This window comes from Salinimicrobium terrae DSM 17865 (assembly GCF_000424665.1).
GTDB classification, from domain to species: Bacteria; Bacteroidota; Bacteroidia; order Flavobacteriales; family Flavobacteriaceae; genus Salinimicrobium; species Salinimicrobium terrae.
Genome location: NZ_AUKI01000024.1, coordinates 57,672 through 115,342 on the forward strand (window position 1 = coordinate 57,672; position 57,671 = coordinate 115,342).

54 protein-coding genes (2 of these 54 cut by a window edge) are annotated in these 57,671 nt (G+C 39.8%); 21 read left to right on the forward strand and 33 right to left on the reverse strand.

What is annotated here, in order from left to right; all coding sequences use genetic code 11:
• The 3 genes in view from H148_RS0111810 to H148_RS0111820 are tightly spaced (at most 18 nt apart) and all read right to left on the reverse strand, a layout consistent with a single transcriptional unit that may run on beyond the window.
• Positions 1 to 1,463, reverse strand: partial view of a M16 family metallopeptidase gene (locus H148_RS0111810; RefSeq protein ID WP_029034987.1) — the 5' portion only. It extends 1,375 nt beyond the left edge of the window; 1,463 of the gene's 2,838 nt are visible here — the first part of the coding sequence; the start codon lies at positions 1,461 to 1,463; its stop codon lies beyond the left edge, outside the window.
• Positions 1,464 to 1,481: 18 nt separating this feature from the next.
• A complete protein-coding gene (locus tag H148_RS0111815) occupies positions 1,482 to 2,435 on the reverse strand; it encodes a calcium/sodium antiporter (protein WP_029034988.1) in 954 nt (317 codons plus the stop codon).
• Positions 2,436 to 2,444: 9 nt separating this feature from the next.
• Positions 2,445 to 4,937 (reverse strand): M14 metallopeptidase family protein, encoded by a 2,493-nt coding sequence (locus H148_RS0111820; protein WP_029034989.1) that lies wholly within the window; start codon positions 4,935 to 4,937, stop codon positions 2,445 to 2,447.
• A gap of 117 nt (positions 4,938 to 5,054) precedes the next feature.
• Here H148_RS0111820 and bshC point away from each other — a divergent pair, with 117 nt between their 5' ends.
• Together bshC and H148_RS0111830 are read left to right on the forward strand one after the other, a co-directional pair.
• The gene (gene bshC, locus H148_RS0111825) at positions 5,055 to 6,674 is read left to right on the forward strand and encodes a bacillithiol biosynthesis cysteine-adding enzyme BshC (protein ID WP_029034990.1); all 1,620 of its coding nucleotides are present in this window, start codon (positions 5,055 to 5,057) and stop codon (positions 6,672 to 6,674) included.
• 5 nt (positions 6,675 to 6,679) lie between these two features.
• Positions 6,680 to 8,056 (forward strand): pyridoxal phosphate-dependent decarboxylase family protein, encoded by a 1,377-nt coding sequence (locus tag H148_RS0111830; RefSeq protein ID WP_029034991.1) that lies wholly within the window; start codon positions 6,680 to 6,682, stop codon positions 8,054 to 8,056.
• 222 nt (positions 8,057 to 8,278) lie between these two features.
• Here the strand turns inward: H148_RS0111830 and H148_RS0111835 are convergent, their stop codons facing one another.
• Positions 8,279 to 8,992, reverse strand: a complete 714-nt coding sequence (locus tag H148_RS0111835) for a DUF2071 domain-containing protein (RefSeq protein ID WP_029034992.1) — start codon at positions 8,990 to 8,992, stop codon at positions 8,279 to 8,281.
• A 301-nt stretch (positions 8,993 to 9,293) separates the two neighbouring features.
• Between H148_RS0111835 and guaA the strand changes: the two genes are divergently transcribed.
• From guaA to H148_RS0111860, 4 genes are read left to right on the forward strand one after another with little or no spacing between them, the layout of a single operon-like run.
• Positions 9,294 to 10,823, forward strand: a complete 1,530-nt coding sequence (gene guaA, locus H148_RS0111845; protein WP_029034993.1) for a glutamine-hydrolyzing GMP synthase — start codon at positions 9,294 to 9,296, stop codon at positions 10,821 to 10,823.
• A 10-nt stretch (positions 10,824 to 10,833) separates the two neighbouring features.
• Entirely contained in the window at positions 10,834 to 12,762 is a 1,929-nt protein-coding gene (locus H148_RS0111850) for a LysM peptidoglycan-binding domain-containing protein (protein WP_029034994.1), read from the forward strand.
• Complete coding sequence (locus H148_RS0111855) at positions 12,762 to 13,160, forward strand: OsmC family protein (protein ID WP_029034995.1); 399 nt, start codon at positions 12,762 to 12,764, stop codon at positions 13,158 to 13,160. The genes H148_RS0111850 and H148_RS0111855 overlap by 1 nt, the downstream gene beginning before the upstream one ends.
• A 1-nt stretch (position 13,161) precedes the next feature.
• Entirely contained in the window at positions 13,162 to 13,707 is a 546-nt protein-coding gene (locus H148_RS0111860) for a DUF922 domain-containing protein (protein ID WP_037325181.1), read from the forward strand.
• Here H148_RS0111860 and H148_RS0111865 read toward each other — a convergent pair.
• The 4 genes from H148_RS0111865 to H148_RS0111885 all read right to left on the reverse strand — a co-directional run bounded on the left by H148_RS0111865 (position 13,704) and on the right by H148_RS0111885 (position 17,192).
• A complete protein-coding gene (locus tag H148_RS0111865) occupies positions 13,704 to 14,645 on the reverse strand; it encodes an NAD(P)H-dependent flavin oxidoreductase (protein WP_029034997.1) in 942 nt (313 codons plus the stop codon). The two genes, H148_RS0111860 and H148_RS0111865, sit on opposite strands and share 4 nt — an antisense overlap.
• A gap of 59 nt (positions 14,646 to 14,704) precedes the next feature.
• Positions 14,705 to 15,892, reverse strand: coding sequence for a tRNA 2-thiouridine(34) synthase MnmA (gene mnmA, locus H148_RS0111870; protein WP_029034998.1), 1,188 nt, complete (start codon positions 15,890 to 15,892; stop codon positions 14,705 to 14,707).
• Between the two features lie 149 nt (positions 15,893 to 16,041).
• Positions 16,042 to 16,458, reverse strand: a complete 417-nt coding sequence (locus H148_RS0111880; protein WP_029034999.1) for a lipocalin family protein — start codon at positions 16,456 to 16,458, stop codon at positions 16,042 to 16,044.
• A gap of 56 nt (positions 16,459 to 16,514) precedes the next feature.
• Positions 16,515 to 17,192 (reverse strand): toxin-antitoxin system YwqK family antitoxin, encoded by a 678-nt coding sequence (locus tag H148_RS0111885; protein WP_037325183.1) that lies wholly within the window; start codon positions 17,190 to 17,192, stop codon positions 16,515 to 16,517.
• Between the two features lie 84 nt (positions 17,193 to 17,276).
• Here H148_RS0111885 and H148_RS0111890 point away from each other — a divergent pair, with 84 nt between their 5' ends.
• Positions 17,277 to 18,248 carry a fasciclin domain-containing protein gene (locus H148_RS0111890; RefSeq protein WP_029035001.1) on the forward strand — a complete coding sequence of 324 codons (972 nt, stop codon included), beginning with the start codon at positions 17,277 to 17,279 and terminating at the stop codon, positions 18,246 to 18,248.
• 79 nt (positions 18,249 to 18,327) lie between these two features.
• Here H148_RS0111890 and yidC read toward each other — a convergent pair whose 3' ends face one another.
• From yidC to H148_RS0111905, 3 genes are all read right to left on the reverse strand, one after another.
• Complete coding sequence (gene yidC / locus H148_RS0111895) at positions 18,328 to 20,169, reverse strand: membrane protein insertase YidC (protein ID WP_029035002.1); 1,842 nt, start codon at positions 20,167 to 20,169, stop codon at positions 18,328 to 18,330.
• Between the two features lie 65 nt (positions 20,170 to 20,234).
• Positions 20,235 to 21,872 carry a CTP synthase gene (locus H148_RS0111900; RefSeq protein WP_029035003.1) on the reverse strand — a complete coding sequence of 546 codons (1,638 nt, stop codon included), beginning with the start codon at positions 21,870 to 21,872 and terminating at the stop codon, positions 20,235 to 20,237.
• A 135-nt stretch (positions 21,873 to 22,007) separates the two neighbouring features.
• Positions 22,008 to 22,241, reverse strand: a complete 234-nt coding sequence (locus H148_RS0111905) for a DUF3820 family protein (RefSeq protein ID WP_029035004.1) — start codon at positions 22,239 to 22,241, stop codon at positions 22,008 to 22,010.
• 158 nt (positions 22,242 to 22,399) lie between these two features.
• Between H148_RS0111905 and H148_RS0111910 the strand changes: the two genes are divergently transcribed.
• The gene (locus H148_RS0111910; RefSeq protein ID WP_029035005.1) at positions 22,400 to 23,929 is read left to right on the forward strand and encodes a GH3 family acyl-acid amido synthetase; all 1,530 of its coding nucleotides are present in this window, start codon (positions 22,400 to 22,402) and stop codon (positions 23,927 to 23,929) included.
• A gap of 101 nt (positions 23,930 to 24,030) precedes the next feature.
• Here the strand turns inward: H148_RS0111910 and H148_RS0111915 are convergent, their stop codons facing one another.
• Positions 24,031 to 24,630, reverse strand: coding sequence for a hypothetical protein (locus H148_RS0111915; RefSeq protein WP_029035006.1), 600 nt, complete (start codon positions 24,628 to 24,630; stop codon positions 24,031 to 24,033).
• A 209-nt stretch (positions 24,631 to 24,839) separates the two neighbouring features.
• On the opposite strand from H148_RS0111915, the gene H148_RS0111920 reads away from it, so the two are divergent.
• Positions 24,840 to 25,625 carry an Fpg/Nei family DNA glycosylase gene (locus tag H148_RS0111920; RefSeq protein ID WP_029035007.1) on the forward strand — a complete coding sequence of 262 codons (786 nt, stop codon included), beginning with the start codon at positions 24,840 to 24,842 and terminating at the stop codon, positions 25,623 to 25,625.
• Positions 25,622 to 26,278 (forward strand): DUF72 domain-containing protein, encoded by a 657-nt coding sequence (locus tag H148_RS0111925; RefSeq protein WP_029035008.1) that lies wholly within the window; start codon positions 25,622 to 25,624, stop codon positions 26,276 to 26,278. Before H148_RS0111920 ends, H148_RS0111925 begins: the two co-directional genes overlap by 4 nt.
• Here the strand turns inward: H148_RS0111925 and H148_RS0111930 are convergent, their stop codons facing one another.
• Positions 26,279 to 26,965, reverse strand: a complete 687-nt coding sequence (locus H148_RS0111930) for an MBL fold metallo-hydrolase (protein ID WP_029035009.1) — start codon at positions 26,963 to 26,965, stop codon at positions 26,279 to 26,281.
• Between the two features lie 8 nt (positions 26,966 to 26,973).
• The gene (locus H148_RS0111935) at positions 26,974 to 28,266 is read right to left on the reverse strand and encodes an erythromycin esterase family protein (RefSeq protein WP_156877250.1); all 1,293 of its coding nucleotides are present in this window, start codon (positions 28,264 to 28,266) and stop codon (positions 26,974 to 26,976) included.
• Positions 28,267 to 28,395: 129 nt separating this feature from the next.
• Between H148_RS0111935 and H148_RS18370 the strand changes: the two genes are divergently transcribed.
• Positions 28,396 to 29,370, forward strand: a complete 975-nt coding sequence (locus H148_RS18370) for a potassium channel family protein (RefSeq protein WP_029035011.1) — start codon at positions 28,396 to 28,398, stop codon at positions 29,368 to 29,370.
• A gap of 130 nt (positions 29,371 to 29,500) precedes the next feature.
• Entirely contained in the window at positions 29,501 to 31,000 is a 1,500-nt protein-coding gene (locus H148_RS0111945; RefSeq protein WP_037325186.1) for a TrkH family potassium uptake protein, read from the forward strand.
• Between the two features lie 279 nt (positions 31,001 to 31,279).
• On the opposite strand, the gene H148_RS0111950 is transcribed toward H148_RS0111945, so the two are convergent.
• Positions 31,280 to 31,774: a DUF4168 domain-containing protein gene (locus H148_RS0111950; RefSeq protein ID WP_029035013.1), complete on the reverse strand. Its 495-nt coding sequence runs from the start codon at positions 31,772 to 31,774 to the stop codon at positions 31,280 to 31,282.
• A 182-nt stretch (positions 31,775 to 31,956) separates the two neighbouring features.
• A complete protein-coding gene (lysA, locus tag H148_RS0111955; RefSeq protein ID WP_029035014.1) occupies positions 31,957 to 33,186 on the reverse strand; it encodes a diaminopimelate decarboxylase in 1,230 nt (409 codons plus the stop codon).
• A gap of 178 nt (positions 33,187 to 33,364) precedes the next feature.
• Here lysA and H148_RS0111960 point away from each other — a divergent pair, with 178 nt between their 5' ends.
• From H148_RS0111960 to H148_RS0111975, 4 genes are all read left to right on the forward strand, one after another.
• Positions 33,365 to 34,021: an LON peptidase substrate-binding domain-containing protein gene (locus H148_RS0111960; RefSeq protein WP_029035015.1), complete on the forward strand. Its 657-nt coding sequence runs from the start codon at positions 33,365 to 33,367 to the stop codon at positions 34,019 to 34,021.
• A 102-nt stretch (positions 34,022 to 34,123) separates the two neighbouring features.
• Positions 34,124 to 35,317, forward strand: coding sequence for an ADP-forming succinate--CoA ligase subunit beta (gene sucC / locus H148_RS0111965; protein WP_029035016.1), 1,194 nt, complete (start codon positions 34,124 to 34,126; stop codon positions 35,315 to 35,317).
• 236 nt (positions 35,318 to 35,553) lie between these two features.
• On the forward strand, positions 35,554 to 35,895 hold the full coding sequence (locus H148_RS0111970; protein ID WP_029035017.1) for a hypothetical protein: 342 nt from the start codon (positions 35,554 to 35,556) through the stop codon (positions 35,893 to 35,895).
• Positions 35,896 to 36,069: 174 nt separating this feature from the next.
• Entirely contained in the window at positions 36,070 to 36,408 is a 339-nt protein-coding gene (locus H148_RS0111975) for a hypothetical protein (protein ID WP_156877251.1), read from the forward strand.
• 56 nt (positions 36,409 to 36,464) lie between these two features.
• Here the strand turns inward: H148_RS0111975 and H148_RS0111980 are convergent, their stop codons facing one another.
• Together H148_RS0111980 and H148_RS0111985 are read right to left on the reverse strand one after the other, a co-directional pair.
• Positions 36,465 to 37,154, reverse strand: a complete 690-nt coding sequence (locus H148_RS0111980; RefSeq protein WP_029035019.1) for a phosphoadenylyl-sulfate reductase — start codon at positions 37,152 to 37,154, stop codon at positions 36,465 to 36,467.
• A gap of 3 nt (positions 37,155 to 37,157) precedes the next feature.
• The gene (locus H148_RS0111985) at positions 37,158 to 37,403 is read right to left on the reverse strand and encodes a DUF1456 family protein (protein ID WP_029035020.1); all 246 of its coding nucleotides are present in this window, start codon (positions 37,401 to 37,403) and stop codon (positions 37,158 to 37,160) included.
• Positions 37,404 to 37,623: 220 nt separating this feature from the next.
• Between H148_RS0111985 and H148_RS0111990 the strand changes: the two genes are divergently transcribed.
• A complete protein-coding gene (locus tag H148_RS0111990; protein ID WP_029035021.1) occupies positions 37,624 to 38,067 on the forward strand; it encodes an Hsp20/alpha crystallin family protein in 444 nt (147 codons plus the stop codon).
• 44 nt (positions 38,068 to 38,111) lie between these two features.
• Here H148_RS0111990 and H148_RS0111995 read toward each other — a convergent pair whose 3' ends face one another.
• From H148_RS0111995 to H148_RS0112010, 4 genes are all read right to left on the reverse strand, one after another.
• Positions 38,112 to 39,323, reverse strand: a complete 1,212-nt coding sequence (locus H148_RS0111995) for a hypothetical protein (RefSeq protein WP_245583425.1) — start codon at positions 39,321 to 39,323, stop codon at positions 38,112 to 38,114.
• Positions 39,324 to 39,414: 91 nt separating this feature from the next.
• Positions 39,415 to 41,418 carry an excinuclease ABC subunit UvrB gene (uvrB, locus tag H148_RS0112000; RefSeq protein WP_029035023.1) on the reverse strand — a complete coding sequence of 668 codons (2,004 nt, stop codon included), beginning with the start codon at positions 41,416 to 41,418 and terminating at the stop codon, positions 39,415 to 39,417.
• An 87-nt stretch (positions 41,419 to 41,505) separates the two neighbouring features.
• Positions 41,506 to 42,342, reverse strand: coding sequence for an ABC transporter permease (locus H148_RS0112005; RefSeq protein ID WP_029035024.1), 837 nt, complete (start codon positions 42,340 to 42,342; stop codon positions 41,506 to 41,508).
• Entirely contained in the window at positions 42,342 to 43,244 is a 903-nt protein-coding gene (locus tag H148_RS0112010; RefSeq protein ID WP_029035025.1) for an ABC transporter ATP-binding protein, read from the reverse strand. Before H148_RS0112010 ends, H148_RS0112005 begins: the two co-directional genes overlap by 1 nt.
• 90 nt (positions 43,245 to 43,334) lie before the next feature.
• Between H148_RS0112010 and H148_RS0112015 the strand changes: the two genes are divergently transcribed.
• Positions 43,335 to 44,396: a hypothetical protein gene (locus H148_RS0112015; protein ID WP_029035026.1), complete on the forward strand. Its 1,062-nt coding sequence runs from the start codon at positions 43,335 to 43,337 to the stop codon at positions 44,394 to 44,396.
• Positions 44,397 to 44,481: 85 nt separating this feature from the next.
• On the opposite strand, the gene H148_RS0112020 is transcribed toward H148_RS0112015, so the two are convergent.
• The 6 genes from H148_RS0112020 to H148_RS0112045 form a co-directional block, all read right to left on the reverse strand.
• Complete coding sequence (locus tag H148_RS0112020) at positions 44,482 to 45,540, reverse strand: nucleoid-associated protein (protein ID WP_029035027.1); 1,059 nt, start codon at positions 45,538 to 45,540, stop codon at positions 44,482 to 44,484.
• Between the two features lie 59 nt (positions 45,541 to 45,599).
• Positions 45,600 to 46,109: an IS1096 element passenger TnpR family protein gene (locus H148_RS0112025; protein WP_029035028.1), complete on the reverse strand. Its 510-nt coding sequence runs from the start codon at positions 46,107 to 46,109 to the stop codon at positions 45,600 to 45,602.
• A gap of 51 nt (positions 46,110 to 46,160) precedes the next feature.
• The gene (locus tag H148_RS0112030; RefSeq protein ID WP_029035029.1) at positions 46,161 to 47,174 is read right to left on the reverse strand and encodes a COX15/CtaA family protein; all 1,014 of its coding nucleotides are present in this window, start codon (positions 47,172 to 47,174) and stop codon (positions 46,161 to 46,163) included.
• A gap of 28 nt (positions 47,175 to 47,202) precedes the next feature.
• Positions 47,203 to 48,618, reverse strand: coding sequence for a CCA tRNA nucleotidyltransferase (locus tag H148_RS0112035; protein ID WP_029035030.1), 1,416 nt, complete (start codon positions 48,616 to 48,618; stop codon positions 47,203 to 47,205).
• An 88-nt stretch (positions 48,619 to 48,706) separates the two neighbouring features.
• A complete protein-coding gene (locus tag H148_RS0112040) occupies positions 48,707 to 49,276 on the reverse strand; it encodes an L-threonylcarbamoyladenylate synthase (RefSeq protein WP_029035031.1) in 570 nt (189 codons plus the stop codon).
• Positions 49,260 to 50,372 (reverse strand): glycosyltransferase family 4 protein, encoded by a 1,113-nt coding sequence (locus tag H148_RS0112045; RefSeq protein WP_029035032.1) that lies wholly within the window; start codon positions 50,370 to 50,372, stop codon positions 49,260 to 49,262. Before H148_RS0112045 ends, H148_RS0112040 begins: the two co-directional genes overlap by 17 nt.
• Before the next feature lie 169 nt (positions 50,373 to 50,541).
• Here H148_RS0112045 and H148_RS17810 point away from each other — a divergent pair, with 169 nt between their 5' ends.
• The gene (locus H148_RS17810) at positions 50,542 to 51,291 is read left to right on the forward strand and encodes a glycosyltransferase domain-containing protein (protein ID WP_051286420.1); all 750 of its coding nucleotides are present in this window, start codon (positions 50,542 to 50,544) and stop codon (positions 51,289 to 51,291) included.
• A 34-nt stretch (positions 51,292 to 51,325) separates the two neighbouring features.
• Here H148_RS17810 and H148_RS0112055 read toward each other — a convergent pair whose 3' ends face one another.
• The 4 genes from H148_RS0112055 to H148_RS0112075 form a co-directional block, all read right to left on the reverse strand.
• Positions 51,326 to 52,015 carry a class I SAM-dependent methyltransferase gene (locus H148_RS0112055; protein WP_029035033.1) on the reverse strand — a complete coding sequence of 230 codons (690 nt, stop codon included), beginning with the start codon at positions 52,013 to 52,015 and terminating at the stop codon, positions 51,326 to 51,328.
• 153 nt (positions 52,016 to 52,168) lie between these two features.
• Positions 52,169 to 53,245, reverse strand: a complete 1,077-nt coding sequence (locus tag H148_RS0112060; RefSeq protein WP_029035034.1) for a glycosyltransferase — start codon at positions 53,243 to 53,245, stop codon at positions 52,169 to 52,171.
• A 436-nt stretch (positions 53,246 to 53,681) separates the two neighbouring features.
• Entirely contained in the window at positions 53,682 to 53,954 is a 273-nt protein-coding gene (locus tag H148_RS0112070; RefSeq protein ID WP_029035035.1) for a glycosyltransferase family 2 protein, read from the reverse strand.
• 99 nt (positions 53,955 to 54,053) lie between these two features.
• Positions 54,054 to 55,145, reverse strand: a complete 1,092-nt coding sequence (locus H148_RS0112075; RefSeq protein WP_029035036.1) for a glycosyltransferase family 4 protein — start codon at positions 55,143 to 55,145, stop codon at positions 54,054 to 54,056.
• A 510-nt stretch (positions 55,146 to 55,655) separates the two neighbouring features.
• Here H148_RS0112075 and H148_RS0112080 point away from each other — a divergent pair.
• Together H148_RS0112080 and H148_RS0112085 are read left to right on the forward strand one after the other, a co-directional pair.
• Entirely contained in the window at positions 55,656 to 56,414 is a 759-nt protein-coding gene (locus H148_RS0112080) for a lipopolysaccharide kinase InaA family protein (RefSeq protein ID WP_029035037.1), read from the forward strand.
• A gap of 33 nt (positions 56,415 to 56,447) precedes the next feature.
• Complete coding sequence (locus tag H148_RS0112085; protein WP_029035038.1) at positions 56,448 to 57,419, forward strand: glycosyl transferase family 90; 972 nt, start codon at positions 56,448 to 56,450, stop codon at positions 57,417 to 57,419.
• Positions 57,420 to 57,454: 35 nt separating this feature from the next.
• On the opposite strand, the gene H148_RS0112090 is transcribed toward H148_RS0112085, so the two are convergent.
• Positions 57,455 to 57,671, reverse strand: the final stretch of a protein-coding gene (locus H148_RS0112090) for a glycosyltransferase family 4 protein (RefSeq protein ID WP_029035039.1). Its footprint extends 899 nt past the window's final position; only the last 217 of its 1,116 coding nucleotides appear in the window; its start codon lies off the right edge, out of view; it ends in the stop codon at positions 57,455 to 57,457.

Sequence of the window (57,671 nt, forward strand, 5' to 3'; positions counted from 1 at the left end):
GTTCTCTGGTAGGTCACCTCATCCTCAAGATCAAAGTTCTGTTCGGCACCCATCACGATCTCTTCCTCTTCAACTTGTGCGAGCTGAGAATTCTCAAGAGCGAGCTCGGTTTGTTCTTCAGGAACGAAACTAGTCGCAACAAACGGCTTGTTCTTAATATACTTCTCGTAAACTCTCATCACGTCCTGCGGAGTCACGGCCAGTAAGTAATTTATTTCTTTGTTGATCATTTCAGGATCATTGGCGAAGATCTCGTATTGTGCCAGCTGAAAACCTTTTCCTAAAACACTGGAAAGACCGTTATAAAAAGTAGTTTCCTGTCCTGCTTTAATTCGCTTCAGGTCTTTTTCTGAAATTCCTTCAGCCTCAAATTTGGCAAAGGTTTCCTGTACTGCGTCGTAAACACTATCAAGATCTTTACCATCATAAGCCCTGACCTGTAACATTAATTGTCCCGCCAATTCTGAAGTGTAATTGTACATTTGAACATTAGACGTAAGTTTTTGATCTGCAACCAGTTCTTTATAAAATGGAGCATTTTTACCATCTGACAGGTAGTTGGCTAAAACTTCCAGAGCATAGGAATCTTCCTGATAGGAAGGAACGCTTGGCCACGCAATGGTCAATTCGGGTAGTCTCGCGAAATTGTCTTCGTAGTACAGCTTTTTTGTCTGTTCAAGGTTGGCAGGTTGTTTTGCAAGGTTTTTTATTTCAGGACCTCTTTTAATTTCCCCAAAATATTTCTCGACCCACTGTTTTGCCTGTGCGGGATCGAAATCTCCGGCCACGGTAAGTACAACATTATTGGGAACATACCACTGATTAAAAAATTCCTTAACATCTGCAAGTGTGGCATTTTGAAGATCCTCCAGAGAACCAATTACCTGCCAGCTGTAGGGATGACCTTCGGGATAAAGGTTTTGGTCGATCACGTACTGGGTGTGCCCGTAAGGACGGTTATCCACCCGTTGTCTCTTCTCATTCTTCACTACCTGCTTTTCTTTTGCAAGGACAGGCTCGGTAACAGTGTTTATGAAATAACCTAGCTTGTCGGCTTCTGCCCAGATCATTTTTTCAAGGGCGTCATTTGGAACTGTCTGAAAATAATTTGTGCGGTCACGGCTCGTGGATCCATTGGCACCACTTCCTCCAATTTGGGCGCTGAGTTTATCCAGTCCGCCTTTTCCAAGATTTTCAGATTCCAGGAAGAGCAGGTGCTCAAAAAGATGTGCAAAACCGGTTCTTCCTTCTTTTTCCCGGGCAGAACCCACATGACTGGTAAGAGCTACAGCAACTACAGGGTCGGATCTGTCAATGTGGAAAATGACCTTTAATCCGTTATCAAGGGTAAAGGTTTCAAAGTCTACTTCGAAACCTGTAGCTTCAGGAGTTTGCTGGGCTAGGACATTTCCGGAGGAAACGGTGGCCAAAAATGCCAGAAAATAAAATTTTAAAGATTTCATTCAGTTTTAATTTCAGAATTACATTATTAAATAGGTGACGTAGGCGACATACCCTATAACAAAGACCGCGCCTTCCCAACGCTCGATCCTGCGACCCTTGCCCGTGAATACGAAAATAAAGAGCAGTAATCCTGTTACAATGTTTACCAGGATGTCGAAAAAGGTATCGGGATTTATGCCAAGAGGAACAATGGTTCCTGAAATTCCAAGGATAAGGAAAATGTTGAAAATGTTCGATCCAACCACGTTTCCTATTGCGATATCCACATTCTTTTTTCTCACTGCAATTATGGATGTGGCCAGCTCAGGCAGGGAAGTTCCAATAGAAACGACAGTTAAGCCAATTACCCTTTCAGAAAGTCCTATGACTTCGGCAATACTTACAGCACTGGTCACAATTAAGCGGCCGCCAATGACGAGTCCGGCGAGGCCAATTACAATAAAAAGTATCGCTTTTCCTACAGTGTAATCTTTTGTCTCTATCTCCTCGTCGGCACCTCCGCTTTTTGCCACCATAAGGTTATACACGAGAAAGATCAAAAAGAAGAGCAACAGGATGATCCCTTCACTTCGGGAAATAAAATTTGCGGTTGCACCGTCCAGAACAACATCTGAAGCCACAACAAAAACACAAATCGCCGCCAGTAAACTCAGCGGAATTTCAATCCATGTAGTATTACTCTTTACTGTCAAAGGATATATAAGGGCAGAGATTCCTAAAATTCCCAGCACGTTAAAAATGTTACTTCCAAGTACGTTTCCAAGAACCATATCTGTACTTCCGGTAGTGGCGGCAAAGACATTCACCACCAGCTCGGGAGCCGAAGTTCCAAAGGCAACGATGGTCAAACCTATCACAATGCTGGGAACTCCCCATCGGGCTGCCAGACTCGAGGCGGAATCCACAAGAAAGTTGGCTCCGTAAATAAGTGCTACAAAGCCTACCAGTAATAAAAGTATATCTATAAGCATTTCAATTTACTATTTAGTGTAATTCGTAATTTCGCTGTTGTCTACAAAGAAAATGGAGTTTGTAAAAAGGAGTTTTCCATTCTGCCAAAAAGCACGGAATAAGGGATTGTCAACCAAATAAATAATGCTTCCCTCTCCCACTGGCTCTACTCCAAAAGTGAGGGAATTTTTGATATTTTCCTTAGCCCTGTTGCCTACAAATCCTGCAACAATGTTAGGAGTATCCTGAAGATATCCTACATTATAACCATCACTTAAAAGACTGTAGCTGTTATTGCTAAGCTTAAGGCTGAGGTAGGTATTGTCATACCCGAAAGCCATTGGATGGGTCTCATCCATTTGGGTTTCAATAATACTTCCCGTAATGAGATCTTGTATATTTTCTCTTTCACTTTGAGCATATGGAACGAGGTTCGGTTTGGAAATACTATCCTTTTTCTTTTTCTCATTCAGTTTAATGTCGAATCCGTCTTTTCCTGCAAAAGTTTGGATGGCGCTGCCAATGGCGATTACCTTGCCACCTCCTTTGATCCAGGTAGTGAGTCGGTCCAGGCCTTCCTCATCAAAGAGATCTGAATTATTTCCTGCAGGCAAAATAATAACCTCCAGTTTTGAAAGATCGATCCTGTTAAAATAACGGGTGTCTAATGAAGTAACAGGATAATTAAGGTCCTGTTCAAAAAAGTACCACAGCTCTCCATAGTTAAGGGAAGAAGTCTCTTCACCTCTTATTAAACCTATCCTTGGCGCGTTTATGATCTTAACCTGCGAAGATCCAATATCGGGCCCTGAAGTTGAAAAACCGGTTGTAGTTGCAGAAAGTTCTCTTTGATAATCATTTGCAAAACTAATTAGCTTCTCATCAAAATTTTCAATTTCTTTGTTATCGTTCCTGGTAATAATAAGGCTTCCGGGTGCAAATTTCTCTTCCGAAGTTCTCAAGGCTGTTTCAGTAAACCTTACCATGATTCCTTCCTGCAGAAGTGCTGAGAGGAACCGGGCATCTTTCATGCTATTCCACTCAGTGATATAAGCAGTGGCCATGGGAGAAACTTCATTTGTAAATTTAATTGCATCTGCCGAAGGTTGAGTCCTCACTGAGGAGGTAGTTGAAAGCGCCTCCAGGCCATAGGCGTACGGCAGGCTCCAGGCCGTAATGTCATAAGTAAGGGAATCGGCAAGCTTTGTCTCCGGTTCCATAAGTACCTTTACCATTTTTCCTTTAGGTTGTGCTGTACTTATTACAAGCGTATTTTCAGTTGCCTGAATGCTGCTGTTCTCCTTTTTTAGCGGATCATAACCACGAATTTTTCCGGGTTGTGCCATGGAATAAGTGATCTCGTGACGATCCAGCAGCTCCTTCAGCAGGTCCAGTTTATCTTTGTGTCCTGATAGTACATAATTTTCCGCATCCCTTTTAGAATTATCGTAAAATCTGGCAAATTCAGAATTTAACCGCTCTACATTTTGAGCCGCAATTTCCACTGTAGAAAGTCCGGTAGTGTGGTGATGCTCCACCCGGTCGGGAAGCGTTAGTTCATAACCATGATCTGTTTGAATAGCGAGGCCTGCGTGACCTGCCTGTTCATAGGTCATTCCAATTGCCCCCATAAAAGTGGGATAGGTGTCTCCATAGCTGGGGTAGAGGAGATCAAATCGCTCCTTAGTGAAATACAACCAGCCCTGTTCGTCAAAATATTTCGCATGATTCTTTCCTATTTCGGTCTGGAATTCCCTTTGAAAGGAGGTAATTACTTCATGTAGAGGCTCTGCTGCAGGGGCAAAATAATAAGGATCATTCCTGCCCTGTTCATGGAAATCCACGTGAATGTGAGGTAGCCAGTCATTATAAATATCTAAGCGTTGACGGGTTTCTTTTTGTGTCGCCCAGGCCCAGTCCCGGTTGAGATCAAAAAGATAATGATTAGGTCTCCCGCCGGGCCAGGGTTCGTTGTGTTCCACTGCCATGGGTGAAGTGTTGGAAGGAGACGCTTTAACCTGCTTATACCAGTTCACATAGCGGTCACGACCATCGGGGTTAACATTAGGATCCATGATCACTACTACGTTTTCTAGCCATTCCTGTTTTTGAGTAATAAGCTCATAAAGGGTCTTCATAGCAGCCTCTGTACTGGAGGCTTCATTTCCATGTACATTATAACTTAACCAAATAATGCCTTTTTTGGCAGGTAAAGCCTCATCGCTTTGGATCACACCTGCATTTTGAAGGTGACTTTGCCGTATCTTCTCCAGGTTTTGTAGATTTTCTTCTGTAGAGATGATTGCATAAGTTAACGGTCTTCCTTCATAAGTCTCTCCATATTTATGAAATTGTACCAGTTCTGAATTCTCAGCCACATGTTCAAAATAATCTACCACTTTATGGTGGCGGGTAAAATTTGTGCCCGGTGGATAACCTAAAAATTCTTCGGGAGATTGTTGAGCAAAAGTAAATTGGAAACTTACGAGCAGAGCTGTAAGTAAAGCCGGTAATTTTTTCATAGAGGTAAACTTGCGTTTCAAATTAGCCCGTAAATATAAAACTTTATCGCTGTCAATATCTTTTTATTGATTTTACCACCAACGCTCTTAATTGTATATTTGCGAAAATTCTTTTCAATGCAGAAAAATTCTCTTTCGTATCGGGATACTAATTACTTTATCCCTTTAGTGACCGATTATCTGGATCAAAAAGAGAATGTAAAGCAGTTCTATGATCTTTTCCCCACTCTTGAGAACTTCGGAAAACAGATCGATTCCAAAAAAGAAAATTTCGACAGGAACGGCGGTAGCGAAAAACGTGCCGTCCTTGTAAAAATTCTGAAGGATCAACACAAAAGCCTTCATATTTCTAAAGCAACGACCGAAAATATTGATCTCTTAGAAAAAAAAACCACATTCACTGTTACAACCGGCCATCAATTAAATCTTTTTACGGGACCACTTTATTTCCTTTACAAGATCGTAACAGCCATAAATCTTGCTGCCGACCTTAAAAAAGAGTATCCGGAATATAATTTTGTGCCGGTGTATTGGATGGCTACCGAGGATCATGATTTTGAGGAGATAAGTTTCTTTCACCTCCACGGAAAAAAATTTCAATGGAATCCGCCGAAATCTGAAAAAACCAGAGGCCCTGTGGGAGAATTACCGACCGAAGGTCTTCATGATGTTTTTAAACTTTTTTCTGCGGAAATAGGAAATTCCAGGTATGCGCAACAGCTGAAGGAATGGTTTCAAAAAGCTTATCTGGAGCACGATAATCTGGCCGATGCTACACGTTATATTGCTAATGAGCTTTTTGGGGAACAGGGACTTGTGATACTTGACGCGCATCAACTTGATCTCAAGAAATTTTATATTCCATATTTAAAGGAGGAGCTTTTTGAGCAGATTTCCTTTAAGACGGTTCAGAAAAAGACGGAAGCTTTAGAGAAAGAAGGCTATAACGTTCAGGTGAATCCGCGGGAGATCAATCTTTTCTACATGAAGGAAGGGCTTCGGGAGCGAATCATCGAAAAAGACGGTAAATTCTTTGTGCATGGGCAGGATATTTCCTGGACTAGAGAAGAACTACAGGAGTTGATTGAAAAACATCCTGAAAGATTTAGTCCTAATGTACTTTTACGGCCGCTATATGAAGAGGTGATTCTGCCAAATCTTTGTTACATTGGAGGTGGTGGTGAAATTGCCTACTGGTTCCAGCTTAAGGAGCTTTTTGAAAAAGCTGATGTAACTTTCCCAATACTTTTACTTCGGAATTCCGCCTTACTGCAAACTGAAAAACAGGACCAAAAAAGGAAAAAATTAAACATCTCTTTACCCGAGCTTTTTCTGAAATCTCACGAATTGATCAACAGGAAAGTCCGCCGAATCTCGAACATTGACATTAACTTTACCCCTCAAAAAGAGCATCTGGTGCAACAATTTCAGGGGATGTATGACCTGGCAGAGAAGACAGATAAATCTTTTCTGAATGCGGTAAAAGCACAGGAAGTAAAACAATTAAAAGGTCTAGATCACCTGGAAAACCGTTTGCTTAAGGCTCAAAAGAGAAAGCTGGAAGATGAGGTTTCCCGTATTGCGGCCTTACAGCAGGATCTGTTTCCCGGTAAAGGTTTGCAGGAAAGGCATCATAATTTTTCTGAATTCTACCTGGAATCCGGGGATATTCTGATTCCGAACCTACTGCAAAATTTAAAGCCTCTCGAATTAAAATTTGATATTCTTTCGTTATGACGAAAATGCATAAAATCGATATCGACCTGGTTGAAATGACCCTCGATGTAATGAAATATACAGTTGACAGGATCTCTAATGTCACTCCCGAACTTGGTGCTCCTAAAAAAGAGGAGGAATTATTCGAAATGGTAGGGGAGACAATTACCCCAAAAGGAATTGGAGGGGAAGTTGCATTTAAAATGTTCAGAGATATTCTGGTGAAAGCAACGGTACCTATTGATCATCCCCGCCACCTCGCTTTTGTACCTGCTGCGCCCACGCGTGCGGCCATCATGTTTGACCTTGTTACCTCGGCTTCAAGTATTCATGGTGCCTACTGGATGGAAGGTGCCGGCGGAATCTTTTGTGAGAATCAGGCGATGAAATGGCTTGTTTCCCTCACGGGGCTTCCAAAAGGCTCTTTTGGAGTATTCACCAGTGGGGGTACGGCAGCAAATCTTTCGGGACTTATAACTGCAAGGGAGGCCTGGCGTAAAAAGGATTCAGCAAATATTGGGGTGCGGGCTTTACTGCTCACTTCCAATGGTGCTCACTCTTCTATCCAGGCCATGGCAAAAGTAATGGACGCCGATATACTGATGATCGACTGCCTCGATGAGAACCTGAGAGGTCACGCGTTGCAATCGGCTATTGACGAGCTCGAAGAAAAGGATAGGAAAAGGCTTTTTGCGGTGGTCGCTACCGGTGGAACCACCAACGCCGGAATCATAGATGAACTGGATTCTATCGCCGATGTTTGCGAAAAAGAAGACCTCTGGTTTCATGTTGACGCTGCTTACGGTGGTGGTGCTCTTGCCGCGCCTTCTGTACGTCATCTTTTTAACGGAATTGAAAGAGCAGACAGTATCACGATAGATCCACATAAATGGCTTTTTTCTCCATATGATTGTGGCGCTGTAATCTACAAGGATATGACGCTCGCAGCCGAAGCTCATTCCCAGAAAGGCTCCTATCTGGAGATATTTAAAGATGAAGGAGCCGATGGTTTTAATCCGGCAGATTACCAGATCCAGCTTACGCGAAGAATACGAGGGATGCCTTTATGGTTCTCCCTGGCAATGCATGGCACAGATAAATATACCAATGCTATAGAGAAGGGGATCCAGCTTGCAAAGATCGCTGCCAAAAAGATCGAAGAAGATGAAAACCTGGAACTGGTTCGTCCGGCTAGTTTATCTGTTGTTCTCTTCCGAAGGAAAGGCTGGACTCCCGAAGATTACCGTGACTGGACTTACCGAAACCATAAAAACGGAATTGCTTTAGTAACTCCCACGAAATGGAGAGGAGATGAGGGTTATGAGACCATTTCCAGATTCTGCTTTATTAATCCCGAGACTACTGAAGCTGATATTGATATCATTCTGGAAACGATGAAGTAATTTCGAAATTAAAATCCTTGCTTTTGGGATGGAGAGCCAAAATCGCTGCGCTAATTAAAACCAAGTGCCAAGACATTTTTAATTGAAAATAGGGCAAGTGTTGGATATTCAATAAATTTAAATTGGTCTGCGGGAAGTTTGATTTGAATTTGCTCATTTTAGAATTTTAGTATTGATTAAAACAGCTAACAGCTAACAGCTAACCCTTTCCAATATTTTATACTAGGAAGTAACGAGCTGATTTTCTCCTATTTCCACAGTTGAGCCTTCAGTAAGTATTGCAGAGTGAGGCGTCTGCCCGTTCAGGAGATTTAAAGCAGGATCAAATTGGCGCGAAAAGTCAACATCAACAGAATATTCTTCTACAGTGAAGAGATGCCAGTCGACGTGATTCATTTCATATTCATATGTGTCTTCATCTGCTTTGATGTATCCATGGGTACGATCTAAAAGGAAAGCAGCTTCAGTATCCTTGTCATATGGAGTTGCCAACCGATTACTCCTTACCCAAAAATTCTGGTCGATCTCATCGTACTGCCAGGAATATTTCACGTTTAAAGATTCCTGTGTTTCCTTAACAGTTCCAGTTGCCGGAAGAGAGATGTAATTAGTTTTAAATAATGTGTTTGTTAAAGTTGAAACACCTGGTTGATCAAAAATGCGATTTATTACCACAACTCCTTTTCTCCATTTAGCACCGTCAAAGCGCTTCACATAGATTTGAAGATCAATTTTTTCAAAATCCTTCAGCAGTGGTACTTTTACACCGGCTACCTTTAATTTTTTAACCTGGAATCCCACCAGGCTTATCATACATTCCCCGTTGTAGAAATCTATTTTTGTATGTTCGGGTAAAAATTTCTCCACCACCTCCGGCGGAAGTGTATAATTTATTAATGCAATTTTTCGGAATTCAGAAGAAATATTGAGTTTCATGTTAAAGTGTAATGTGCTTCTTATAAAAATATTAAAAGCATGATTGCCAGTGGATAGGTTTGGGAAAAGTTTAAAATTTTTCGGTAAGTGAGGACTTAGTTAAATTTAAAGTTCCAGTCGCATGGGATGAAGAATTATACTTTTTCTGTAATTCTCTCAAAAGTGGCATTATTAGAAAGCTTTTTTAAAAAAGCTCGGAATGAGACTTATTATGGGTTTAAGGTTAGCTGTACCTTTTATACAAACCTTTAAAAAATAAATTTACAGTGAGGAAAATGGCCTCAAATTCCTATTTTTGCGCATGCACAACAACGTCCTTATTTTAGATTTCGGTTCGCAGTATACACAGTTGATTGCCCGCCGGGTTAGAGAACTGAATATCTACTGTGAGATCCACCCTTTCAACAAGATCCCGGAAGATCTATCAGGTTTTAAAGCTGTAATACTTTCCGGAAGCCCATTTTCTGTAAGAGCAGACGACGCTCCACACCCCGATCTTTCACAGATCAGGAAAAAGCTGCCCGTTTTGGCGGTTTGCTATGGTGCCCAATATCTAGCCCATTTCAACGGCGGAAAAGTAGAAGCTTCAGAAATAAGAGAATATGGCCGTGCCAATCTTTCGGTAATTAAAGATGATGAAATGCTTTTTGGCGACATCACGGAGAATTCGCAGGTCTGGATGAGCCACAGTGATACCATTAAAGAATTACCTGAAAATGGAGTCCGGCTGGCCAGTACGCCCGATGTAATTAACGCTGCATATCGTATTGATGGCGAGGAGACTTATGCTATACAATTCCACCCCGAAGTTTATCATTCGACAGATGGGAAACAACTGCTTGAGAATTTCCTGGTAAAGATCGCGAAAGTAGCACAGGAATGGACACCCGAGGCTTTTGTAGATATGACCGTAGAAGACCTTAAAAAACAAATAGGCGATGATAAGGTTGTGCTGGGACTTAGCGGCGGAGTAGATTCTACTGTTGCAGCTGTTCTCTTACACAAAGCCATTGGAAAAAATCTGTATTGCATCTTCGTAAATAACGGGCTCCTTAGGAAGAATGAATTTGAAAGTGTGCTTGACCAGTATAAACACATGGGGCTTAATGTAAGAGGGGTAGATGCTTCGGCACGTTTTTTGGAAGCTCTGGCAGGTATCTCAGATCCCGAAGGGAAACGGAAGGCAATAGGGAAAACTTTTATAGATGTATTTGATGATGAAGCTCACCGTATTCAGGATGTGAAGTTTCTTGCACAGGGAACCATTTATCCCGATGTAATAGAATCTGTTTCTGTGAACGGACCTTCAGTTACCATTAAATCTCACCACAATGTGGGAGGATTACCGGCTTACATGAAACTTAAGGTGGTTGAACCTTTGCGAATGTTGTTCAAGGATGAGGTGAGACGAGTGGGAGCAGAGCTGGAGATTGATAAAGAATTGCTGGGGAGACATCCTTTCCCTGGACCCGGACTGGCCATACGGATCCTTGGAGATATCACTCCCGAAAAAGTCCGTATTTTACAGGAAGTAGATGCTATTTTTATTAATGGATTGAAAGAATGGATGTTGTATGACAAAGTTTGGCAGGCAGGAGCAATTCTTTTGCCGGTGAATTCGGTAGGAGTGATGGGAGACGAAAGAACTTATGAAAAAGTTGTCGCCCTAAGAGCTGTGGAATCCACAGATGGAATGACAGCAGATTGGGTTAATTTGCCCTATGATTTTTTGCAAAAAACATCCAATACAATAATTAACAGAGTTAAAGGCGTTAATAGGGTAGTGTATGATATAAGCTCCAAGCCACCCGCCACTATTGAGTGGGAATAAAAATTAACCTATGAAAAAAATTGCAGTTCTTTTCCTGTTTTTTCAAATGTTTGCCTTTGAGGCCTTTGCACAGCAGTATAAATACCACATTGTTAAAAGGGGAGAAACTACACAGGAAATAGCCCGACATTATAATATTTCTGAGGAAACACTCTTTAAATTTAATCCCGATGCCCGCCGTGGAATAGAGCCTAATGGGAAACTGGTAGTGCCAATTAGTTCCGAGCCCGGAGAAACATCGCAAGCTTCCGGACAGGACGATCAAAAATTTGTAATGCACCGTGTGAAGCGGCAGGAGACGCTTTTTAGTCTTTCACAGGAATATAATGTTAGTATTGAGGATATTAAAAGGTATAATAAACATTTATATTCCGAAGAACTTCGCAGGGGTGAGCGCATCAGGATCCCAAAGAAATCTTCTCAAGTTCTTGTTGAACAAAAAACTACCCCACCGCCTTCCAATCCATTGGATCTAACTGTGAAAGAACATGTAGTGCTTCCGCAGGAAACACTTTATGGAATTTCCAGGAAATACAATATTACTATAGCCGAATTGCAGAGACTTAATCCAAATATGGAGAACCTGCAGCCCGGAATGGTGATTCAGGTTCGTAATGGCAATGCCGAAAAAGTTGTAGATGTGGAAGGAAATCTTTTTAAATATTATCAGGTTCAGCCACAGGAAACTATATTTAGCCTTACCCGTCGCTTCGGAATTAGTCGTGACTCCCTGGTATCGCTGAATCCTGCCTTGAATGATGGATTAAAATCCGGAATGGTATTAAAGATCCCGAATATTGAGGTTTCTGAAGGTGTTGGAGAATATGTAGTCGAAGATTATATAAACCTGGAGCGTAAGATTAGTAATTATAAGACCAAGAATCTTGTGCTTATGTTGCCATTTAATAAGAATAAGCTTGTAGTGACTGACACTTCAAGTAATTTTGCCGAAAGAATTGAACGGGACAAAGTAATGCAATTATCTCTGGATTTTTATTCAGGGGTGCTCATGGCCGTAGATTCGGCTAAAACATTAGGAATTTCTACAGATCTTACTGTCTTGGATACGGAGCAAAATGCTGGAAAGGTGAATTTACTGCTTAACAGCAGGAATTTTGATGATGTAGATGCTGTTATTGGTCCGCTGTTGCAGTCTACTGTGGAGACTGCGGCGCGTGGGTTGGAGCGTAAAAATATTCCGGTAATTTCCCCGCTCACTAAAAAACAAACAACCTCTCTTGATAATTATCTTCAGGCTCGTCCTACAGATGAAATGCTTAGGGAGGCAATGATCTCATTTATTTCAGATCATTCTGCGGGTAAGAATTTGGTTATAATTGCCGATGGAAGTGCAGCCGAAAACAGGAGAAGGCTATCTGCAGCTTTTCCTTCAGCCAAAGTTGTTACTCCTTCAGAAGGCGGTTATCTCAATCAAGGGCATGTTGCCGGCTCTTTAGATAAAACCAGGCCGAATTGGATCATTCTGGAGTCAAACAAGATTGGAGTTTTAAGCAATGCGACTTCTTATCTTAACTCCCTGGCCGATAGCTATAAGATCACACTTTTGACAACAGACAGGAATAGATCTTTTGAGAGCGATAATGTTTCCAACAGTCATTTAGGAAAGCTTAATTTCCACTATCCTTCTGTTGATCGTGCTTTTGACCCGATCAAGAACAGGAATTTTATTAAGAAATATTTCGATAAATATGGAGTGGTGCCGGATGCTGCTGCAGTAAGAGGTTTTGACGTTACTTATGATGTACTGCTTAGACTGGCATCGGCAGATGATCTTTATGAATCGATCAAGCAGGATGGAACAACCCAATATGTGGAAAATAAGTTCAATTATGAACACAGACCCAATGGCGGATTCATCAATAATTCAGTTTACATCCTGGCTTATGACAGGGAACTTAACTTAAATGTAGTACGCTAATGACGTCAAAAGTGACATATTTGGGAGATCTCAGGACTGAGTGTGAACATCTTCAAAGCAATAATAGATTCATTACAGATGCTCCTGTCGATAACCAGGGAAAAGGGGAGGCATTTTCGCCCACAGATACTGTGGCAACAGCCCTTGGTAGTTGTATGCTCACAATTATTGGAATAAAGGCCAGGGATCTTGGGATCAATGTTGAAGGTGCGAGCGCAGAAATTACCAAAAGTATGGCTGCCGATCCCAGAAGAATATCGGGCATAAAAGTTGCAATTACTTTCCCGACTTCTTATGATGAAAAACACAAAAAGATTCTGGAACGTGCAGCAAAGACCTGTCCCGTCCTTTATAGTCTGCACCCCGACATTGAGCTGGATATCAGCTTTAAGTATTAGTATGAAAAAGGCCGTTTTCAGCAGTCTTTTTTTTCTTATGGCTTTTGTAACACAGGCTCAAACGGAAGAATCGCGGTTGGCGTGGGAGGCGAACGCCCTTACCTGGGAAGATTTTCAAAGCTCTCCAGATCCTAATAGCCCATTTACCGCCAATACAAGCTCCGGGATCTCTTACTCCTGGTCTCTTAAAAGTTCCATTTTGGGAAAGGAATATCAATTTGAAGTTCTTTCCTTTTTTAATCCTGAAAGATCCTGGGTGAAAAATTCAGGTTCTGACCACCTTTTGGCTCATGAGCAGCTACATTTTGATATCACAGAACTTCATGCCCGAAAATTGCGAAAAGCACTGGCAGAATTTGATTTCAACAAGAGTAAGAATGTTAAAACTGAATTGCAAAAAATATATAGAGAACTCGAGGGGGAACGGGCTGCTATGCAGAAAAAGTTTGATCTGGAAACCAGGCACAGCATGGAGGAAGCTGCCCAACTTGAGTGGCAACAGTTTGTGACACAAGAGTTAAAAAAATTCGAGAATTTCTCTTCTTAAAATCCGGCTACCTCTGCCTTAGCTTCATTAAATTCCCTGAGCATATCATGAATAATCTCTGCGGCAGGTTTAATATCACGGATAAGCCCTGAGATCTGGCCTATTTCAAGTTCTCCCTCCTCAAGATCCCCTTCAAACATTCCTTTTTTAGCTCTTGCTCTTCCTAAAAGTTCAATTAACTGCTCTTTAGAAGGTTGTCTGGAATACAATTCTGTTACCTGCTCAAAAAAGCGATTTTTAAGCAGTCTTACCGGGGCGAGCTCCTTAAGTGTTAGGACTGTATCTCCTTCTTTGGCTTTCACGACCATTTCCTTAAAATTTGGATGAGAAGAAGCTTCATCGCTGGCAACGAACCTGCTTCCTACCTGCACGGCATCAGCTCCAAGAACCATAGCAGCAAGCATTCCGCGGCCGGTAGCGATTCCGCCGGCGGCTATCAAAGGGATCTTGATCTGTTCCTTTACCATTGGAATGAGCGTAAAGGTCGTGGTTTCATCTCTTCCGTTATGGCCTCCGGCTTCAAAACCTTCAGCAACAACCGCATCGACTCCTGCTGCTTCAGCCTTTAAAGCAAACTTTACACTGCTTACCACGTGTACTACTTTTATGCCCTTTTTTTGCAGGTGGGAAGTCCAGGTTTTTGGATTTCCGGCAGAGGTGAAGACGATAGGAACCTTTTCTTCAATGATGATTTCAATGATCTGTTCAAGATTTGGATAAAGCATGGGTACATTTACGGCAAAGGGAAAAGAAGTTGCTTTTTGGCATTTTTGGATATGCTCGCGCAACACATCCGGATACATAGAACCGGCGCCTATAATACCAAGTCCGCCGGAATTACTTACTGCACTGGCAAGTTTCCAGCCACTCGCCCAGATCATGCCAGCCTGGATTATTGGATATTGGATGTTAAAGAGTTGGGTGATTTTGTTGGTCATAGTTAATATTTATAACCCTAACAGGGTTCTAAACCCTGAAAGGGTTGTTCTTTTGTGAATTAAGAAATAACTCCCGAACCTATTAACTCATCTTCAATATGCCAGGCCACAAACTGACCTTCAGTAATAGAGGCCTGTAGCTGTTCAAAGACTATATATAAGCCGTTTTCCGTTTGATGTAGCGTTGCATCCTGTAAAGGTTGGCGGTATCTTATTCTCGCTTTCACCTGCATTTCCTGGTCGGGAGCAAGCTTAAGATCGGGCCGTACCCAGTGAGTTTCATCGGATGAAACAAAGAGTGCCCGACGGTAGATTCCGGGGTGATCTTTACCCTGTCCTGTGTAGATGACATTTTCTTCCACATCGGTTTCGATTACGAAAAGAGGCGCGGGTGTTCCGCCTACGGCCAGTCCTTTACGCTGGCCTTTGGTGAAATAATGAGCTCCCTGGTGACGCCCCACTTTTTTTCCTTCTGAAGGATCGTAAGTGTATTTCTTTGCCAGGAATTCAAGTTTCTCCTGTTTATTCTGAAATTCCTTCGCTTCAGTTTTAAACTTAACTTCAGAAGCCGGGACTTCGACGATATCACCTTCTTTAGGCTGTAGCTTTTGCTGAAGAAATTCGGGAAGTCTTACCTTTCCAATGAAACAGAGCCCCTGGGAATCCTTTTTTTCGGCAGTAATAAGATTTTGTTCTGCAGCTATTTTCCGCACTTCACTTTTTTGAAGTTCCCCTATAGGGAATAGAGTTTTTGCCAGTTGATCCTGGGAGAGCTGACAAAGGAAGTAAGACTGATCCTTATTTTTATCTTTTCCTGAAAGCAGGCGATAAACGGTTTCTCCGGCAACTTCTGTTTCTCCTTTTCGGCAGTAATGTCCCGTTGCCACGTAATCTGCCCCCAGTGAAAGGGCGATCTTCATGAATACATCAAATTTGATTTCACGGTTACAGAGTACATCCGGGTTGGGTGTGCGGCCACGTTCGTATTCTTTAAACATGTAGTCCACGATTCGTTTCTTATATTCTGCACTTAAGTCGACAGTCTGGAAAGGTATCCCCAGTTTATCGGCCACCAGCATTGCATCATTTGAGTCGTCCAGCCAGGGACACTCTTTTGAAATGGTCACACCTTCGTCATGCCAGTTCTTCATAAACAAGCCAATAGCGTCATATCCCTGTTCTTTTAATATATAGGCCGCTACACTTGAATCTACTCCACCAGATAAACCTACAACTACTCTTTTCATAATCTTTCTCCTGCCTTGTAAAGGCCTAAAATGAGGCGCAAAAATACAGAAAATTTGTCACTTTTTGCAGGTTGGAGGTACAGGCCCGATGTCCCTAAATAGGAAAGGGTGGCCAAAATGCCACCCTCTTAATCTTTACAGAAAAAAATTTATTGTCTCTCCAGAGTAAAAGTTGCCGGGATAGCTATTCCTTCGATCATGAGTTCTGTAGTGTAGGTGAACTTGTTTGAACTTCCAAAAGCTACAGTTCCTTCTGATTCTCCAAGCAATCCGAGATCGATAGCATATTGACCATCTCCCAAATTTTCCCATGTTCCCGTAGCAGAACTTGCCTGGCAATCGTTTTGTTGGAAATAAAACGTGGAATTCAGTGTATTATCTTCATTAAATGTTATTGTTGACATTTGATTGTCGCATTGGTTAGGATCAACAGGAGCAATACTCTCTATTGCAGTTACCTGCCAGGTGCCAACAATGGAAGTTTCAATTGCTTCGTCATCATCCTCACTACAGGAGGCAAAAAGGAATAGCCCTAAAGCGGCTAGTAAAAAAAGGTACTTTTTCATATTTTTTCTTTTTAATTCAAGTAAATATATCAAATATAAAACCGAAAGGAGAAATGCTAAAAATCTTTTTCCTCTGTGAACTCTCCGTTTTCGTAGTATAGCCAGGTACCGTGGTGCTTATCGTTGCGATAGACCCCCTCACTCATAAGTAGTCCCTGGCCATTAAAGAATTTTGCAGGACCGTGCAATTCGCCACTTTTATAGGTTAGATCTTCAAGAACAATCCCCTTAACCGAAAACAGCTTACGGGAACCATGTAACTCGCCATTCATATAAGTAGCTTCTTCGGCCAGTTGTCCTTTATCATAATAGATCTTTTTTGGACCGTGTAATTTTCCGTTCTTATAATTTTCGGTCATCATAACTTGATCTGAATCTTTATGGTAATAGGTCCAGAGACCAGTTCGTTCCCGGTCGTACATTTCTCCCTCACTTATTACCTTGCCGTTCTGGGAAAGATATTTTGCCACGATTCTTCCGGTAGAAGGATCAAAGTCCATGATGGCTACTGGTTGTTTTAATCCCTCCTGGTAATATTTAAACAAACCAGTTCTTTTTCCATGGTGAAATTGGCCCTCATATTTGAGCTGGGTCTTCTTGTTATCGAAAAACTCTTTCCAGTATCCGTGTTTTTGACCCTCTATATCAACGGAATTTAGCTTTTCCTGCCCCCAAAGAGGTATTGTCTGGAGAATTAAAACACATATGATTATCCAAATATTAGATCGATTCATTTTGTTTAAAATAAATTAACTAAACTTAAACACATTTATATATCCTATTCATTTAACTTTGATGTATAACAAAAATTGAAAAAGATGAAACATTTATCAAAATTAAACAAAATAGCAGCAGGCTTATTTTTTCTGCTTGCTTTTACCGCTTGCAGCGACGATGATGAAGCTACTCCACCGGTTGTGGAAACAAATACAATAGCCGAATTTGTTGCATCAAATGAAAATTATTCCTCTCTTGAGGCAGCACTTGAGGTTACCGGTCTAACTTCAACGCTAGATGGAACAGAAAATTATACAGTCTTTGCACCCGACAACGATGCGTTTGCTACTTTTCTAACAGATAATGGATTTTCTTCACTTTCTGAAGTTCCTGTAGCAGTGCTTACCCAATTATTGTTAAACCATGTGCAAATGGGCGAAATCATGGCAGCCGATCTTTCCACGGGATATATTGAAAGCATGGCTACAGGAAGTGCTTCCGAAGAGCCCCTGTCCATGTACATAAATACAGAGGGTGGAGTAATGATAAACGGAGTAGCGACTGTTACTTCGGCAAATATCGAAGTTGACAATGGAATCATCCATGCGGTAGATGAAGTGATCGGGTTGCCATCTATTGTAACATTCGCCCTGGCCGATCCAACTTTTAATACACTTGTTGCAGCTCTTACCAGGGAAGATGACTTTACTTTTGTAAATACCCTGATGCAGACCGATGCTCCGGCTCCTTTCACTGTTTTTGCGCCTACCAATGAAGCTTTTGCTTCTCTACTGGAGGAGCTTGGTATGAGTTCTCTTGAAGATATTCCTACAGATTTGTTGGCTTCTGTTTTAAGCTATCATGTGGTAACCGAAGCGAATGTGTTGTCGACTGCACTTACAGATGATATGGAAGTCTCAACCCTTGCCGGAGAATCTTTTACTATTAATCTGGAGAATGGAGCAATGATCACCGATGCAAACGGTAGAATGGCAGAAATTATAGTAGTAGATGTGCAGGCCAACAATGGTGTTATTCATGTAATTGACACTGTTCTTTTACCTGCAATGTAGTTTTAGTTAATAGTGATTGGTTAATGCAGAAGAGCCCGGAATATTCCGGGCTCTTCTATTTTTGTACAAAATTTAGAAATTATTTCTTGCCTTTCTTTTGTTGCTGTTCGGCCTGCTCCATCATTTCCTGCATCTTGCGTGCAAATTTTCCTTGTTTCTTTGGCTTCTTCTTATTTTCCTGAATTCTTGCATGTATCTTGTCCTCATCCAGAATAAAGTGTTTAATGACAAGCATGATACCAATTGTAATAAGATTTGAAACTAAATAGTACAGAGATAATCCACTCGCAAAGTTGTTGAAGAAGATCAACATGAAGAGCGGGGATAAATACATAATAAATTTCATATTCGGCATTCCCGGCTGCTGCATGTTCTGCATGCTCTGCCCCGTGGTCATCATCATATAGATAAAAATAGCGATAGAAGCGAGGATCGGGAACAAACTCACGTGGTCTCCGTAGAATGGAATATAAAAAGGTAACTCGGCTATGGTGTCATAACTCGAAAGGTCATCGGCCCATAAGAAGTCCTTTTGTCTTAGCTGAAAGGCACTTGGGAAAAACATGAATAAAGCATAAAATACGGGCATTTGCATTAACGCAGGAAGACATCCGCTCATGGGACTGGCGCCTGCCTTGCTGTACAGCTTCATGGTTTCCTGCTGCTTTTTCATAGGATTGTCCTTATACTTCTCGTTGAGTTCGTTAATCTCAGGGCGAAGTACTTTCATCTTGGCCTGTGATAAATACTGTTTGTATTGAACAGGAGAAAGAACAAGTTTGATCGCGATGGTCATTACAATAATAGCGATCCCATACCCCATGTAATTGGTGATAAAGGAGAAGAATGGGATGAAAAGATACTTATTGATCCAGCCGAAAATTCCCCAGCCCAGTGGCAGAATCTCATCAAGGTTCCTGTCATAATTGTTCAGGATTTGATAATCACTCGGTCCGTAATACCAGTTCATATTGTAATTAAGCTCCCCACCTTCAAGCTGTAACGGGAGGGTGGAAGCAAAAGCTTTTGTGTAAAGAGTGTCTACTTCCTCATCTTCTACAAGATCTTCAGACTTAAATTTTCCTGTCTCAAAAGGAGTATCGGTAAGAAGTATTGAGGTAAAGAAATGTTGCTTATAAGCCACATAAGAAATGTCAATATCTTCATCTTCTCCATCGGTTACGTAGTCAACGCTCCCGTCATCATATTCATACTTTAACTCAGTGTAACGGTTTCCATAAGAAATACTCTTGGCATGACGATAACCCTTTAATTTCCAGTCGAGAGTGATTGGAGCCGAGGAACTAAATACATCATTAAGACCTTGTGAGCGAACGCTAAAATCTATCATGTAATCCCCCGGTTTCAGGACATACCGGTATTCCAGGAACTCGTCTGGAGATACCTTTAATTTCATGGAGACAATAGTATTCTCTCCACTTTCGGTCACAGTAGGCTCAAAATAAAGATCTTTTGTATTTAAAACCCGGCCATCATTTGTTGTAAAGTTGAGGTTGAAAGACGCATTGTTATCTTTAATAAGATAAACCGGAATGGAATCAAAGGTCTTATAGTTCTTCATCTTTGCTTCTGAAAGATATCCGCCTTTGTTGGAAAATTCCAGGGCAAGAACATCATTTTCAACCGAAGTTTTATTTTCTGTAGCCGAAGGTAATGTAGCCGAATAACCAAATGCACCTAATCTGCTTGCCGCGCGGGCAACTGCAGCAGAATCTGCTTCCTGGAATGCTTCGGGTTGTACCACGTCTTGTTGGTCATCTGGTGTTACAACAACTTCATCATTGGCCGGTACTTCAACTACTTCGGGAGCCGATGGGTTCATGTACAACATCCACAACAGGATACCTCCTATTAAAAGGAATCCAATAAGGGAATTGATGTCTAATTTTTTTTCTTCCATTCTAAATTTTAATAATCGCGGAATTATCCGCCTTCAGGTTTAGGCAAAATCGTAGCCAAGTAAATCTATTGTGCCAGGCTGGCATTCTTATTTTTCTGTGAGTAATTTTTTGCGGCCTTAATAAACGCAATAAAAAGCGGGTGCGGCGAAGCCACTGTGCTTTTATATTCCGGGTGATATTGTACGCCTACAAACCATGGATGATCTTCAATCTCAATTATTTCCACCAAATTTGTTTTAGGGTTTACTCCTGTACTCATCAATCCATGAGACTCCATTTGAGGGGCATAACGGTTATTGTATTCATAACGGTGGCGGTGTCTTTCAAAGATCTGACTATTGCCATAAACCTCCCGGGCAATGGAACCATCTTTTAAAGTACATTCCCAGGATCCAAGGCGCATACTTCCTCCCAGGTGGGTAATTTCTTTTTGTTCCTCCATGAGGTCAATGACCGGGTGAGGCGTGGTAGGATCCATTTCGGTAGAATTGGCATTTTTGAGTTGTAGTACATTTCGTGCAAATTCTATAACCGCCATTTGCATTCCCAGGCAAATTCCTAGAAAAGGTAATTTGTTCTCTCTTGCGAAGCGCACAGCATTTATTTTTCCCTCAACTCCGCGTTCTCCAAATCCCGGAGCAACTAAAATTCCATCCAGGTGTGAGATCTTATTTTGGATTGTGCTTTGGTTGATAAATTCGGAATGTATACTCTCAATATTTACCTTGACTTCATTTGCCGCACCGGCGTGGATGAAAGCTTCAAGTATAGATTTATATGAATCCTGAAGTTCAACATACTTTCCAATCAATCCAATGGTTACTTCATGTTTTGGATTTTTGTGTCGCTTTAGAAATTCATTCCAGTGGGTAAGGTCGGGAACAGTTTCATCAGGAAGATTTAATTTCTTCAGGGTAACAGTGTCCAGTCCTTCCTCCAGCATCATATTTGGCACGTCATAAATAGTGGAAGCATCAATAGACTGTATAACTGCTTCCTGCTTTACGTTGCAAAACAAAGCCAGTTTTCTTCTAATATCATCAGAGAGTTCATGTTCAGTACGACACACGAGAATATCGGCACGAAGTCCGCTCTCCATCAGGGTCTTGACACTATGTTGGGTTGGCTTTGTTTTAAGTTCGCCGGCTGCTGAAAGGTAGGGCACAAGTGTAAGGTGGATCACCAGTGCATTGTCGTCTCCCAATTCCCATTTTAGCTGTCGCACGGCTTCAATATATGGCAGGGATTCTATATCTCCCACGGTACCACCAATTTCAGTGATCACTATATCATACTCGTGATTCTTTCCTAAAAGCTGTACGCGTTCCTTTATTTCGTTGGTGATATGCGGAATTACCTGCACGGTTTTTCCCAAAAATTCCCCACGGCGTTCTTTCTCTATTACACTTTGGTAAATACGCCCTGTAGTCACATTATTTGCCTGAGAAGTATTAACGTTAAGAAATCGTTCATAATGACCAAGGTCAAGATCTGTTTCGGCACCATCTTCTGTTACATAGCATTCGCCGTGTTCGTATGGGTTTAAAGTTCCGGGGTCAACATTGATGTAAGGATCAAGTTTCTGAATAGTGGTCTTGTACCCGCGCGCTTGCAGTAATTTTGCCAGAGAAGCAGCAATAATGCCTTTTCCAAGCGAAGAGGAAACGCCGCCGGTGACAAAAATATACTTGGTTTCAGCCATTTTAAAGAGGTGTTTGTGCGTCTTTTATTCAGGGCGCTAAATTACAAAGAAGAAAAGAAAAAGAAACCATTTGCAGAAGAATATGTTAGCAAAACTTTAAGGGTTTGAGGGCCTTCAGAAAGGTAGTAAAATCAACTAACGGGGATATTTTCTTCTAATCGTCCTAAGAATGTCTTCCATGCCGTTAACCTTTAGATCCAGCACCTGTTGAAGTTGATCTCCTGTCTTTCCCTTCGGAAATCCCTTCTGTCTAAACCAAACCAGGTAAAATTCAGGTAGTTCTGAAAGGTAGCGGCCTTTATATTTACCAAAATGCATTTTCGCATGGGCGAGGTCTAGTAGGGCTTTATGATCGGGTTTAAGATCCATGGGGCTAAGGTCTCAAAAATGGCAAAAAAGAAAGAGATTTTTCTGAAGTATTTCTGGCATAGACTTCCGGCGTAAAAAGGTTAAAATCTTGATAATTGGAACCGGCATTTCGGGCTGTTAATGACCTTTTCAGTATTTTCAGCTAAACTTCTTAGGAAATGGCAGTAATAGGATCAATTATAAAAGGACTCATACAGGCACGGGATGCCGTAACTTCTCAACCGCAACCTAATGAAGCCCAGGTTGACGTGCTAAAAGGCTTGCTTCAAAAAGCAAAAGACACAGCTTTTGGAAAATACTACAAATTTGATGAGATTCTTGAGGCAAACGATATAAAGACAGAATTTGCCTCCAGGATTCCCATTTTTGACTATAATAAAATCAATGAAGAGTGGTGGAGCAGGATGCACGAAGGGGAAGAGGACATAACCTGGCCCGGAAAACCTCCTTATTTTGCTCTAAGCTCTGGAACTACAGGGAAATCGAGTAAAAGAATTCCCGTAACCGAAGACATGGTGGAAGCCATTCGCCAAACCGGAATAAAGCAGGTTGGTTCCCTGGCAAATTATGATCTCCCTTCAGACTTTTTCCAAAAAGAGATCATGATGCTGGGAAGTTCTACAGATCTTAATAAGGTTGAAGACCATGAGGAAGGGGAAATAAGCGGGATTAGTGCCAGTAATATTCCTTTTTGGTTCCGGAATTTCTATAAACCCGGAGTGGAAATTTCTGAAATAGAAGATTGGGATGAGCGGGTTTTGGAGATCGCTAAAGAGGCAAAGAACTGGGATATTGGTGCAATGTCCGGTATTCCTTCATGGACCGAATTGATGATCAAAAAAATTTTAGAGTACCACGATGTCAAAAATATTCATGAGATCTGGCCAAACCTGTTGGTTTATACCACGGGAGGAGTGGCTTTTGAACCTTATGAAAAAGCTTTTGAAAAGCTGGTCGCTAAACCCCTGGAGGTGATTGATACTTATCTGGCTTCTGAAGGTTTTATGGCTTTCCAGGCGCGTCCCGAAACCCGTTCCATGCAGCTGGTAGTCGACAATGGGATCTATTTTGAATTTGTTCCTTTTAAACCTGAATTTATTACAGAGGATGGATCTGTAAAACCTGACGCACCTGTCTTGCCTTTGGAAAAAGTTGAACCCGAGAAGGATTATGTGCTTCTAATAAGTACAGTTTCAGGAGCGTGGCGCTATGTTATTGGAGATACAGTAAAATTTACCGATGTTGAGCGCCTGGAGATTAGGATAACTGGGAGGACGAAGTTTTTCCTCAATGTGGTGGGATCTCAGCTGTCTGTTAATAAGATGAATGAGGCCATAAAAGAAATGGAACAAAAATTCGATATTACAATTCCCGAATTTACTGTGGCAGCGGTAAAAAAAGATGGTGAATATATCCACAAGTGGTATTTGGGAACCGAAGGAAAAGTTGATGAAAAGAAACTGGCAGAATCACTTGACAAAGCCTTACAGGAATCCAACAAGAATTATGGTGTGGCCCGAAGTAAAGCATTAAAAGGGGTAGAAGTGGTTATGGTGGACCCAGAAATTTTTACCGAATGGAGCGCCTCCAATAAAAAGAAAGGCGGACAGGTAAAAATGGAAAAGGTCATGAAAGAAGAAAAGTTCGCAGAATGGGAAAAATTTGTTGAGTCAGGGAAAAGTGAATGATTATCAACCCCTATATCCGGAAAAAGAGCTGAGATCGCTGCACTTTTAGAATCACGAAAGATTCAAAATTCATCATAAAGTGTTCACACTATTCTTTAATTTCAGCTTTCTTCTTTCTCCGCCTCTTCCAGTCTTTCCTCGAGTTCGTTAACCAGCACGAGGATCTCTTCCGGGGATAGATAAAGCCGGGCGATCCTGTTCTTGTAGGTGTCGGATAAATGGGAATGATTGAGGATAAAATTTTTGGTAGCGAGGATATAATCACTCATTCCGCTGTTTACCGCATAAGTGTCTGCGGCGCGTTCTGCTTCCTTAATATAATTATCTGATGTTATGTACCTTATTCCAAAGATGATAAGTCCCATGGCCGATTTGTCCCGGTAATCCATAATGTGCCCTAACTCGTGCCCAAGCCAGCCAATAAGAACATCTGATGGAATATCGGCCATAGAGAATTCTTCTTCCTCTATCACAAATTTACTGCTCATATAAATATTGTAGGTGCGGTCATTTTTTCCCTTAAAAAGATTTGATTTGTTTGGCTGGGCCTGCATAAAGGATTTTTTGATACCATCTTTAAACTTAAATTCAATTTCTACATCTTTAAGTTCGGGGTAATAGGAAAGGGCGATTTTAGCTTCATTTAAAATACTTTCGGGTATAATCTTGTTTTGTTGGTAAACGATCTTTTCTTCTTCCATATTTTTCTTTGCTGCACAGCTCCAGTTTCCCACAAGTAGGGGAGCAATAAGGAGAAATAAATAAAAACTTTTTTTCAAGGGTAACAGGTATTTTCTGTACATGAAATAAGATAAGGCTTCCCACTAGAGATTATTTGAAACTTTTCTTAAATTATGGTGTAGCAGGTTGATTTTAATTAATTTGAAGGAATATTATAAAAACATACATTATGCCAGAGTTACCCGAGATTACACTTTTCCGTAATTATGTTACTGAAACTTCTTTAAATAAAACTATTAAAAAAATTGAATTTCCAGATGCTTCGCTCTTACAATCGCCCGCATCAAAGTTTCAGAAGGAATTAAAGGGGCAGCAATTAAAAAAAGCAGAACGCCTGGGGAAATATCTTGGAATTTCTACAAGCGGGAATGCTTCTTTGATCTTTCACTTCGGAATGACCGGAAAGCTGGAGTATTATGCAAATCAGGACCCGCCGAAGTATTCCAAAATGATCATTCATTTTGAGGACGATTACCGGCTGGCTTACACCTGTAGAAGAAAACTCGGAAAGATCTTTTTAGCTGAAGACCTTCAGAAATTTCAGGAGGAGAATGAAATTGGTAAGGATGCGCTCGAACTTTCAGAAAAGGAATTTTTGGAGTTGCTGGAGGAAAAGACCGGGAGTATCAAAGGTGTTTTAATGGATCAACATATGATGGCTGGTATTGGGAATGTATATTCAGACGAGATGCTGTATCAGGCCGGAATACATCCGAAGTCAAAGACGAATAAAATATCTGCTTCAGAAAAGAAAAAACTATATAAAAAGCTGAGGTCCGTTCTGGAAATGGCGATCAAAAAGGAAGGAGTTCGAAAGGAGTTCCCAAAATCCTGGTTAATTCAGCATCGGGAGGATGGGGAAGATTGTCCTAAATGTGACGGAAAAGTGAAGCAAATAAAAGTTTCTGGCAGGAGTACATATTTTTGCCCATCCTGTCAAAAAGAGGAGAAATGAAGGTTCATATTGGCTGTTCCGGATATAATTACAAGGAATGGCGCGGGCCATTTTATCCGCAGAAAATGCCTCAGCGGAAATGGCTGGAACACTATTCTTCCATTTTTGACACGGTGGAGATCAATAAAAATTTTCAGTTCACCCTAAAGGGTCACCGTTATATTACTCACAGAAAAAAGCTGAAAGAAATTGACCAGAGTGTTCAGGATTTTGAAACACTGGCAAAACTCCTCCAAAAGAACCTTGGCTGCATTCTCTGGCAGTTGCCACCAAACCTGCACCGCAATGACGAAAAACTTGAAAGTTTTTGCCAGACACTAGATCCCGGTTTTAAGAATGTACTGGAATTTCGTCATGAGTCGTGGTATGATAAGGAAGTTTACAAGATCCTGAAAAAGCACAAGATCATTTTTTCATCTATCTCGAGTCCGGAATTTTCCGAGGAGCTTATCACCACAAGTAAGATTGGTTACCTGCGTTTCCACGGAACAGGAAAGGACTGGTATGACCACCTCTACACAAAAGACGAGTTGAAGGAATGGCACAAAAAGATTTCCGACAGCGGATTTGAGGAGATCTATATCTACTTTAATAATGATATACATGCTCATGCCCCGGAAAATGTCGGGCAATTAAAGGAACTTTTCGGGTAATTAAACCTCTATTTCCATCCCGTCATGAGCAGGAATTAGTTCTACATCTTCTTCCAGTGCTTTAATTTTTTGTTTGCTATTTTCAGGTTCATTTTCGAAGAACCATTCCCCGTAGTGACAAAAGGCTAATTTTTGCGTTATGGGACTTAGTAACCGAATAAGATCTGGTACTCCTGTATGTCCAAAAATGCGATCTTTTTTACGGTTTATTCTTCCACCTTTTTTAATGAAAGTCGCTTCGGTAACAATAAGATGGAGCGGTGGCAGGTTTTCCAAATTAGCTTTTTCTATCCAGGCGACATCGCCCGTGATGAAAATCCTTTTTTGCCCTTTTTGGATGACGTACCCGAGGGATTTTAGTCTTAAAGCGTGGATAACCGGAATAGGAGTGAAGTGGTAACCGGCCACTTCAAACTTTCCGGAAATCACCTGCAGCTCTGGAATGAGTTCATGTGCTTCGGGTCCAAAAAGAGGAATTTTGGGAGCGAATTTTTCATTTTTGGGTACAAAGAAAGCATGATCGGGATGAAAATGAGTGAAAACCACGGCTTCAGGTTTGTAAACCATATAATCCGGCTCTCCTACATCGATAAGGATCTTATCGTCAATTAGAAAGCCGGTATGATTCACGTGGTTTTCAGCTTTAGGATCAATTTTTCCGCGGGTGCCAAGGATCTTTATCTTCATAAGAGAATCTAAATTCCGAAGGGATAAGTTTCGGGAGTTTTACTTCCGTCGGGCTTAAGGTGGAGAGGGTGCAATCCATGGGTCTTGTCGATGTACAGAAAAGCGTCATATCTTTTTGACATTTTTGAGGGGACATAATTACCGCGTTCCTGGTGAGGATCATATACCACACCTACAGCGCGATGACCAATCTTATCCTCAAGCTTTTTCGAGAGATCACTTCCTTCTTCAAAAAGAAGTAACTTATTCTCTGCGCCCAGGGTGTGTAACATTTTCTCGATACTTCCTTCAATTCCTTTTGGCAGGTTCATGTTTTTCATTGGAGCTCCCCAGAACTCCCCTGCAACCACCGATCCTTCATAGGACCCAAAGCCTACGAGGTAAACACCATCATCTGCATGTTGTTGCCTTACCAGCTGTCCTACATTGTGAAGCCCGCTTGAAGCCATACTGGTTGCTCTGGCATCTCCAATGTGGGTATTGTGCTCCCAAACAATCACTTTAGCATCATCTCCATGATAATCTGTAAGAGTATTCAGGGTTTCTACCATATGACTATCCCTTACATTCCATGAAGAATGGTCGAATTGTGCCATGGCTTCATAATATTTTTCGGCATTTTTGAGGACCAGGGAATTAAGTTCAGCATTGAGTCCGGCTTCGGCTTCATTTTCATACTGTTCTGTTTTTCCCCGGACTTCTTTAAGCAGTTGCACTACTTCGTTACGACACTTTTGCTTCATACCGCGATAAGCTGTGACATAAGAATCATTCTGCTTATAAGGCTCAAAGCAATCTGCCGTACGTCGGGCAAGAGCAGCAACTTCAGGATCTTCTTTGTCCAGATAATTGACAATAATTTCCATTGATTCCCATAGGCTGTACACATCCAGACCGTAAAATCCAATTTTTTTCTTCGGGTCGAGATTATCATTGTGATTTTTTATCCATTCAGCGAAAGCGGCAATTTCCCAGTTCGCCCACATCCAGGTAGGCCAGCGTTCAAAGTTCTGGAGAACGTCTGAAATTTCAGAAGGCGTGCCGGGAAGCCCCTTAACCCAGCGATTGATCTCAAAACAATCGGGCCAGTCACCTTCTACCGCGACGAAGGAAAATCCTTTTTCTTCGATCAATCTTTTAGAGATTTCGGCCCTCCAGGTGTAATACTCATGGGTGCCATGGCTGGCTTCACCTAATAGCACATATTTTGAATCTCCTATTTTTTCCAGGAGAGGATCCAGGTCCTTTGCATTTTGCAGGGGCTTGATAAATTCCTTTTCTTTTTCATTTTCCAGTTTCATGTCGGTTTGTTTTGATTTATCTTAATTTACGAAATCAATTACCAAATAAGGGATAGAGGGCAGGTGCTTTAGAAAAGTTTAAGTAGATATTAGTTTTTTTTAAGGAGCTTTTAATTAATTTCGGTTAATATGGAGACTGCTCAAATAGTAATTGGATTAGCAATCATTTTATTTACTTACCTCGATTTCTTTCATACTACACTTTCCGGAAATGGGTTTGGCTATTTTTCAAGGATTATTAACCAAATCCTTAACCGGATCATGATCCAGAACCGCTCCCGTAAAATCTTTAAGTTCTCCGGAATCAGCCATCTCTTATTAACAACCTTTTTTTGGATGTTGTTGTTGTTTATTGGGACTTATGTAGTATTTACTGCGGGAGAAGAGATGGTGGTGAATGGAACCACCGGATTACCGGCTACTCACCCCGAACGTTTTTACTTTACCGGGTATGTTTTATCTACCCTTGGGATCGGAGATTTTGTACCCGGAACCGATACCAGCAGGATCCTTACAGGAATTCTGGCCTTTTCGGGATTTATCTTGATCACTACGGGTTTAACTTATCTACTAAGTGTACTTAATGCCGTACTCTCCAAAAAACAGCTTTCTTTTCTAATTTCTACAATGGGTAAGGATGTGGAGGAGATCTTTAATTTTTACAAGGAACAAGATGACCTTGAATATTTAATTTCAAATGCGAGCGATCTCAGGCAGCAGATACTGCAGAATGCCAGTAGTTACATAGCTTTCCCAATGGTTAATTATTTTCTCTCCAAAGAACATGAGTCTGCCTTAATAGTTCAGCTTGCAAGGCTTTATGAGGTGCTCATGATAATTCGACTCGACTGGAAAAAGGATTCTGTCCAGCACAAGAAAATAACTGTATTGCTTAACGGAATAGTAAAATATCTCGAACTTGGATTGGAGGAGCCAGATGCTGCCAAGCACAATGAAGAGGAGTTGAAAACGTATAGAAGTCACTGGATGAATCACGGGTATATCTTTGACAATCACCTCCAGATAGACAAACAATTCACTTCCAGTTTGAAGTATGCGGGCTGGAACTGGAAGGAAGTGTATAAACTTAAAACTCAATCTTAAAAATTTAAAGCTTGAAAATAAACTTTTCGTTCTCAATTTTAAGTCGAAATTATTAATGTTTCTTTTTATTATTTCTATTTTAAGGAGGGAAAGCATTTTGGTAACTTTTAGTTTTAAAACAAATTATTAATTGGGATCTACCTTAAGGGCCTTTTTAAGAGATATAGGAAAGCTTTTACATATTCCTGCAGGTTTAGCTGTTTTATCCCTGCCTGTTATTATCGTATATTCCGAATGGTTTGCCATTTTGCCTTTCGCGGGAATGGCTTTGGTGAGCCTGGGTACAGGCCAGCTATTTTTTCACGTTTTCAAAGGAGGTGGGGAAGAAACAAGTAAAGGACTTTCGGTAATGTTGGTGGCCCTGGCGTGGCTTCTGATTTCTCTTTTCGGAACTATTCCCTTTTATTGGATAGCCCTCACAGCGCCAGAAGGAATGTACAACCAACTTCCGGTTTTTAAAACCTTGGTTAATAGTTTTTTCGAATCGGTTTCAGGATTCACCGGTACCGGCTTGACCATGCTGGAAAATCCTTCCGAAATTCCTCATACCCTGCAATGGTGGCGTTCCTTTTCAGAATGGATAGGTGGAATAGGGGTGATCATGCTTGTCTCAATACTTCTGAAGCTTAATCATGATGAGGAACGACTTTATAGAGCCGAAACCAGGAAATGGCAGATAAAAGATGCACCCTTCAGAGCTACTATTTATAAGATTTGGTGGATATATATTGGTTATACCATTATCTCAATTCTTCTATTTTATCTTGTGGGAATGCCTTTTTGGGAGGCCTTAAATCATGGAATGACCGCTCTTGGAACAGGAGGTTTTTCCGTTACGTCCAATAGTTTTACAGATTATAGTACACAGATAAAAGCTATAACTGTGTTTATCATGATCCTGGGTGCAATAGCGTTTAAAATCCATTATTTACTCATTTTTAGATTTGATTTAAAAAGAATTGCAAAGCAGACCCAACTTCATTATTTCTTTTTGTTCCTGGTAACCACCTTTCTTTTGCTTTTATGGATTTATCCTCAGATCCCGTTCATCGATCTACTTTTCCAGGCCACCTCTGCACTCGCTACATGTGGATTGAATACTGTGGATCTTGCCGTATGGCCCATGGCTCCTTTGTTCGTTTTAATCATTTTGATGCTCTTGGGAGCCAATGGAGGATCAACAGGTGGAGGAATTAAGACTGTAAGATTTGCATGGTTTGCAAAGGGAATCTGGCGAAGTTTGAAGCAGGTATGGTATCCTGAAGAGAAAGAAGCTAAAGTTAGTTTAGACGGAGAAGTGAAGGACGTGAAAGAGATGAGAAATCATATTCAGCAAGCTGCCAATGTACTTTTCCTATGGGTAATAACTCTTACCCTTGGAACATTCTTTTTATCCTTAATGGTAGGAGAGGAATATACTTTTTATCAAGTTCTTTTTGATACAGCATCGGCTTTAAGTAATGTGGGCCTGAGCACCGGAATCACGGGTGCTGGTATGCCCGAAAATGCAAAATACCTTCTTTCTCTTTTGATGTGGCTGGGAAGACTCGAAATTATGGCTGTAATTATTTTGCTGATTTCTCCTCTCTATCTAATGAAAAGGAAGGTTTCCGGGAGAGAAAAATACTAGCTGTAGTAGGGGAATTAATCAGAATGAAAACACCAAATTCCCCTACTTCTTTATCTGTTACATTGTTTTAGCCGTTAAACTGGAACTGCTAATTATCATTAGAAATAACAGACCTGGTACTTCATCATGTTTATCATTTATTTGTTTTAGGTTTTCTGAAAAACTAAAGGTAGTAATTCAGAAAGGTAAAGAATAAGCTTTTTCCTGCGCACAATGAGGCAACTTTAACCTTAAAATTTGTAGGCACAAACCTCGTTCCGGAAAACTGGTTAGGAGTTTCTAATCCAAATCAATCTTTTCAATAATAACTGCCAATCTTTCTCTGAATTCAGGATCTGCCTGCACACGATCGGCAATAACTTTGAAAATGTCCATATCTAAACCAGCCTGAGTAATCGCATTTTGCTTCTTTTCCAGATAATTTTGCTGAAGACCTTCCAGTTTATCTATGATCTTTTCATATTGCTGCTCTACCTGTTCTGAAAGATTAAGCTCGGCTGCCGGATTTCTTTTTGCCTCATAGATTTGATTGAAACGTTGAAGTTCCATTCCTTGCTCCTGTATAAGTTCTCCCATTTCTGTCCGTGCATTTTCATCAATTTGTCTTAATTGAAAAATAGCGCTGGCAAACTTTTCCAGTTGAGCATTTGTTATTTCCTGTTGTTCTACTGGTTGTTGTTGTGCCGATTTATATTCTGTTACGACAGCAGAACTGACATTTAAATTAATAAGGAACAAGAATGTAGTACAGGTTAATAATGTTCTAAATTTCATGTGTAAAGTATTTAAAATTAATAATTTATAAAATTAGAAGAGCCGGGTTGAGCAGAAAAGCAGTTTGTGATTTAATTCTAATATAATTATAATAGATTAACTTCATTTTTAGTTAATCAAAAAATTCTACCATAAAAGAACAGCTCCGTTTGGAGCTGTTCAAAATATTTCAGGAGTTTGTCTTACTTATCTTCGGCAAATTCCTTCTCGAAACCCAGAAGGATTTGTCCACGGGTAAGGTCTTCAAAAGTTTCCCTTTCTCTAATAAGATGTGCTGCTCCATTATACCACATAACTTCAGGTGGACGATATCGGGAATTGAAGTTGCTGGCCATTGAGTAGCAATAAGCACCTGCATTGTCAAAAGCAAGAATATCTCCTTCTTTGATTTCTGAAATTCTGCGGTTACTGGCGAAAGTGTCGGTTTCGCATATGTAACCAACTATTGAATAAAACCTTTCTTTACCACCTGGATTGGAAATGTTGTGGATCTCGTGACGTGAACCATACAACATGGGTCGAATCAAATGGTTAAAGCCACTATCAACCTGAGCAAAAACGGTGGAGGTAGTTTGTTTGATCACATTTACTTTTACCAGGAACTTTCCGGCTTCACTCACCAGGAATTTTCCGGGTTCAAAAGCAAGGGTAAGGTCGCGACCATATTCCTTGCAAAATGCCTTGAACTTTGCGGTAAGTTTTTCCCCCAGCTCTTCAATATTGGTTTCAATATCACCTGCTTTGTAAGGCACCTTAAAGCCACTTCCAAAATCCAAAAATTCCAGATCTTTAAAATTACGGGCTGTGTCAAAAAGTATTTCCGAAGCATAAAGGAAAACTTCGATATCGAGAATATCACTGCCGGTGTGCATGTGAATTCCATTGATGTGCATACCTGTATTTTCCACGATGCGCATGAGGTGTGGGATCTGGTGAATAGAAATACCAAATTTGGAGTCTATGTGCCCCACAGAAATATTCGTATTGCCACCTGCCATCACGTGAGGATTGATCCTTATGCAAACAGGAACCGAAGGATGTCTGGTTCCGAACTGTTCAAGTATAGAAAGATTGTCAATATTGATCTGAACACCCATTGCAGCTACTTCCTCAATTTCTTCCAGGGAGACTCCATTTGGTGTATAAATGATTTTGGATGGTTCCAATCCTGCTTCCAGGCCTAATTTCACTTCCTGTATAGAGACTGTATCAAGCCCGGCTCCCAATTGTTTGAACAATCCAAGGATAGAAATGTTGGAAAGAGCCTTAACAGCATAATGTACCCGCAGGTTTTCGATCTTACTAAAAGCCGTAGTAAGACGATTATACTGGGCAATGATCTTTTCAGCGTCATAAACATATATTGGGCTGCCAAATTCGGCCGAAATCTTTAAAAGGTCCTGGTTGTTCATAGTAATAAATTAAAGGCGCAAAAGTAAAAGGGATTTTTGGTAATTACGCACTGCTGATTGAAAATTAACCAATTCTAACAAAATGTTATTTTATAATAGACATAAATGAAAATTTTAGCAGTCTTAGTTTACTCCAAATGAGGAATTTTTGTAATTTACTATTGTAAATCAATTTATTATGGTTTCCCGGCTTGCATTATTTCCTTTAAAAAGCGTGGTATATCCCGGCGAAAATTTGCCTTTGCATATCTTCGAAAGACGCTACATCCAATTAATAGAAGATTGCCAAAGTACCGGAATTCACTTTGGGATTCCTTTTTACATAAATAATCGTCTGGAATTTGGAACAGAAATGAAACTTTTAAAAATTGTACGTAACTATGATTCTGGTGCCAAAGATATTTTAAGTCAGGGTCTTCGGGTATTCAGGATCAGGAGATTTGAACAAAATGAACCTGGAAAATTCTATGCTGGAGGTGACGTCGAGTTTGTAATAAATCGTGATGACTCTACGAGAACTTTGAAAAATCAATTACTGGACTTAATCTTTGAACTATACGTGCATCTTGAAGTACCTCGACCACTAATAGACAAAAACAGTTTTAATAGTTACACCCTTGCCCATAAGATAGGTTTATCGCAGGAGCAGGAATATGACCTTCTTAAGCTAACTTCAGAAAAGAAAAGACAGGAATACCTGATCAATCACCTTCTCATAACAATACCCATTGTCCAGGAGATGAACCGCACTAAACAAGTCATTGAACTTAATGGACATTTCAGGAATTTTGATCCTCTGGATTTCCGGGAATTCAGGTTAAAAACAAAAAAGTAAAGAAAATGTTAGATTTAGGTGCTTGTACCAAAAAGATTGGCAGAATCCTCTAACATTTGTTACTTTTGTCAACCTTAACGAATACTGAAGAAACACCTTACTATGAACATACACGAATATCAGGGTAAAGAAATTTTAAACAGTTTTGGAGTCCGCATACAGCGTGGGATTGTTGCCCAGGATGCAAAAGAAGCAGTTGAAGCTGCAAAAAAACTTACAGAACAAACCGGTACCGGATGGCATGTCATTAAAGCCCAGGTTCATGCTGGTGGACGTGGTAAAGGTGGCGGAGTAAAACTTGCCAAGAATCTTCAGGAGGTTGAAGATATTGCAGGTCAAATTATCGGGATGAATCTGGTAACACCGCAAACTTCTGCCGAAGGAAAAAAAGTTCATCAGGTCCTGGTTGCCGAGGATGTTTATTATCCGGGCGACAATGAACCGGAAGAATATTATATGTCTGTACTTCTAAACCGTGCTACAGGTAGGAATATGATCATGTATTCCACAGAAGGTGGTATGGATATAGAAACGGTAGCCGAAGAAACACCACACCTGATATTTAACGAAGAAATAGATCCTGCTACGGGATTAATGCCATTTCAGGCTCGCAGGATTGCCTTTAATCTTGGATTAAGCGGAAATGCTTTTAAAGAAATGACAAAATTCGTAATGTCTCTTTATGAAGCATTTACAAAATCTGATTCCTCTTTGTTCGAGATCAACCCGGTACTTAAAACCAGTGATGACAAAATCATGGCTGTCGATGCCAAGGTAACTCTTGATGATAATGCGCTTTTCCGTCATAAAGATTACGCCGAAATGCGTGATGAGCGTGAGGAGAGCCCGGTAGAAGTAGAAGCTCGTGCTGTAGGTCTTAACTATGTGGACCTTGACGGAAACGTAGGATGTATGGTAAACGGTGCCGGACTTGCAATGGCAACTATGGACCTTATTAAACAAGCCGGTGGGGAACCTGCAAACTTCCTCGATGTTGGAGGTACTGCCGATGCGAAGCGAGTTGAGGAAGCTTTCCGTCTTATTCTGAAAGATGAAAAGGTAAAGGCCATACTGGTTAACATTTTTGGAGGAATTGTAAGGTGTGACCGTGTTGCACAAGGAATTGTTGATGCCTATAAAAACATGGGAGATACCATTAATGTACCTATTATTGTACGTCTCCAGGGAACTAATGCAGACATTGCCAAGGAGTTAATTGATAACAGCGGACTTGATGTTTACAGTGCCGTTGAATTCCAGGAAGCAGCAGATAAAGTTCAGGAAGTGCTGGCTTAATAGCCACATAAAATTTAAAAACAAACCCCGGGTAAATTCCGGGGTTTTTTTATTTAGTGTTCCTCAGTTAAAATTTTTCATATTAAGGCAAACCTTTAAAGTCCTAGAGAGTAAAGTCAAGTTCATTGATAAAAGGCTCATGGTTAAAATTAGGTTAAGAAATGATGTGACTGTAACAAAAAAATGTGTTTGCAGTCTTTAGCGTATAATCATCAATCAATTAATCTTTAACAATCATGAAAAATTTAAAACTTTTTTTAGCCGCTTTTGTATTCACAGTATCAACTGCAACTTATGCAAACCCTAATTTTACTTTCGAAGAAAAAAACAGATCAATTAGTGATCAAATCGAACAAATGCTTTTGGATTCAGGTTTAGTCATTGAAGAAGAATTTACTGTGAGAGTTATCTTTAAAGTAAATGAGCAGAGGAAAATAGAGATCAGGTTGATAAAATCTCCAAATGAGGAAGTAAATTCTTTTCTAAAAAGAAGGTTAGAGAATCAAAAACTTTATGGTAATTCCTGGGATGTAGAGAAGATCTATGAATTACCTGTAAGGGTACAGGCAACAAGATAAAGCTAACGTCAATTTAAATAAAACCCGGCTAATTACCGGGTTTTTTAACCTTACAGCCAAAAAGATTAAATAATTGTTAAAAATTATATTTGATTGTAACAATTACCTCTTTATGAAGTCTTTATAGTAAATCATCAATCATCAAATCGATCAATTAATTAAAAAACGAACATCATGAAAAATTTAAAATTGTTGTTATTAGTATTTGCAATGATCTTTTCTTTAACAGCATCTGCCAGGGAGATCAAAGGTTTTGCAAACCAGGATTCAGTATCTGTCGAAATTGAAAGAATGCTTACAAACATGGAATTAGCCAACGCCTGTGAACCACTTGAGGTAACGGTATTCTTTTCGGTATCTGAAGATCAAAAGATCCAGAGTTTGTCAGTTGCTTCTCCTAATGGAGAGGTAAATGATTACATTCAAAAGCAGTTATCTAATAAGGAGCTTTCCAGCGAACATTTTATGAAAGGTAAGATCTACGAATTTACTGTGGTTAAGCAAATGAGTTAAAACAGACTGTTTTTAAACTGAAAAGACCCGGAATTAATTTCTCTGGGTCTTTTTATTTAAAGGTGTAAGCCACATTCGGTTTTTGGATTATTGTTCCAGCGGCCACTTCTTTCCTCTCCGGGAAGTGTACAATGGGAGCACCCAATGGAACTATAACCTTTCGCCACCAGCGGGTGAAAAGGAAGCTGATGTTCTTTTATAAATTCATCCCTCTCCTTTTTAGTTACATCCAGCAAAGGGTAAAATTTGAGGATCTCTCCCCGGTTCTCAAAAATGTTTAAGCTTGCACGGTGATCACTTTGCCATTCCATTAAGCCACTCACCCAAACAGTATATTTCGCTTTGATTTGATCCAGAGGCTTTACCTTGTTGATATGACAACAGAAATCCGGATTTTTTTTCCAGGTCTGGTCATTCTTGGTAAACTCGTGTTCCTCTTTTACAGCATTTATGGATTTTACTTTAAGCCCATAAATTTCAGACAGCTTCTTTTTGTATTGTAAAGTTTCTTCAAAATGATATCCGGTATCTATGAAGTAAACCAGCTGGTCCCGGTTAACATCAGAAAATAATTTTAAAAGGAAGGCGGAGGTAGCAGCAAAGGAGCTGGTAAGCATTACCTCGGAAAGTTTAAAATCTTTGTAAAGCTCCTCAATTCTCTCATGAAGACTGAGGTTTCGATATTTTGTATTAAGCAGGGCAACTTCAGCAGCCGCCACTTCTCTTTTCTCGGCAACAACTTCCATCAGTTACTTTTTATCTTCTTTTTTAGGCATAGGCCCACGTTTGTAGATCACCAGGCCGTTCAGAAATTTCCGTAGGAATTGGTCTCCACATTCCATGTATTTCGGATGGTCTTCACTACGAAAAATGGCTCCAATCTCACTTCTTGTGACTTTAAAATCCACCAGAGAACAAATATGGACGATATCTTCATCCCGTAATTTCAAGGCTACTCTTAATTTTTTGAAGATGTCATTATTAGATAAAGGCATGCGTAAAATTTAAGCTGTAAAAGTACATAACCATATTGGATTAAGGAAGTGTTGGTAGTTTATGAAAAAGGTTTTTTCCATTTACTCAAAGGAATGCCACCATAATGACATGTTTTATCATATTAGTTATGTCAAAAAGTCTTGTTTTTTCGGTTGGTATTTAATTTGCCTATAAAGAATTGGAGTAAAAAATAAAGTTTAATCTCAAAATATTTTAGTTATGAACCTTGTAAAAAGAAACGCCGACAATTGGCTTCCTTCAATTTTCGACGACATGTTCAAAACCGATTGGGACAATGGTAACGCAGGAATGAACCGCATTGGAACCAGTGTTCCTGCTGTAAACATTGCTGAAAGTGATGAAGCCTTTAAACTTGAACTTGCAGCTCCGGGAATGACGAAGAAAGATTTTAACCTGGAGTTGGACAATGGAGTTCTCACAATTTCTGCTGAAGAAAAGAAAGAGAATGAAAAAAAGGATAACGGCGGAAGATTTACCCGTCGGGAATTCAGTTACAGCAGCTTTAAAAGAGCCTTTAGCCTTCCTGAGACTGTAGACGCCGATAAAATTTCGGCTCAATATAAGGAAGGGGTTCTGGTGATTAACCTTCCAAAACGTGAAGATGCAAAAGTGCAGGCAAAACGAATGATTGATATTAAATAATATCTTTCTAAAAAGTTCAGTATGAGACGCCCTTCGGGGCGTTTTTATTTATCCAGAAGGATCCATCGATTTCCGGCACTTTGAATTAGATATTTTGTTCCGGGATCTATGGTATTCACTGTTGAATTTGTTGTAATATCCAACAAATCATTACTTCCTGTGAAATCCAGGTTCTTTATGGAATTTCCAGGCCAGTTGATCAAATATAGTAACCTGCCCTTGTTTAAAGATGCATCGGGAATTAACACGCTGTTCACCTGGTTGTTGATACGAAGAGTATAAGTTTCTTCCGGAATTACAAAGGCTCCGGTGTTAGAGGCAGTGGAGGAGTAAGTGCCCGAATTAGGATATTTCCAACCCACAATTCCATCGGCATCTGTCATTAAAACCTGATTTTGAGAACCTCTTACATCCGGTAGCACGTAATCATTTCCTGTTGTTCCTATACCTACTCTTCCCGCAAAATATCCTGCAAATACCTTTTTTGGATCATTGCCAAAGGCGGTGCTGTAGATGCCGTAAACAAATCCGTTCCCCTGGGCCGTACCAATCTCGTTGTAGATGCCGTAATGGTTCTTTGTGGCACCAAATGTTTTTCCTACATCATTGTAAATTCCATATATCTCTTCATTTGAGTTTTGATTCACTTCGTTGAAGATGCCGTAGTGGATTCCTATTCCGCTGGCACTGACCGAACTTTTTATTCCGTATTTTTTATCGGCTGTAGCAGTATTATTACTGGAAACAATGCCATAAGTGACATTTTTGGCAGTAGAGTTCGCGTTTTCCACCTCAAGACCCGTCCGGATGGTATGCTCTTCCTGATTATCTATCATTACTTTCAGCTTCACGTTCTGGGATGGACCTCCAATGTTCACATTACCTTTTCTAAAGATCGCATCATCCAGACTGGTGGCGGGTAAGGTAGTCCCAACTTTGTAAAAGTCAGACGTAGCTTTGCCTGCCAGACTCTCCCAATTTCCGGAGGTGGAATTCCACCAGTAAAATCCGGGTGAGAAATCCTCTTTTTGAGTGGTAAGGAAAAGTAGCATCCCATGTTGGGCAACCGTTGGGTTAGTGGTAGGAAAATTCGAAACCCGTGGAATTAGAATACCATCGATAGGTAAGGGAGAAGTGGGGTTCTCTATTTGTATATCCAATTGTGCTTTTGGATCATGAGTATTGATCCCTACCTGCGCAATAATATTGGGAGCAAATAGAAGAAATGCCATCCCGACCAAAAGAAGTTTGTACACGAGTGAATTTTTTTCCTGGGGAGGCACCAATGGGATTCAATATACCAATTTATCCTACTGTAGTACAGCACAATATAAAATATTTAACATTTTAGAATGCTTCCTGCACCTTCTCCTGTAGCATTTTGATTTCGTCCCGCAGTTTTGCCGCTGTCATGAAATCCAATTCTTTGGCAGCCGATTCCATAGCCTTTCGTTTTTCCCTGATTCGCTTTTCCAGTTGAGGTTTACTAAAGTATTCTGTTTCGGCCTCGGCGGCTTTAAGATCAGGAGCAACTTCGTAGATGTATGGCTCCGGTTTTTTGCGCACGAGCATGTTTTCGAAAGACTTTTTAAGCGCAGTAGGAGTAATGTTGTTGACTTCGTTGTACTTCAGCTGTTTTTCACGCTTGTACTCCGTCTGGTCAATAGTCTTTTGCATACTATCTGTGATTTTATCAGCATACAAAATTGCTTTTCCTTCAAGGTGTCGGGCAGCACGGCCAATAGTTTGTGTAAGAGACCTGTTGCTTCGTAGAAAACCTTCCTTATCGGCATCGAGAATTGCGACCAGGGAAACTTCCGGAAGATCCAGTCCTTCCCGTAAAAGGTTCACCCCAACCAGCACGTCAAAAAGGCCTTTTCGAAGATCCTGCATAATTTCTACTCGTTCCAGAGTGTCAACATCGCTGTGGATGTAGCGGCATCGTATATCAATTCGGGTGAGGTATTTTGTGAGCTCTTCGGCCATGCGTTTTGTAAGGGTGGTTACCAAAATCCTCTGATCCTTGTCGATCCTAAGCTGCATTTCTTCTATGAGGTCGTCAATCTGATTGAGACTGGGTCGCACTTCGATAACAGGATCCAGCAATCCCGTCGGCCTAATTACCTGCTCAATGTACATTCCTTCTGTCTTCTGAAGTTCATAATCTGCCGGAGTAGCACTCACATAGATCACCTGATTCTGAAGTATTTCAAACTCTTCAAACTTAAGAGGACGGTTATCCATAGCTGCAGGAAGCCTGAAGCCGTAATCAACCAGAGTTTCTTTTCTGGACCTGTCTCCGCCATACATTGCATGTACCTGAGGGATTGTAACGTGACTTTCATCCACCACCATCAGGAAGTCATCAGGGAAATAATCGAGCAAACAGAAAGGTCTTGTGCCGGGAAGGCGGCCGTCGAGATATCTTGAGTAATTTTCAATTCCCGAACAATAGCCCAGCTCCCTTATCATTTCAAGATCGAAGTTGGTGCGCTCGTCAAGGCGTTTTGCCTCCAAATGTTTTCCAATATCCTGGAAGTAGTCCACCTGTTTTACAAGGTCATCCTGGATCTGTCTGATCGCTCCCTGCAGCACATCGGGCGATGTCACGAACATGTTAGCAGGATAAATGTTTAGGCGCTCGTATTTTTCAATCAGGTCATTTGTAGCAGGATCAAAAGCTTCGATCTCTTCTATCTCATCTCCAAAAAAGTGTACTCTAAAAGCATTATCGGCATAACTGGGATAAATATCTACAGTGTCTCCTTTAATCCTGAAGTTCCCGTGATTAAATTCTGCTTCAGTTCTTGAATAAAGACTTTGAACAAGCTTATGGAGCAGCTGAGTGCGGGAGATTACCATATCTTTCTGGATGGAAACCACGTTCTTTTTGAATTCCACCGGGTTTCCAATACCGTAAAGACAGGATACTGAAGCTACCACAATTACATCTCTTCTTCCGGAGAGAAGGGAAGAGGTAGTGCTAAGGCGCATCTTTTCGATCTCTTCGTTAATCGAAAGATCCTTTTCTATATAAGTTCCCGAGGAGGGTATAAAAGCTTCAGGCTGATAGTAATCGTAGTAACTCACGAAATACTCTACTGCATTTTCCGGAAAGAACTGCTTGAATTCAGAATAAAGCTGCGCAGCCAGTGTCTTGTTATGAGCAAGTACCAGAACCGGCTTTTGCACTTCCTCGATCACGTTTGCAACGGTGAAGGTTTTCCCAGATCCCGTTACTCCAAGAAGGGTTTGATATTTCTCCTTATTATTTATCCCATTAACCAGCTGCTTAATGGCCTGCGGCTGGTCTCCGGTGGGTTGAAAATCGGACTTAACTTTAAATTTCATAGGATTTTTTGCTGACCTGCAAAAATAACCAATTTTAAAGCTATCAGCAAATATTACCGGTTTCTAAAAAGTTTAAGATCAGGCTTATTACAGATCCCTTTTCTTCAGCAGTAAATAAGACAGGTAAACAAAAATAACGATCCACAGGATTACAATAAGAAGTTGATACCAGTGAATGGAATAGTCTTTCGTGATCTCCGATCCTAGTTGATTGGCTGCCGACTGAACTGCGTTGAGCCTTGTAAATGGCTCCCTTACAAGCAGGGCCATAGATTCGAGTGGGAAGAATTGGGCGATATTTTCAGCAATGTTTGAATCCCTGAAGATCTTATACTCCATAACTCCCCGGACAATGCTCTCCAGGATCCACCAAATGAACAGGAAACCAAGTGCGAATGCCGATCTTTTTACAAATATCCCAAGGAACATGCAAAAAGCAAAGAAACCGGTGAGCTTGATAAAGTAAGCCAGCAGGTATTCCATGTCTGAAAAGATGATGGAGATCTCTGTATAATCTGAAAAGAATAGCCCGAGGATTAGTGATACAACAAAAAGAAATATGGTAGATAATAGTGCGAACGAAACAACCGTAAGGAATTTAGAAAGGATAAATTCCTTTTTGCTGAGCCCGTCAATAAGGTTTTGCTTGATCGTGCGGTTGCTGTATTCATTGGACATCATGGAAACAATCACGATAGCCAGAAATAACTTAAGAAGAGCGGCAATGTAGCTGTTGAAATGCCATATGTAGGGAAAATTGAAGATCCCCTGATCGGCCAGCCTGAAATTCACATTTCCAAAGTTGAATTCAATAGAAGCAATTAGGGCTATAAAGGTGATAAGAATAAAGTAAGTGGTGATTAAAACCCTTGAAGATTTACTAAACCGCAGTTTGTGGTATTCTATGTTAAGTAATCGTAGCATTAGGCAGTAATTTGGTTAGTTAACGTTAGAAATTGTTCCTCAAGGCTTTCTTTTCGTTTCACGAGTTGGGAAAGAGCGAGACCATTCTCAAAAAGGTAGGTGTTAAGAGCTTCCGGTTCCAATGGTTCTTCCAGAAAGGCAGTAATAATTCCCCCTTTTTGAATCACCTTTCCGAATGCGGGATGGGATTCGAGAAGAGCGAGCAATTTCTCTTCATTTGATGCTTTAAGTTCAAAAAAACCAAAACTTGCGTTCATTTGATCTACCGGACCGCTGTACAGTTTTTCACCTTTCCTGATGATCACTACATGGGTACAGACTTTTTCCACTTCATCCAGGAGGTGAGAAGCCAGTAATATAGTGGTTCCCGTAGAGGCGATCCTGGTAATGATCTCTCTTATTTGATGAATTCCCTGTGGATCAAGACCGTTAGTTGGTTCATCGAGGATAAGGATCTCGGGATCATTAAGCAAAGCAGAAGCAATGGCTAAGCGTTGTTTCATTCCCAGGGAAAAAGTACGGAACTTACTGTTTCTTCTATCCAACAGTCCAACCAGTTCCAGCTTTTCATCAATATTATTTGGCGGCACATTCTTAATCTTACACACAAGCTCCAGGTTTTGGGCTGCTGTCATGTATGGGTAGAAGTTGGGGCGTTCAATAATAGCTCCTACTTTCTTAAGGGCTTCATGAGTACTTTGTGTTCCATCAAACCACTGGAATTCACCACTGGTCTTGTTGACCACGTTTAATACTATGCCCAGAGTAGTAGATTTACCGCTTCCGTTGGGACCAAGTATACCGTAAACATTTCCTTTTTCAATTGAGAATGAAAGATCTTTGACCGCGGTGACGGGACCAAATCTTTTTGTGAGATTGTTAAGGCGAAGAATTGTGCTCAAAATTATCCGGTTTTAACATTTGACGTCTAAGTTAACGTTTTGTTACAGGCCTATATGAAAAGAAGTCTTATTTTTGAGGAAAGTCAGTGTATGCAGGAAAAATTAATGTCAAAAAAGAAACCATCATTCCCGGTTAATGACCGGTTCCATAAATATCTGGCGAAATACAACCGCAACACTAAAATTCCTGTTTTTTATGATGATTTGTTGAGGTTTTCGGGTTCTATTGTTGTGTATGATCAACATGATGAAGACACTTTTTGGGTGCGTTGTTATTATCCCGATTATGAAAGAGATGATATTGACAACAGCCTGAAGCAGGTATATACCATCCTGCATTCCGACGGTAGTGATGACTCCCTGGAATTTCTTAATGTAGATGCGATTGACTACTGTACTTTCGGGAATTCAAAGCCTTTCCGGGTAAAAATCCGAAATATTCTTAATGACAGTTTTACATATTTCTACGTTAAAAAGGCAGATGCCTCGCGTATTTACGGACTTGAATTTGAACACATACTTTCCCCGCACAGAATAAATTTCCTAGTCTACCGGGATACGCTGATTGAAGAGCACATTGCCGGCATTCCAGGAGATGTTTTTATAGAGGATGAACTTCCAATGTGTGATGACCGGGCAAAAACTCAAATTGCCAAGCAGTTTGTGAAATTTAATGAACGGTGTACAATCAGGTTGTTGGGAGACATGCGTTCCTATAATTATGTAATCATTCCCACCCACGATTTTGACCATGTGGAGTACCAGATCCGAGCGATAGACTTTGATCAACAGTGTTTTGAAGGGAGTTTAAAAGTTTACAGGCCTCAGTTCTTTAAAGAGAACTATAAGATGGTGCAATTGGTGGCAGAGAAGCTGCAGGAATCTTCCATAGAGCAATACAGGAGGGAGGAGCGTTCCCTGCTTGCAAAAAGGATCATCAATGCCCAGTCCCGTTATAAGGAATTGATGCGCTGTATTCTCAATGACCAGATATCGAATGAATCTAACGTAAAACAACTACGGAAGGAACTCTACGAATTCTCCAGCGATATGAAATTCAAAAGGGCACGCTCCATGGGGCAAATTATTAGAACAGCCCTGGATTTTGTAAAGAGAAATTATGAGGATGTAAATATGAAAAGACTTATTTAAACGAATAAGGAATAACAAAAAAGAGTTCTTAAAAATGTCATTTTTGAGAACTCTTTTTTAGGTTTAATTAATCTTGGCTCTTGGATCAGCTTTTCTGTTCTTTGTTAAAGTATACCAGGTAGTAATACATCTGTCTTTCTTCGTCCCAGCCTTTTTCCACGAATTTTTCAGCTGATTCCGGATTGATAAAATCCATTTTGATCTGGATGTTGGTGTCCAGATTGATGACGTTCTTGATCGACTTGCGGGCAGAAGTTACCGCTGTATTTGAAATAGGGAAACTGGTGAGGTCTTCGATCTTGTATTTTGGAGCTTTCTCTGTTTTGTAGTTCTGGAATTCCGGAAGTAGAGCCGGGTTATCGATAACCGAATTGAGGAATGCAGATTCTTCAAAATCATCGTTTTTTGCAAAATAATCTACACTTCGGTTCATAAACATCACTTCCTCCTTTTTATCTTCCGCAGGAAGTACGACGTCCTTGGCAAAATTCTGGCAAAATTTCAGATATTTCTTGGTGTGGAAATTATCATCGGCCATTACATCAACTCCGAGGAAATTTTCCAACCAGTATTTAGTGTCATATCGATTTGAATCGACAGAAAGAATTTTAAAACCTTCTTCCCTGTTCTTGTTAAAGATAATCGCTCCCTTGTCCAATTTGTTCAGGTTTATTCCCTGCTGGATGATCATTTCAAGGATACTTTCTTTTTCCTGGAACTGCAGGAAATCATGCTTTAATTCAGATTTAAAAATACCGATTGCCGTGGTCTTCTCATTGTCCAGCATCATGTTGTCAAAAAAAACGACGTAGACTTCTCCGCTTTTGATGTGCGGGTGGGCCGATTGCTCGAAAAGCAAGGTTGTAATCTTCTTTGACTGCTCGTGCACAGATTGCGGATTGTCAAAAATCTTGGTCGCGATCTCATACAACGGGTTAAACTCCACGTCAACCTCATTGGCAAATTGAAAATAATTTTCCTCTTTGTCCCGAAAAGGCTTCAGGAAATATTCTTTAATAAGTGGCGTGATCTCGTCGTTCAGGTGAAAAGGCTGAGCAGAAAGAAAAATATTTTCATTCCGGCTTTTGTTGCCAACTCTGTGAATAGAAAGAGAGTCAATCTGAGCGTTATATAAATTGATCATATTGAAAAGTGCGGTTAAATTACCGGATTAATAAAGGCCGAAAAATAGGAAAATTTAGTCTAGTTCCAATTCTCGTCAAAGGAAAGATCATCGTAATCATCGACATCAAGATCTTCATCATAATCAAGACCAAGATCATCATCTTCTACCTGAAATTCTTTTTCGGGAGCGGCTGTTGGGAGCTGTCCGTGAACAAAGAGCAGGTTTGGATAATCCATTTGAGGATCGGGTTCTGCAATTTCGGCTAATTCTACAAGAAAAGTCCACATGCTAAAGAAATCGTAGACGTAAATAAGTTTGGTCTGGGTTTCCGAAACCACGCTATCAAGAGTTGTTTCGTTCATTAACCGAACTGAGCCTGTACCTTCGGTTACGTCGAACTGGGAGATTTCTTCCCCCTGGTTCCACTCGTCATCACTAATATAGAAAGAAGCCATCTCGGTGCCATCAAACCCAAAGGATTGCAGTATGGTATTATGTAAATCTTCAAGGGTGTTTTCAGACATGATTTCTACGTCACGGAACACATCTTCTTCGGCATCAAGGATAATTCTAAATCTATACAGCATAAGTCAAAAAAATTGGATTGCAAAGATACATTTTTAGATGAGAAATTTCAGCTAACGACTAAATCTATGCAGGGTAAACGTCATTGCGGTAAGCAGGAAAAAAGCTCCCACCTGGTGGGCTACCCCAAGCCACAAAGGAACGGCATAAATGAGAGTGAGAACTCCAAGAACGAACTGCAGAAAAACCAGCCCCACAAGCCATTGAATCCCTCTTTGCTGTGGAAGAGTGAGTTTCATACTTCTCGATCTGTACCAAATATAGAGGATTACGGCCACCACTACATAGGCAAGATAGCGGTGTGCGAACTGTACTCCACTTTTGCCTTCAATGAAGTTCCTCCACAGAGGCTTCTGCTCAATATAAACTGTCTCATGCACCCATTCTCCTCCTGTCATCCATGGCCAGAAGTTGTGTATCCATCCGGCATCAAGACCTGCTACAAAGGCCCCCCAGATTATTTGCAGGAGCAGGATGATCATTCCTACCCATACAAGGTTTCTAAAGCTTTTGTTTATCTCTTTCTTTTTTGGATAGTTCAGGTCCATTGCCACCCAAAAGCAGTAAGCAAAAGTAATAAAGGCAGTAGTGAGATGCGCTGCCAGCCTGTAATGGCTTACGGCAGGGATATCCACGAGGCCGCTTTTAACCATGTACCATCCCAAAAATCCCTGGAAACCTCCAAGAATAAGCAGAATAACAGATTTATAAATAGTAGGCTTAGTAAGTTGCCTGGTGATGAGGAAATATAGGAAAGGAATAATAAATACCAGCCCTATAAGACGGCCAATCACTCTGTGGAGCCATTCCCAGAAATAAATACCTTTAAAATCTTCAAGAGTGAAGTGGTAATGTAATTTTTGGTATTCCGGAAACTGTTTGTAAAATTCAAACTCTTCTATCCATTGTTCCTCTGTAAGGGGAGGAATGGTGCCGGTAATTAATTTATAATCTGAGATCGATAATCCCGAATTGGTGAGGCGGGTAATTCCACCTATCACTACCATTACAAAAATTAGAAAACATCCGGTATACAGCCAGTAAACAACCTTTTTATTGTCTTTCATGGGGGTAAGGGTGAGGGTAAATCATGTCTTATTGAGGGGATAAACCTATTTCTTTGCCTTTTTGAAGCATATATTCTTTGGCGGCCCCATATTCGTTGGGGATTACCCCCTCTAAAATTGCTTCTTTAATGGCATCTTTTATTATTCCAATTTCGCGGGAAGGTTTAAGATCAAAAGTTTCCATGATCTCTTCTCCCGAAACCGGCGGTTGAAAATTGCGCACGTGATCCCGCTCTTCGACTTCTTTTATCTTTTGTCTAACAACCTTAAAGTTATTATGATATTTGCGGTACCGCCGCGGGTTCTTGGTTGTAATGTCGGCTTCGCACAAGGTCATGAGATCATCGATATCTTCACCAGCGTCAAAAATAAGTCTTCGAACAGCCGAATCTGTCACGTCCTGTGAAAGAACAATAGGTCGCGAGCTCATGTACACCATTTTTTGTACAAACTTCATCTTTTCATTCAGAGGCATTCGAAGGCGCTTAAACAGTTTGTAAACCATTTTGGAACCAACAAATTCATGTCCGTGAAAGGTCCATCCCAACTGGTCATCAAATTTCTTTGTTGGGGCTTTTCCTATGTCATGAAGCAATGCAGCCCAACGCAACCAAAGATCACCTGTGGTTTCTGAAATATTATCTACCACCTCTAAAGTGTGCCAAAAATTGTCTTTGTGACGTTGACCCTCAATTTCATCTATTCCTTCGAGTGCAGTAAGCTCCGGCAGGATCAATCGTAAAAGTCCGGTTTTATGAAGGTGGCTAAACCCAACAGAAGGTTTTGGGGACAGCAGGATCTTGTTCAACTCATCCACAATTCTTTCCCGGGAAATGATCTTGAGTCGGCTCCTGTTACGGATTATTGCCTGCAGGGAATCTTTCTCGATCCTGAATTGTAGCTGAGAAGCAAATCTTATAGCTCTTAGCATTCTCAATGGATCATCAGAATAAGTAATGTCTGGATCCAAAGGAGTGCGAATAACTCCGGTGCTGAGGTCCTGGAGCCCGTCGAACGGGTCCAGAAGATTACCGTAAGTCTCTTCATCGAGACTAAGTGCCAGGGCATTAATTGTAAAGTCCCTGCGGTTCTGGTCATCTTCAAGAGATCCTTGCTTTACATCGGGATTTCGACTTTCCTCGCTGTAGCTTTCCTTACGCGCGCCAACAAATTCTACCTCCATATCGTAAGCACGAAGCATTGCAGTTCCATAGGTCTTAAAGATCTGCACTTTAGGTTTATGCGGAAGAAGGGAAGAAACTTTTTGTGCAAGCTCAATTCCACTCCCAACAGCCACAATATCTATATCCTTGTGTTCTCCGCGTTGCAGAATATAATCTCTTACAAATCCACCTATAACATAGCTCTCGAGCTCCAGTTCTTTGGCTGCAAGAGAAATGACTTTAAAAATGTTGTTGGATAGTGCCTGTTTATAATTGTTCAAGGTTTCATTTATTTTTTGTCACGAATTTCCGGGATTGGAGAGATTTAAAAAGACCTGACAGGTTTCCAAAACCTGTCAGGTCTAATCTTTACTTCCTAATTACTTTTACTTTCCCATCGTTGCTAAGTTTTATTATAGCCGAAGGTTTGGGAGTTTTCATGGACTGCTGCAAGTTCACTACATAATCTACACCTTTTATGATCTCGGGATTGATCTGTCCAAAAGTTTCAGGAGTAGGATCGCCGCTAATGTTTGCCGAAGTGGAAACCAATGGTCGCTTTAATTTCCTAACGAGTTTTTGACAAAACTCATCCTTTGTCACTCTTATTCCCAGAGTATTGTCATTGCCCACGAGATTTTCGGCAACCCGAATGGGTTTATCATATATAATCGTTGTAGGTTTGGCAGCATACTTAAGAATGTCGTAGGCTACCTCGGGGACTTCCTCCACAAACTGGTTGAGCATCTTAAAATCTGAAACTAAACAAATCAAAGCTTTTTCTTCACTTCTCTTCTTGAGCGCGTAGATCTTGTCTATTGCATCGGGATGGGTGGCGTCGCAGCCAATTCCCCAAACAGTATCTGTAGGATATAAGATAATTCCGCCTCTTTTTAAGACGGTCAAAGCGTTATTTAATTCTTCAGTGTAATCTACCATTTAAAGCGTTTTTATAAGCTTCCAGGGTTTTTTTGGCCATAATTTGGCTGGTAAAATCCTGAAACAGTTTTTCCCTGGAAATTTTTGCAAAGTTCGTGATTACCTGTGGATTTTCAAGCAAAAACAACAGGTTTTCACCTAAACCAATATGATGGTATTTTTCAGATAACAAGCCATTCACATTATTTTCTATGACTTCAGGAATACCACCCACCATCGTACTTACCACCGGCACATTGTGGTAAAAAGCTTCATAGATCACCTGCGGAATTCCTTCACTTTCTGATGTCAGCAACAACGCTTTGAACTGCGGAATAAAAGCTGAAGCTTCGGGCATATAGCCGGTAAAGAAGAGGTGATCTTCCAGATCGAGGCTCTTTACGAGGTCTATCAAAGCCTTGGTTCTTCGGCTGAAGTAGCCAACCTGGAAAAAATATAAATTTTTTTGGTTCTTCCGGTTAATCAGATAATCGGCCGTGTGAACAAAAGTCTCAAGATTTTTAGCTTCAATGTGATTCGCAATATTGCCAATTATGATGGCGTCGTTGGGAAGATTATATTTACTATGGATCCAAAAAGGGGATTTTTGATCCTTATTTTCTAAACGGGTTCCGTGATAGATTACTTCCAGCAGCTCATGATTATGAAGTGTTTTTAAACTTACTAGTTTTGTAGCTTCAGAAACACAAAGGATCTTTTTAATCTTTGGATAATTATATTTGAATAAGGTCTGCCGTCGCGCCCGGATCGGAAAAGAGGTTTTTTTACTCAGGATGCAGGGTGGAAGTTCTAAAAACTGGTCGGCTATTACTGCGAGAGTTAAAGCTGTAGGGTCGTGGATATGAATTAAATCAAATTGTTGTTGCCTGCAAACTTGAATAATTTTAAAAATGTATCTCGGGTCGACCTTTATGAGTAGTGGGGCACTTATAGCAGGAATTCCTGCCATTTTTAATCTTGAATGAAAAAGTTTTTTTTGAACACATAGAATTGTATTCTCAACTTCGGGAGTTTTCTTGAATTCATACCAGAGATTTTCGATGTGATTTTCACCACCACCCCATGTTTTCACGGCCGAAAGGTGCAGAATTCTCATAGCTGGTTATCTTTTAAAGCACGAAGGCCTTTAAAAAAAAGAACTTCTATACAGGTCCCAAAGGTAAGTTTTATACGGAAAAAATGAGATAAGTAATAAAACCTTGAATTTAGTGTCTTTTTCCCTTTTCTAATGATGTATATATTTGCAGCAGAAGACTTCCAAGAACATGAAAAATAAAACAGTAATCTATACCGCAATTTTTGGGGATTATGACGGCCTTATTCCTCAGCCTCAATTTCCGGGAATTGATTACATCTGTTTTACAGATACGCCGCAAAAATGTTCTCCCTGGAAAATTATTGAGGTTGAAAGAAGGTTCGAGAATTCGACTCTCGACGCAAGATTCCATAAAATCCTGGCGCATGAGCACCTTGAGGATTATGAAATAAGTATATATATTGACGGCAACTTTTTAATGCTTTCTAATCCCGGGGATTTAACTAAAAGTTTGTTTGAAGATGATACCGTATTAGCATTTTTCGATCATAACCGTGCCAAAGACCCGAGGAATTGTATTTACGATGAATATGAGGCTTTACTAAAATTGGGAGCAGAAAGAGGGTTCTATAAAGATGATCCCGAAAAGATGAAAAGGTTGATCACCCATTTAAAAGCTGAAGATTACCCCAGGGATCAAGGCTTAATAAGTTCAGGTGTTTTGATAAGAAAGCACAATAATCCTGAATTAATTAAATTAATGGAAACATGGTGGTGGTACGTCAAAGAATATTCTAAAAGAGACCAGCTGAGTTTCAATTACGTCCTATGGAAAACTGGATTTGATCGGTATAAAATAATTGACGGGGATATAAGAAAAGGAAATCGATGGTTCTATTTCCTGGGGCATCACCGAAAAAACTACAGTTTAAAACTTGCAAAATTCAAAGTGAAGAGGTGGTTTAAAAAACCATGGTAACATAACCGTGTTTAATAATAATTTAAATTCCAGATTAATATTGAATTGGTATCGGATTGAAGGAATTTGTCTTTCGAAAGACGGCCAATGTTTCACTGATCATCTCAAAATGTAAATCTGGATGAAATTTCTGGAAAGATTTTATAATTTTCTGTTCTCCTTTTCTGTTGGCATCATCTAATAGTAGACAATAATCTTCCTGGAAAAATTCAGTAATCTTAGTAAAGGCCGGAAATCTTGAATACCTGATCTTTCTTCCGTTTGCCGGAGGGCCATCGACCGTAATTAAATCGAATTTTTTATTCTCAATTCCACTTAAAACCGTTTGATAATTATACCAGTTTACCTTTCCCAGAGGAGTTTCTATTTCTTTAAGGTCGGCCTGAATAATTTTTACGTATTGTTGTAAGTCTTCATTTTTTAGATATCGGTCAATTACTGTCGCCCATTCTTTATTATGTTCAACTGTTATGATTTTTAAACCTAGATTGTTTCTTTTTATCAACCGTGCCATTAAAATTGTAGATAATCCGGAACCAAATTCCAGGATCATCTTCCTTTGATTGATTATTATTTCATTAAGTATATAAGCGATGCACATGGGGCGTAAGGCCCCGCCGTTAAAGGGTAAATACGGAAGATTGATAAGCAGTGGCTGTAATATTGCCATTGAATAAGTATCATCGGACTTTTTGGCGTTGTGTTTTAACTCTGAATCTTTCATATATCTATTATCTATATACTTGAAATCTTAATATACACAAATGAAAATGGAGAAGAGTTGTTTTATTACCTGTTAGTGGGAGATCCGCGTTACGAGAAAGTTGAAGAGGTAGAAGTAAATTGTTCTTCCCAGATTCCTATAGAGGCCTTCGTTTTAATAAGATCTTATCTGATTTCTTTTGAAATCTTCGTACTGCGATAATAACGAAGCAGCTGTTTTTTCTTCATTATAGTTTTTGGAAATCAGCTCATAAATATTATCTCCCAGTTTTTTCCTCAGGCCAAGGTTTTCCTTCAAGAATCTAATTGATCTAACCATTTCTTCTGGTCGTGCCTCACATAAATAAATATTTTTATTATGAGTGAATACTTCTCTTATAGCATCAGAATCCATTGTAAGTACTGGCCTGCCACAGGAGGCATAATTGAAAATCTTATTTGGAATAACTACACGGGCTTTAAAGGTGTCTCCAAAAATTCCCAGGCATAAATCAAAGCTGTTAATGTAGGAATCCAGCCGCTTATAATCTACCTGGCCCTTAAAAATCACTTGTTCCAGCTGGTAATCTTCAGCATAGTTTTTTGCTTCTTCGTATTGATATCCCTGTCCAATTATATAAAATTCAATGTCCTTTTCCTTTTTTAACTGCCTCGCAACTTCCAGTATTTTAAGAATGCCCTGTAGTGGAATAAAATGACCTATAAATCCAATTCTGAATATTTCGGGAGATTTCTCAATTCCAGGTGTTTCTCTTTTAAAATCCCGTGAGTTTGATCCTACGTAAACTATACCGGTCCTTTTTTTGGCAATCCCGTATTTTTCAGAAAAATATCTTCTGTGCTCAGAAGTGTCAAAAATGACAAAATCGGCTTTGTTTATAGAAACTTTGTCTCTATACCAGGATCTGAGGGCTTCATAACTAAATTTATGGTGTGATTTATAATCATGAATATTAGTCATATACTTTGAGATCAAAGGATCAAAAACCACATCACAGGAAGAATTCCTTTTTACAAAATTCACCGATTTATGTCCAAAGCTCGGAACCAGGATGAATTGGGCATTATTACTCAATTCTTTAATTTTTCTAGCCGTAGATTTATTAAACTTATTGAAAGGGAATTCTGTAACTTCATAACCTATTTTCTTAAACCCATTAAGGATTATCAAACTTCTGTTGTACCTGGTATCAACATTATATCCTGTAACAAGAATGTATTTTTGGTTCACAGTGTTAGTTTTTTTATTTCTTGAAAAGTGGAGGAATAAAATGGATTGTAGAGAATAAGTTCACGCAATCAGCTTATTATCCTAAAATATCTTTTCTTAATTCTTCCGTTTCTTTGCCCCATTTTACAGAAAAATCTATCATGGTAGATTTGTTATTGAAAGGGGAAAGGTAGTTTTAACGGTTAATCTCTGAAAATGATGAACATACATACTCTGTGCCAGTTGTATTGGTAAGACAGAAGAATCCTTATTAGATAATTTTTTTACCCTGTTGAATAAGTCAAAAGCTGCTGCTTGAATTCTTTCGTCCCATAAACCAATTGAATTTATAAAACTTTTTGTGCTAATAGTTACGGAACCGCCATAACCTTCAATTAATTTATAGCCCCAAGTTCTTCTTCTCTCTTATAGATTTCCATAACTTTTACGTCCCAATTTAATGGTACCAAATATCGTTATTAAAGAGGCAAACCACTTCATGCCTGGCTCTTTTTAGCCCGACAATTTGATTGTAAGGATAATTATAGTTGCCATTATTTTCCACCAATACCACATTATCTTTTTGTGCGAAAAATTCGTTGCACCTGTCTGTGGAATTGTTGTCAACGATAATAAGCTCGAAAGGATAATGGGTGTTTTCTTTTAAGGTTTTATAAAAGAGTTCATTCATCGATTTTTGGTTATAAATAGCGGTTATAATAGAAACCATACTTTCTTATTGTGTAGTCGGCAAATATAGTCAGAACAAAAAACAACTTAAAAAACAAATCCGATTTTAGAATTGGCATTTTGAGCTAATATATGAGGATTAATTAGCTGGAGTGTGCAGCAAATTATTGATGTATTCCACGATCTTCTTTCTATTCTGTTTTGCATCAAAATTATCCAGTATATATTTTCTTCCGTTTACACCAAATTTTTGCCGGATTTCAGGAGAGCTATAAAATTGTAATATTTTATCCTTCATGGCCTGGAGATCATCTTTTTTAATAAGAAATCCAGTTTCATTATTCTTTACAAGTTCGGGGTTACTACTAATGTCAAAAGCGATTACGGGTTTTTCCAATAGTGAAGCTTCTGCGATCACATATCCAAAACCTTCCCAGTGTGAAGGAAGAATGAAAACATCCAGGTCCTTTAAGAATGAAACAGGATTCTTTATTTCTCCTGTAAATTGAATCAAATGCTCAACTCGTTTTTCCTTTGCATAATCTATTAGTGTTTGTAGCAAAGGACCGCCGCCACCAATTCGTACTTTAAAATTTTTTAATTCATCTTTTAATAGTGCCGCCAAATCTATTAAGGCTTTTTGATTCTTTTGGTATACAAGTCTCCCAAGATTACCTATAACAAAACCAGGTGAATCTTGTGGAGTAGGAACATTGAACTTGTCAACATCCAAACCATTGTAAATTACTTTAATTTTGTTTTTAGGAAAGAGGTTGGGATTCTTTTTAAGAATGGATTTTTTTGTTGCTTTCGAATTAGCAATAATCCCCGTAATGACGTGCTTGAAATAAATTCTGTTCAAAAAAGAATTCTTAATTGGAATATCACTTCCTCTTCTGTAAATAATATGTTTAACATTTTTCGTTGCAGCGGTGACGCCCACAGTTTTTATATCAATGGGAGAATTAAGTAGAATCACATCTGGCGAGACATCTGATAAGATCGCGGCAATAGCCCGAAACTTCAGGGGATTCAAAAAACTAAAATTGGTAATTGGAAGTTGTTTTACCTCAACATCCTGTTTTCTTGCGCGTTTGTATAATTCGCTATTTTGATTGGTAAGGATGACAACCCTGAATCCATTTTCTTTTAAGAATAATGCCATTTCGAAATGCCATTTCTCCCCTCCTCCCCAGGATTTTGATGTATTGACAAAACAAACAATTTGCATATTACTTGAAGAGGGTTAACAAAAAAGATCTAGGCATTATTCTCTTTTTTTAAATATAGCATGTGCTAATTCATTCGGGGTGAGGGCTCTTTTAAATGTGTATCCTATTCAATTATTTATCAGGAATTGTAGCCAGGAATTCCTTTGCCCTTCCATGCGAATTTAAAATTTTTATATTAATTTAATTCCTTTTATAAAGAAAGAAGATTGAAATAATTGTCATTGCTGATCATGATTTTAAAGAACCTTTAAATTTAACCACTCAAACTTGTAGCTTCAAACAGGTATTATCAATTTTGGAATTCTCAATTTAGAAATCCTTGGAGGCCTCCTAGGTTCATTTGGAAGAAGGGGAGGAATCCTTGGTGTTTCTCTGTTTTAACTAATGAGATATTTATCTTTGTTAAAACTTAATAATAATTTAAGTTTTTGCACTTTCTAATTCAGGGAAAACAGAACATTTTAATACGCGGGAAAAATTTAAATTAAAGTAACGGGTAGTAGCCGATAATGAAAATTCAGACTTCCAAATATTACAAGTTTACAAAAGATAAGATAGAAAATATCCTTTTGGATTTTAAAGGAAAGGGGGAAGTCTTTTTTCAAGGTCCGAGAAATGAAATCAGGACTATTGAACTCGAAGGAAAGCTTTTGAACATTAAATCGTTCAAAAAGCCCAATTATTTTAATAGATATGTTTATGTTTTTTTACGTCCGTCCAAAGCAGAGCGTTCTTTTAATTATGCCTGTAAGTTACTTGAAAAAGACATAGGCACTCCTAAACCTGTGGCATTTGCCGAAGAAGTGGCCTCCGGGGCTTTAGTGAGAAGTTTTTATATAAGTGAGCATCTTGAAAATGACATGACTTTTAGAGAAATTGATCTGGCACAGGCCGGGCACGAGAAAATACTTCGTGCCTTTACCCGTTTCACCTTTTCTTTACACGAGAAGGAAGTTGAATTTCTTGATCATTCGCCAGGCAATACTCTTATAAAGCTAAAGGAGGATAGTATTGAATTTTACCTGGTCGATTTAAATAGAATGAATTTTAGAAAATTAGACTTTTCTGAACGAATGAAAAATTTTTCTCGTCTATCCCAGAATAAGGGAATTTTTAAAGTCATGGCAAACGAATATAGCCGGCTTATTGCTCAACCTGAAGCTGAAGTGTTTGAAAAGATGTGGTATTACAACCGCTTATTCTTTGAGAAGCGCCAGCAAAAAAGAAAAGTGAAAAAAAAATTTAAAAATTTAGTAGGCCTGAAATAATTTTCAGGTAATGCCAATTAATGAGAAAATTTTATGAATTTGAAATTCATGTTTGGATCTGGAAAAAACTCCAAATTACCCTATTATATAAAGAATTATTCCAAAGTCTTCCTGCCGAAATTCATTTTTCAAAACCGGCTATCCAGCAAACTTGCCTCAATTCCCCAAAGAACCGATGCCGGGTATATAAAAGAGCGGGTGGACTATTACAACAAATTGGACAGTGTGGAAATAATAGATTCCTCCAGTCCCAGGTTTAAAGACTTAAAAAAAGACAGGGAAATCAAAAGTGTTTATTTCCTTGATGCCTATGATATTATATCCTGGTTCAAAGAAGATTACAAATGGAATTTCCTGCCCGGAGACATTACAATCATACCTAAAGTTCCTTCAATTGTAAAAAGCCGACCAATAGAAGGGGACAACCGCAATTCTGTTTTATTAAAGCTCGTGAAAGTAAGGCACTTTATTTTTCTTAATGACAAAATCCCTTTCGGAAAAAAAAAAGATAAGCTTATTTTCCGCGGGAAAGTAGATAATAAACCCAACAGGGAAGCTTTTATGAAAATGTATTTTGGGCATCCAAAGTGCGATTTAGGAAATATTACCCGAAATGATGTTTCTCCAGCAGAGTGGAAAGTTGAAAAGAGTACTCTTTACGAACACCTGCAGTATAAATTTATTCTTGCCCTGGAAGGAAACGATGTAGCGAGTAACCTTAAGTGGGTGATGTCTTCTAATTCTATAGCAGTTATGCCCCGACCAAAATACGAGACATGGTTCATGGAAGGAAAGTTAATACCTAACTATCACTATTTAGAAATAAAGGACGATTATTCTGATTTGGAAGAACGACTCAATTATTACATTGAAAATGAAGTGGAAGCCCAACAAATCACAAGGAATGCTCAGGAGTATGTATCCCAGTTTTTCGATGAGAAAAGAGAGCATTTAATTGGACTGGCCGTTATGGAAAAATATCTGCAAAAGACAGGACAAAAATAATTCACAGGATCAAATTTACTCAATATTGGAGGGTGTTACTTTAAAAGGTCTTTGTAAACCTGGATCATTTCAGAAGCAATAAAATCATCATTAAATTTTTGCACATATTGATAACCTTTTTCCGCAATCTTATTTCTCTCTTCAGGTGAATCCAGTAATTGACTTATGGCCAAAGAAATTTCTTTCACATTATTAGGATCCACATAAATGCTGTCTGGTCCACCTGCTTCCGGAAAGCAGCCGTAGTTGGTG

Coding starts and splice junctions, on each gene's coding strand:
- H148_RS0111815 (WP_029034988.1), bottom strand. CDS start 2,435: ATGCTTATAGATATACTTTTATTACTGGTAGGCTTTGTAGCACTTATT.
- H148_RS0111820 (WP_029034989.1), bottom strand. CDS start 4,937: ATGAAAAAATTACCGGCTTTACTTACAGCTCTGCTCGTAAGTTTCCAA.
- bshC (WP_029034990.1), top strand. CDS start 5,055: ATGCAGAAAAATTCTCTTTCGTATCGGGATACTAATTACTTTATCCCT.
- H148_RS0111830 (WP_029034991.1), top strand. CDS start 6,680: ATGCATAAAATCGATATCGACCTGGTTGAAATGACCCTCGATGTAATG.
- H148_RS0111835 (WP_029034992.1), bottom strand. CDS start 8,992: ATGAAACTCAATATTTCTTCTGAATTCCGAAAAATTGCATTAATAAAT.
- guaA (WP_029034993.1), top strand. CDS start 9,294: ATGCACAACAACGTCCTTATTTTAGATTTCGGTTCGCAGTATACACAG.
- H148_RS0111850 (WP_029034994.1), top strand. CDS start 10,834: ATGAAAAAAATTGCAGTTCTTTTCCTGTTTTTTCAAATGTTTGCCTTT.
- H148_RS0111855 (WP_029034995.1), top strand. CDS start 12,762: ATGACGTCAAAAGTGACATATTTGGGAGATCTCAGGACTGAGTGTGAA.
- H148_RS0111860 (WP_037325181.1), top strand. CDS start 13,162: ATGAAAAAGGCCGTTTTCAGCAGTCTTTTTTTTCTTATGGCTTTTGTA.
- H148_RS0111865 (WP_029034997.1), bottom strand. CDS start 14,645: ATGACCAACAAAATCACCCAACTCTTTAACATCCAATATCCAATAATC.
- mnmA (WP_029034998.1), bottom strand. CDS start 15,892: ATGAAAAGAGTAGTTGTAGGTTTATCTGGTGGAGTAGATTCAAGTGTA.
- H148_RS0111880 (WP_029034999.1), bottom strand. CDS start 16,458: ATGAAAAAGTACCTTTTTTTACTAGCCGCTTTAGGGCTATTCCTTTTT.
- H148_RS0111885 (WP_037325183.1), bottom strand. CDS start 17,192: ATGAATCGATCTAATATTTGGATAATCATATGTGTTTTAATTCTCCAG.
- H148_RS0111890 (WP_029035001.1), top strand. CDS start 17,277: ATGAAACATTTATCAAAATTAAACAAAATAGCAGCAGGCTTATTTTTT.
- yidC (WP_029035002.1), bottom strand. CDS start 20,169: ATGGAAGAAAAAAAATTAGACATCAATTCCCTTATTGGATTCCTTTTA.
- H148_RS0111900 (WP_029035003.1), bottom strand. CDS start 21,872: ATGGCTGAAACCAAGTATATTTTTGTCACCGGCGGCGTTTCCTCTTCG.
- H148_RS0111905 (WP_029035004.1), bottom strand. CDS start 22,241: ATGGATCTTAAACCCGATCATAAAGCCCTACTAGACCTCGCCCATGCG.
- H148_RS0111910 (WP_029035005.1), top strand. CDS start 22,400: ATGGCAGTAATAGGATCAATTATAAAAGGACTCATACAGGCACGGGAT.
- H148_RS0111915 (WP_029035006.1), bottom strand. CDS start 24,630: ATGGAAGAAGAAAAGATCGTTTACCAACAAAACAAGATTATACCCGAA.
- H148_RS0111920 (WP_029035007.1), top strand. CDS start 24,840: ATGCCAGAGTTACCCGAGATTACACTTTTCCGTAATTATGTTACTGAA.
- H148_RS0111925 (WP_029035008.1), top strand. CDS start 25,622: ATGAAGGTTCATATTGGCTGTTCCGGATATAATTACAAGGAATGGCGC.
- H148_RS0111930 (WP_029035009.1), bottom strand. CDS start 26,965: ATGAAGATAAAGATCCTTGGCACCCGCGGAAAAATTGATCCTAAAGCT.
- H148_RS0111935 (WP_156877250.1), bottom strand. CDS start 28,266: ATGAAACTGGAAAATGAAAAAGAAAAGGAATTTATCAAGCCCCTGCAA.
- H148_RS18370 (WP_029035011.1), top strand. CDS start 28,396: ATGGAGACTGCTCAAATAGTAATTGGATTAGCAATCATTTTATTTACT.
- H148_RS0111950 (WP_029035013.1), bottom strand. CDS start 31,774: ATGAAATTTAGAACATTATTAACCTGTACTACATTCTTGTTCCTTATT.
- lysA (WP_029035014.1), bottom strand. CDS start 33,186: ATGAACAACCAGGACCTTTTAAAGATTTCGGCCGAATTTGGCAGCCCA.
- H148_RS0111960 (WP_029035015.1), top strand. CDS start 33,365: ATGGTTTCCCGGCTTGCATTATTTCCTTTAAAAAGCGTGGTATATCCC.
- sucC (WP_029035016.1), top strand. CDS start 34,124: ATGAACATACACGAATATCAGGGTAAAGAAATTTTAAACAGTTTTGGA.
- H148_RS0111970 (WP_029035017.1), top strand. CDS start 35,554: ATGAAAAATTTAAAACTTTTTTTAGCCGCTTTTGTATTCACAGTATCA.
- H148_RS0111975 (WP_156877251.1), top strand. CDS start 36,070: ATGAAAAATTTAAAATTGTTGTTATTAGTATTTGCAATGATCTTTTCT.
- H148_RS0111980 (WP_029035019.1), bottom strand. CDS start 37,154: ATGGAAGTTGTTGCCGAGAAAAGAGAAGTGGCGGCTGCTGAAGTTGCC.
- H148_RS0111985 (WP_029035020.1), bottom strand. CDS start 37,403: ATGCCTTTATCTAATAATGACATCTTCAAAAAATTAAGAGTAGCCTTG.
- H148_RS0111990 (WP_029035021.1), top strand. CDS start 37,624: ATGAACCTTGTAAAAAGAAACGCCGACAATTGGCTTCCTTCAATTTTC.
- uvrB (WP_029035023.1), bottom strand. CDS start 41,418: ATGAAATTTAAAGTTAAGTCCGATTTTCAACCCACCGGAGACCAGCCG.
- H148_RS0112005 (WP_029035024.1), bottom strand. CDS start 42,342: ATGCTACGATTACTTAACATAGAATACCACAAACTGCGGTTTAGTAAA.
- H148_RS0112015 (WP_029035026.1), top strand. CDS start 43,335: ATGCAGGAAAAATTAATGTCAAAAAAGAAACCATCATTCCCGGTTAAT.
- H148_RS0112020 (WP_029035027.1), bottom strand. CDS start 45,540: ATGATCAATTTATATAACGCTCAGATTGACTCTCTTTCTATTCACAGA.
- H148_RS0112025 (WP_029035028.1), bottom strand. CDS start 46,109: ATGCTGTATAGATTTAGAATTATCCTTGATGCCGAAGAAGATGTGTTC.
- H148_RS0112030 (WP_029035029.1), bottom strand. CDS start 47,174: ATGAAAGACAATAAAAAGGTTGTTTACTGGCTGTATACCGGATGTTTT.
- H148_RS0112040 (WP_029035031.1), bottom strand. CDS start 49,276: ATGGTAGATTACACTGAAGAATTAAATAACGCTTTGACCGTCTTAAAA.
- H148_RS0112045 (WP_029035032.1), bottom strand. CDS start 50,372: ATGAGAATTCTGCACCTTTCGGCCGTGAAAACATGGGGTGGTGGTGAA.
- H148_RS17810 (WP_051286420.1), top strand. CDS start 50,542: ATGAAAAATAAAACAGTAATCTATACCGCAATTTTTGGGGATTATGAC.
- H148_RS0112055 (WP_029035033.1), bottom strand. CDS start 52,015: ATGAAAGATTCAGAGTTAAAACACAACGCCAAAAAGTCCGATGATACT.
- H148_RS0112070 (WP_029035035.1), bottom strand. CDS start 53,954: ATGGTTTCTATTATAACCGCTATTTATAACCAAAAATCGATGAATGAA.
- H148_RS0112075 (WP_029035036.1), bottom strand. CDS start 55,145: ATGCAAATTGTTTGTTTTGTCAATACATCAAAATCCTGGGGAGGAGGG.
- H148_RS0112080 (WP_029035037.1), top strand. CDS start 55,656: ATGAAAATTCAGACTTCCAAATATTACAAGTTTACAAAAGATAAGATA.
- H148_RS0112085 (WP_029035038.1), top strand. CDS start 56,448: ATGAATTTGAAATTCATGTTTGGATCTGGAAAAAACTCCAAATTACCC.